Source organism: Pseudomonas sp. Irchel 3F3 (assembly GCF_900187545.1).
Classification (GTDB): Bacteria; Pseudomonadota; Gammaproteobacteria; order Pseudomonadales; family Pseudomonadaceae; genus Aquipseudomonas; species Aquipseudomonas fortuita.
Window position 1 is genome coordinate 286584 of record NZ_FYDS01000007.1, and the last position, 55194, is coordinate 341777.

A 55194-nucleotide genomic window follows, 5' to 3' on the forward strand; every position below is an offset into this window, starting at 1 on the left:
AACCAGACGTCAAGTCGCACAAGATCGAATTCCCTTGCGCTGATTACCCGATCAAGGTAATCGGCGATACTGTTGTCGGCTTCAAGGACACGGTGATCGAGATTCTCAGCAAGCACGCCAAGGTCGACCTTTCCACGCTGGCTGAACGCCAGAGCAAGGAAGGCAAGTACACCACCGTGCAATTGCACATCGTTGCCACCAGCGAAGATCAGCTGCACGATATCAACAGCGCCCTGCGCGCTACCGGCATCGTGAAAATGGTGCTCTGATGTCCGCCTGTCTCGGTTTTCGCGAGCTTGGCCTGCAGCCCTATGAACCGGTGCTGGAGGCCATGCGTCGCTTTACCGAGCAGCGCAGCCCGTGCAGCCAGGATGAAATCTGGCTGGTCGAGCACCCCGCGGTCTTCACCCAGGGCCAGGCCGGCAAGGCCGAGCACCTGCTGGTACCGGGCGACATCCCGGTGGTGCAGACCGACCGCGGTGGCCAGGTGACCTACCATGGCCCCGGTCAGCAGGTGGCCTACCTGCTGCTGGACGTGCGCCGGCTGGGCTTTGGCGTACGCGAGCTGGTCAGCCGTATCGAACAGGCCTTGATCGGCCTGCTCGCCAGTTACGACGTGCAGGCATCGGCCAAGCCCGATGCTCCTGGCGTCTATGTCGATGGAGCGAAGATCGCCTCCCTCGGCCTGCGAATTCGCAACGGCCGTTCGTTCCACGGCCTTGCCCTGAACGTGGACATGGACCTTGCGCCATTCCGCCGAATCAACCCCTGCGGCTATGCGGGGCTGGCCATGACCCAGCTGCGCGATCTGGCAGGTCCGATCGAACTCGACGAGGTCAGGACAAGGCTGCGCGGACAGCTGGTCAAGCACCTCGACTACGCTGAGCAGACGACCCTCACGGGCGGAATCGACTGAATATGACAACTGTGCAAGAAGCCGTGCCGAACCTGATATCTACCCAGGATGTCACCCCGCGCCAAGCGCCGAAGAAGGTGGAAGCTGGGGTCAAACTGCGTGGCGCCGACAAAGTCGCGCGCATCCCGGTAAAGATCATCCCTACTGACGAACTGCCGAAAAAGCCTGACTGGATCCGCGTGCGTATCCCGGTGTCGCCTGAGGTAGACCGTATCAAGCAACTGCTGCGCAAGCACAAGCTGCACAGCGTATGCGAAGAGGCCTCCTGCCCGAACCTGGGCGAGTGCTTCTCCGGTGGTACCGCCACCTTCATGATCATGGGTGACATCTGCACCCGCCGCTGCCCGTTCTGCGACGTTGGCCATGGCCGACCTAAACCGCTGGACCTGGACGAGCCGAAGAACCTGGCTGTCGCCATTGCCGACCTGCGCCTGAAGTACGTGGTGATCACCTCGGTAGACCGCGACGACCTGCGTGACGGCGGTGCCCAGCACTTTGCCGACTGCATCCGCGAAATTCGCGCGCTGTCCCCGGGTGTGCAGTTGGAAACCCTGGTGCCGGACTACCGTGGGCGAATGGATGTTGCGTTGGCGATCACTGCGCAAGAGCCGCCAGATGTGTTCAACCACAACCTTGAGACGGTGCCGCGCCTGTACAAGGCCGCGCGTCCGGGTTCGGATTACGACTGGTCGCTGGACCTGCTGCAGAAATTCAAGCAGATGGTACCGCACGTACCGACCAAGTCGGGGCTTATGCTTGGCCTGGGTGAGACTGACGAAGAGGTGATCGAGGTCATGCACCGCATGCGCGAGCATGAAATCGACATGCTCACCCTCGGCCAGTACTTGCAGCCATCGCGTAGCCACCTGCCGGTGCAACGTTTCGTTCACCCGGACACCTTCGCCTGGTTCGCCGAGGAAGGTTACAAGATGGGCTTCAAGAACGTCGCCTCTGGCCCGTTGGTGCGTTCTTCGTACCATGCTGACCAGCAAGCTCACGAAGCCAAGATCAAGCTCTGAACCAAAGAGCAGAGCCACGTATGCCGATGCACGCCGACAGGCGGCGTCGGCATTTTTATTTGCGCCCCACGCGCTGCTAGGAGCTGCGATGAATTGCGCCGAAACCCTCCAACCCAGCCTGCCAGCTGCGCTGCCGGCTAACGCCTGCTTTGCCATTGTCGCGCCGGCGGGCGCGGCGCGTCTGGATACGCACAAGGTCAGCCAGTGGTTCGCTGACCGCGGTTACCGTTGCCGTATCTACCCGGGTGCCCTGCAGGCGCAGGGCTATTTGGCGGGACCGGATCAACAGCGCCTGCAGGACCTGCATGACGCGTTTGCCGACCCGGCCATCGACGCCATCCTCTGCATGCGCGGCGGCTACGGCAGCATGCGCTTGCTCGGCCAGCTCGACTTCGAGCTGATTCGGCGCAACCCCAAGCCGTTGATCGGCTACAGCGACATTACCGCGCTGCACACGGCGATCTACCGGCATAGCGGGCTGGTTACCTTCCATGGGGGGATGCTCAATGCCGACCTGCTGGGCGCCAAGTTGCCGCCGACCGAGTCATCGTTGCTGGCGCAGCTGGGCGGGCACGTACGGGCAGGCGAGCAGCTTGTGCACCCGGCGGGCTATGCCTTGAGCAGTGTGTTGCCGGGTGTGGCCAGCGGCCCGCTGCTGGGCGGCAACCTGTCGATGCTGGGTGCGACCATGGGGACGCTTGCCGAGCTGGAGACCCAGGGCTGCATCTTGTTCATCGAGGACGTCAACGAGCCGTTGTACCGGGTCGACCGGCTGCTGACCCAGTTGCGCCTGGCGGGCAAGCTGGAGGGGGTGAAAGGCGTGCTGGTGGGGGACTTTGCCGGGATTACCACGGCGGCGTTGGCGCCGTTGCTGGAGGAGACCTTCGCGCCGCTGGGTGTGCCGGTGCTGGCGGGGTGGCGCAGTGGGCATTGCGACCCGAATGTGTGCTTGCCGCTGGGGGCTCGGGTCAGGCTGGACAGTGATCGGCAGAGCCTGGTGCTGGAGCAGGACCTGTTCAAGGTTTGAGGTTGTCGGGGCTGCTTTGCAGCCCATCGCGGCACAAGGCCGCTCCTACAGGGGATTGCGATACCTTGCAGTTACGCGGTTGGCTGTAGGAGCGCCCCCAGCATTCTCATTGCTGACGCAGGCTCTCAAGCAGCTTGTGGGTCGGGTAGCCATCTGCTGGCCACCCCAGCCCCTGCTGGGCAGTGCGAATGGCCTTGCGGGTATTGGCTCCGATGATGCCATCGGCATTCCCGGCCTCATGCCCACGGCTGTTCAACAAGTTCTGCAACTCCATGCGCTCGCTGCGACTCAACGGCAGGTCTTCTTTCGGCCAACTGCCGGCAATGAAGCCCCAGCCGCTGAAGCGGTCCCCCAGCAGGCTTACCGCCAGTGCGTAGGACGAAGAGTTGTTGTACTTCAGAATGGCGCGGAAGTTGTCCAGTACCAAAAACGCCGGCCCGCGGGCGCCAGCCGGCAGCAGCAGGGCGGCTGACAGCTGGTTGCTGTTGGCGGGCAACTGCGTGCCTGCAGGCAGTTTCACGCCCATTGCCAGCCACTCGCTCACCGGTTTGCGCAGCGCGCCATCGGCTTGCCAGAAATCGAAACCAGCTGGCACTTGTACCTCGAAGCCCCATGGCTGACCACGCTTCCAGCCCGAGCTTTGCAGGTAATGCGCCGTCGAGGCCAGGGCATCCGGTGTGCTGTTCCAGATGTCGCGGCGGCCATCACCGTCGAAGTCCACGGCATGGGTGTTGTAGGTGGTGGGGATGAACTGGGTCTGGCCCATGGCGCCCGCCCACGAGCCACGCATGGCCTCGGGCTGGATGTCGCCATGCTGGATGATCTGCAGCGCGGCGATGAGCTGGTCCTGGGCGAACTGCGGGCGACGGCCCTCATAGGCCAGCGTGGCCAGCGAGCGAATCACCGACTTGTTGCCCTGGAACTGGCCAAAGTTGCTTTCCATGCCCCACACCGCGACCAGCACCTGGCGATCCACGCCATAGCGTTGTTCGAGGCGGGTCAGCAGCTCGGCGTTCTGCTCCAGCAGCTTCTTGCCGTTGCGTACCCGCAGAGGCGACAGGGCGCCGTCGAGGTATTCCCACACCGGGCGGGTGAACTCAGGCTGGCTGCGGTCGGCCTTGATCACGTCCATGTCGGGGGTGACGCCGAGGAAGGCACTGTCGAACGTGCTCGGCGAGATGCCGGCTTGCAGGGCTTGCTGGCGGAAGCCTGCCTGCCACTGGGCGAAGGTTTGCAGAGGCTGGATTTCAGTGCTGACGTCGGGCGTTGTGCCGGGCACAGTCACCACTGGAGCGGGTTGGGCAGGGGCCAGCGGCAGTGCGTCGGCAGCGGTGGGCTTTTCCGCGCAGGCCACAAGCAGGATGAAGCTGGAGGCCGCGATCAGCTGGCGGGTTTCCCAACGGGGGATAAGACGGAAGAGCATGCACAGATCCAGAATTGCAGGTCAGGTGACGACCATACCATGCCTGCGCTTGCGATGCTTTCATGCTGCCAAAAAGTAGGAAGCCTCCCAATCTCTCGATTGGAAGGCTTCGCGGCGGTAGCTGCCTTTGCCCTTGTCCGGTCGTTCCTGGCGGCAGCGGAACAGGGGTTGGGCAACGATGGACTTGGCCTTGTTGGGGCCGTGCTTTTTCGGCTTTTTGCTCATGGCGGGCTTCCCGGTTTGGGTGGGGTTTCGGGGCGCACTGTAGGGCTTGGGCTGCGGGGGAGCCAATTGATTGTGTTTATGGCTGGGATCTTAGGGCCGCTTCGCGGCCCCGGCTATTCCGGAGGTAGCGCCAGGCGCTGGCCTGCCATCAACAGCGACAAGCGCGCAAGACCGGTCCAGGGCGAGCCCTCGGCCTGGCCCTTGATCTGCGCATCGATACGCTGGGCATCCTGCAGCAACTGTGCCCAGCGTCGCGCCGACAAGCGTTGCAGGGCTTTGCTGACCAGCGGTCGGCGTTTGTCCCAGATCGGCGGGCGGGCCTGGCTGAAGGCCTTGTCCAGCGGCACCCCCTGGCTGAACTGTTGGGCCAGCCCGGCCAGTTGGCGCAACTCGCGAGCCAGGGCCCAGAGGATCACTGGCGGTTCCACGCCTTCACCACGCAAGCCCTCGAGCATGCGCAGGGCATGTGCTGCTTCGCCATTGAGAATGGCGTCGACCAGGCCGAAGACATCGAAGCGGGCGCTGTCGGCGACGGCGGCCTGCACGGTTTCCACGGTGATCGGGTTGCCATCGGCGAGCAGCTTGAGCTTTTCGATTTCCTGCGCGGCGGCCAGCAGGTTGCCTTCCACGCGCGCAGCGATCAGGTCGACAGCGTCACGTTGCGCCGACAGGCCGGCTTGCTGCAGCCGCTGGTTGATCCACTGCGGCAGCTGGTGCACATCCACCGGCCAGATCTGGATGAACTGGCAGTGCGCACCCTCGATCAAGGCCTTGCCCCACTTGGTCTTCTGCGCACTGCCGTCCAGCTTGGGCAGGCTGACCAGCAGCAAGGTGTCTTCGGCAGGGTTGGCGCAGTATTCGATGAGCGCAGCGGCGCCTTTGTCACCGGGCTTGCCCGAGGGCAGGCGCAGTTCCAGCAGGCGGCGCTGGGCGAACAGCGACAGGCTGGCGCCAGCCTGGAGCAGGGTGCCCCAGTCGAAGTTGGCGTCTGCACTGAATACCTGGCGTTCGTCGAAGCCTTGCTGGCGTGCCGCGTTACGGATGGCGTCAGCGGCTTCCTGGCACAGCAGCGGGTCGTCGCCGCTGACCACGTAGACCGGTGCCAGGGCGCCTTGCAGGTGCTTGTTGAGTTGGGCGGGGGCGAGTTTCATGGGAAACAGGTGAGGCACCCGAGGGTGCCCCACGCGGGCTTAGTTGCCCGGCACTTCCAGCGGCGACTGCTGAGGCGTTTCGGCCTGCTGTCGGCGAGCGGCCTCCAGTGCGTCGGCTTCGGCCTTGGCACGCTCGTCGGCCTTGCGCTGCAGCTCGTCCAGCTGGGACGGGCTCAGCATCTGCAGGCGGACAACCATGGCGTTGACCAGGTCGCGGCGCATTTCTTCACGGGCGCGGTTGGCTTCCTGCTCGGAACCGGTGACGTTCGAGCCGTCACGCACGTAGATCTTGCGTACCTGCAGCTTGTCGCTCAGCAGCTCCAGGTTGTTCAGGCCCTGGATGCTGTAGCTCAGATCGGTGGTCAGCTCGTACTCGGCGGTACGGTTGCCGCTGTTGTAGGTTGCCGAGCGCTCGCGCTCCTGCTCGTTGGTCAGCACCAAGCGGTAAGGCGCGCCAGCATGCACGTTGACACCGCTCCGCTCTAGTACCTTGCGCAGCTCGACCACTGTCGGGCCGTAGGCATTGCGTGCACTGACATCCATTTCCTTCACACTCAGCTCGGTAGAGCCGGTGCCGCGCAGCTGGAAACCGCAGGCGCTGAGCATGACCGCCAGGCCGATTACCAGCAAATTGCGTTTGATCATGTTGTTGCTCCCTTGTGGGCCTGTTCCGCCCACCCGCAGCCACTGCGGGTGGGCGTTTTCATCAGTTGGCGACGATGTTGACCAGCTTGCCCGGTACCACGATGACCTTGCGGATGGTGAGGCCATCGATGAAGCGCAGGACATTCTCGTTGCTGCGGGCGGCGGCTTCGACTTCTTCGCGGCTGGCCGCGGCAGGCATCTCGACCTGGCCGCGCAGTTTACCGTTGACCTGAACCACCAGGGTAACGGTGTCCTGCACCAGTGCCTGTTCGTCGACGCTCGGCCAGGCGGCATCGATCACCGACCCTGCATGGCCGAGGTGCTGCCACAGCGCGTGAGAAATGTGCGGGGTGATCGGTGCCAGCAGCAGGGTGACGGCTTCCAGGCCTTCCTGCAGCAGGGCGCGGTCCTGTTCGCTGGCCTGAGGGGCCTTTTCCAGCACGTTCATCACGGTCATCACCTGGGCGATGGCAGTGTTGAACTTGTGGAACTGGCCTACATCGGTGCTGGCCTGCTTGATGGCTGCGTGGATGGCGCGGCGGATGACCTTCTGTGCGTCGTCCAGGGCAGCGATATCCAGCTTGCCCGGCAGGCCTTGGCTGACGTGAGCCTGGGCCAGGCGCCAGACACGGCGCAGGAAGCGGCTGGCACCCTCGACGCCGGAGTCGGACCACTCCAGGCTCATGTCGGGCGGCGAGGCGAACATCATGAACAGGCGGCAGGTGTCGGCGCCGTAGGCTTCGATCATCGATTGCGGATCGACGCCGTTGTTCTTCGACTTCGACATCTTCTCGGTGCCGCCGATTTCCACCGGCAGGCCGTCGGTCTTCAGGCGGGCGCCGATGATCTTGGCCTTGGCATCGCGCTCGATCTCGACATCGGCCGGGTTGAACCAGTCCTTGCCGCCATTGCTGGCCACGCGGTAGTAGGTTTCGGCGACCACCATGCCCTGGGTCAGCAGGTTCTTGAATGGCTCGTTCGAGGTGACGAGGCCTTCGTCGCGCATCAGCTTATGGAAGAAGCGCGCATACAGCAGGTGCAGGATCGCGTGTTCGATACCGCCGATGTACTGGTCTACCGGCAGCCAGTGGTTGGCGGCTTTCGGATCGACCAGGCCCTTGTCGTAGTTCGGCGAGGCATAACGGGCGAAGTACCAGGACGATTCGACGAAGGTGTCCATGGTGTCGGTTTCGCGCTTGGCTGCAGTACCGCATTTCGGGCAGCTGCATTCATAGAACTCAGGCATGCGCGCCAGTGGCGAACCGGCGCCGTCCGGCACCACGTTCTCGGGCAGGGTGACCGGCAGTTGGTCTTCCGGCACCGGCACGTCTCCGCAGGACGGACAGTGGATGATCGGGATCGGGCAGCCCCAGTAGCGCTGGCGGCTGATGCCCCAGTCGCGCAGGCGGAACTGGGTACGCGACTTGCCCAGTTCCTTGCGGATCAAGGCGGCTTCGATGGCGTCGAATGCACCGGCGAAGTCCAGGCCGTCGAACTCACCGGAGTTGATCAGCTGGCCGTGCTCGCCATAGGCGGCCTGCCATTCGTTGCCGACTTCATCACCAGCGCTGGTGCGCACCACGGCCTTGACCGGCAGCTTGTACTTGTGGGCGAACTCGAAGTCGCGCTCGTCGTGGGCCGGCACGGCCATTACCGCGCCATCGCCGTAGTGCATCAGCACGTAGTTGGCGACCCATACCGGCAGCTTCTCGCCGGTCAGCGGGTGCTCGACCAGCAGGGAAGTGGCCATGCCCTTCTTCTCCTGGGTGGCCATGTCGGCTTCGGCAACGCTGCCGCTCTTGCACTCGTCGATGAACGCCTGCAGCGCCGGGTTGCCCTGGGCAGCCTGGGTGGCCAGCGGGTGCTCGGCGGCAACGGCGACGTAAGTCGCGCCCATCAGTGTGTCCGGGCGGGTGGTGAAGACCTTCAAGGTGCCTTCGTGGCCGATGCTGGCCTGGTCGTACGGGAACTGTACTTCCATGCCGCGCGACTTGCCGATCCAGTTGCGCTGCATGGTCTTGACCTGCTCAGGCCAGCCCGGCAGCTCGTCGAGGCTTTCCAGCAGCTCGTCGGCGTAGTCGGTGATGCGGAAGTAGTACATCGGGATTTCGCGCTTCTCGATCAGCGCGCCCGAACGCCAGCCACGGCCGTCGATGACCTGCTCGTTGGCCAGTACGGTCTGGTCCGCCGGGTCCCAGTTCACGGTACCGTTCTTGCGGTAGATGATGCCTTTCTCGAACAGGCGGGTGAACAGCCACTGCTCCCAACGGTAGTAGTCGGGCTTGCAGGTGGTCACTTCACGTGCCCAGTCGATGGCCAGGCCCAGGCTCTTGAGCTGGGTCTTCATGTAATCAATGTTTTCGTAGGTCCACTTGGCCGGGGCGACGTTGTTTTTCATCGCCGCGTTTTCCGCGGGCATGCCGAAAGCGTCCCAGCCCATCGGCTGCAGGACGTTCTTGCCCAGCATGCGCTGGTAGCGGGCAATCACGTCGCCGATGGTGTAGTTGCGCACGTGGCCCATGTGTAGCTTGCCGCTCGGGTACGGGAACATCGATAGGCAATAGTAGGTGTCTTTGCCTGGCTGTTCGGTAACAGCGAACGATTGTTGCTCGTCCCAGAAGTTCTGGGCGGCGGCTTCGATATCACGGGGCGTGTATTGTTCGTGCATGGCTACTTTTGGCTGAGAGAGAAGAGACCTTGTTCCAGGCAGCGGAACCTCGCTGCAACCGGTACTCCGGTGTCGTTTAGAGTGAACGCCGTAGCATACAGCAGCGTTGCGTATCGTGGGAAACCTTCGTTGCGAATGCCCGCTGGTCGCGGCAGGCGGCTGCTTTTCATTGCGCCGCTAAGCTCAGGTGTGGGGGGAGATATTCTTTATCTTCAATGAGGTGAACGGATGGGAGAGACGCAGCTACCCGCAATCAAGCCGGAGCTTTACGAGCGCCTGATCGACCGGCTTGGCCTGGCACTGGAAGCGGCCAGGACCTCGGTGCGATTGCGTGACGAGATGCCAGCCGAGCTGGAATTGCGCGGCCTGAGCCACGCCGAGTTCGAAGTGATCAAGGCCTACCTGGATGCAATCCCGGAGCGCCCAAGTGCCTGTGCCGGCAGTTACCCACAAGCGGAGCCGACATCGGCCAAGATCATCTGGCTCAAGGACAAGAAACGCCCCGCCAATGCGGCGAGATCCAGGACGCTGCCACATCGCTAGCCGTTCAGGATGCCAGCCGCAGGCCATCGCGCGCCGGTTCTGCAATATCACACAACCACACAGCTCACGATTGGCGCCGGTCGCACCCTTGTTGACCGGCGTCGATCCTTTTAGGCTGCACCCCTGCCAAGGAGGTGTGGCCGATGCCGATCCGATTCTTCATCAAACAATGGCTGATGCCGCCCGGCATCCTGTTCCTGCTGCTGCTTGCGGCCTGGTGGCTGCGTGCGCGGCGGCCACGATTGGCGGCGCTGTGCTTTGCCGTGGGGCTTGGTGGGCTGTGGCTGATGAGCCTGCCGCTGGTGGTACAGGAAACCGCCCGTATGCTGGAAAGCGAGCCGCCGTTGGCCGTGGGCGACTGGGGCGCCCTGGCGAGCCGGGCGGATGCCATTGTAGTGCTAGGTGCGGGGCGTGAGCGCGGTGACCCGGCCTGGGGCGGTAGCGACCAGCCCACGGCCACGGCGCTGGAGCGTCTGCGCTTTGCCGCGCAGCTGGCCAAAGCATCGGGGTTGCCGGTGCTGACCAGCGGTGGGCTGCACTATGGCACGCCGCCGAGCGAGGCGCGGTTAATGGCGGATCGGCTGCAGGAGGACTTTGCGGTCGAGGTGAAGTGGCGCGAAGAGGCTAGCCGCACGACCTGGGAAAATGCCCAGCTCACGGCCAAGGTGCTGCAACCGTTGGGCATTCGTCGCGTAGTGGTGGTGACCCAGGCCTGGCACATGCAGCGCTCGCGCTGGAGCTTTGAGCAAGCGGGATTCGAGGTGGTGCCGGCGCCGGTGGGGTTCCTGGGGCGCGATCATGCGCGGCCGTTTGCCGGGCTGCTGCCGGAGAGCCGGGCGATGTGGCAGAGCGGGCAGCTGCTTAATGAAGTGGTGGGGTTGGTGGGGTATCGGCTCTTCTATTGAACCTTGTGCTGCCTGTGACGGCCTCTTCGCGGGCTTGCCCGCTCCCACAGAATTAGCGCAGCCTTCGAGGCGTGTGCAGTCCCTGTGGGAGCGGGCAAGCCCGCGAAGAGGCCTTCACAGGCAGCATCATCAGACGGTTTTGGCTATGCGCCCTGCCAGCAACGCCCAGCCCAGCAGCAGCACACAGACGATCGCCAGCGGCCACGAGCGCCATTTCAGGTATGGCGTCAATTGCTGCATCGGCACCACTTCGCCATACAGCACCGCCTGCTGGAATTGCGGCACTTGCGTGGTAATGCGGCCAAACGGGTCGATCAGGGCAGTCACGCCGTTGTTGGTGGCGCGGATCATCCAGCGGCCGGCTTCCAGTGCGCGCATCTGTGCCATCTGCAAGTGCTGCAAGGGGCCTATCGATTTGCCGAACCAGGTGTCGTTGCTGATGGTCAGCAGCAGGTCGCTGCGTGCGGCCAGGCCTGCGGCAAACTCGGGGTAGACCACTTCGTAGCAGATGTACGGCGCAACCTGATAGCCCTTGGCCTGCAACAGCGGCTGGTCTTCAGGCCCGCGAGCGAAGTCGGACATGGGCAGGTTGAAGAACTCGATCATGCCCCGCAGCATGTCCTGCAGCGGCACGTATTCGCCAAACGGCACCAGCTTCTGCTTGAGGTAGGTGCCATCGCCTTCACCGGTGACGGTAATGCCGTTGTAGTAGCGGCGCTGGTGATGCACCACTTCACGCACCGGCACGCCTGTGATCAGCGCCGAATGACGCTCGGCGGCGAAGCGGCCCATCACGTCGATGTAACCCTGGGCCTGGTCCTTGAGCACCGGCACCGCGGTTTCAGGCCAGACCAGCAGGTCCACAGGTTTGGAGCTGAAGCTCAGGTCACGGTACAGCGCCAGTTGCGCGTCGATGTGTGCCGGGTCCCATTTCAGGTCCTGCTCGACGTTACCCTGAATGGCTGCCACTTTCAGCGGGTCGCCTGCCGGTTTGGTCCAGGCATGGCCCTTGAGTGCCAGGCCCAGTGCCCACGGGGCCAGTAACAGCAGGCAGGCGACGGCCAGGAACGAGGGGCGGGTGCGCAGGCGGTGCAGGTTGCACAGCAGGGCTGCTGTAAGCGCCAGGGCGAAAGAAACCAGCCATACGCCGCCCAGCGGTGCCAGGCCGGCCAGCGGGCCGTCCAGCTGGCTGTAGCCGGCGTAGAGCCAGGGGAAGCCGGTCAGGAACCAGCCGCGGAAGGCCTCTTGCAGCAGCCACAGGGCGGCGAAGCACAGCGCGTCGGCCAGTGGCGCTTCATTGCGCCTCAGCCAGCGCGCCCACAGCCAGGTGGGCAGGGCAAAGAACCAGGCCAACGCAGCGAAGAACGCCAACAGCAGCAGGATCGCCAACAGCGGCGAGGCGCCGCCGTAGGTGTTCATGCTGACGTAGATCCACCAGGTGCCGGCGCCATACAGGCCGAAACCGAACCACCAGCCCCGCCACATGGCCTGGCGCGGGCTGAGCTCGCGCAGGCCGAGGTAGAGCACGGCGATGGACAATATGGCCAGCGGCCAGATGTCGAACGGCGCCAGGGCCAGAAGGGTGGAAGCACCGGCCGCCAGGGCCAGCAGGTTACCGGGCCAGCCGGGGCGGGTGATCCAACGCATGTTTGTCCTTAACGGGTGATCGGGGTCAGGCGCAGCAAGTGTATCCGCCGGCTGTCGGCGTTGAGAATACGGAACTTGTAAGACCCGATCTCGGTGGTTTCGTTGCGCTTGGGCAGGTGGCCAAAGGCGCTCATCACCAGGCCGCCGACCGTGTCGAACTCGTCATCGGAGAACTCGCTGTCGAAGAACTCGTTGAAGTTTTCGATCGGGGTAAGCGCCTTGACCAGGAAGTCACCGCTGGGCAGCGGCTTGATGTAGCTGTCTTCCTCGACGTCGTGCTCGTCCTCGATATCGCCGACAATCTGCTCCAGCACGTCCTCGATGGTCACCAGGCCTGCCACACCGCCATATTCGTCGATGACGATGGCCATATGGTTATGGTTGGCGCGGAATTCGCGCAGCAACACGTTCAGGCGTTTGGACTCGGGCACGAAAGTGGCCGGGCGCAACAGGTCCTTGATGTTGAAACTGTCGCCGTTCTCCTTGAGGATCAGCGGCAGCAGGTCTTTGGCGAGCAGGATCCCGAGCACATCGTCGTGGCTTTCGCCGATCACCGGGTAGCGCGAGTGCGCGGCGTCGATCACCGCTGGCAGAAACTCGCGAGGCGACTGGCCTGCCTTGATGCTGTTCATCTGCGAGCGCGGCACCATGATGTCGCGCACCTGCAGGTCGGCGACCTGGATGGCGCCTTCGACGATGGTCAGCGCTTCGCTGTCCAGCAGTTTGTTCTGATGGGCTTCGCGCAGCAACTCAAGGAGCTCCTGGCGGTTTTTCGGCTCATGGGCAAAAGCCTGGGTCAGTTTGCCCAGCCAGGACTTTTGCCCGTTGCTCGATCGATCTTCGCTCATGGCGGTTCTCGTGATCCTTCGTGTTTCAGTGTGTGATTGAGTCGGTTTCATCGTCGGCATACGGGTCGGGGTGACCCAGTTCTGCCAGCAATTCCCGTTCCAGGCCTTCCATTTCTTCGGCTTCCTCATCATCGATGTGGTCATAGCCGAGCAGATGCAGGCAACCGTGAATGACCAGGTGCGCCCAGTGGGCCTCCAGCGACTTGCCTTGTTCGGCCGCTTCGCGCTCGACCACTGCTACACAGATCACCAGGTCGCCCAGCAACGGGATATCGAGCAGGTCGTCGGGTACATCGGCCGGGAACGACAGCACATTGGTCGCGTAATCTTTATGCCGGTAGGTGTGGTTCAGCTCACGGCCTTCGGCGTCCTCGACCAGGCGAATGGTCATTTCCGAGTCGGCGCTGCGCTGGCGCAGGGCCAGTTCGCACCAGCGGCGGAAGGCGGCGTCATCCGGGGCGGCAGCGTCCGTGGCCCGTTGGATATCAAGTTCAAGCATTTTTGCCGGGCGCCTCGGGCTTGGCCTGGTGGGCTTCGAAGCGGTCGTAGGCTTCGACAATACGCTGCACCAGTGGGTGACGAACCACATCTTTGGGCTGGAAGTGGGTAAAGCTGATGCCTGGAACGTCCTTCAGCACCTCGATGACGTGTGCCAGGCCCGACTTGGTGCCGCGTGGCAGGTCGACCTGGGTGATGTCACCGGTGATCACCGCCGTGGAGCCGAAACCGATGCGGGTGAGGAACATTTTCATCTGTTCCAGCGTGGTGTTCTGGCTTTCGTCGAGGATGATGAAGCTGTTGTTCAGGGTGCGGCCACGCATGTAGGCCAGCGGGGCGATCTCGATCACCTGGCGCTCTATCAGCTTGGCCACGTGCTCGAAACCGAGCATTTCGTACAGGGCGTCGTACAGCGGGCGCAGGTACGGGTCAATCTTCTGCGCCAGGTCACCGGGCAGGAAGCCAAGCTTTTCGCCTGCCTCGACCGCCGGGCGCACCAGCAGGATGCGGCGCACCTGTTCGCGTTCCAGCGCATCCACCGCGCAGGCGACGGCAAGGTAGGTCTTGCCGGTACCGGCCGGGCCGATGCCGAAGTTGATGTCGTTGGCCAGGATTTCCTTCACGTAGCGCTGCTGGTTGAGCCCGCGTGGGCGGATGTTGCCCTTGCGCGTACGCAGCGACACGCTGACTTCGTTCACGGCCGGGTTGTCGATGTTCTCGACAGCCGACTCCTGAAGGTACAGGTGCACGGTTTCCGGCGACAGGTCGGTTGCCTTGGTCTCGCGGTAGAGACGGCGCAGCAACTGTTCGGCCGCAGAGGTGGTCTTGGGTTCGCCGATCAGTTCGAACTGATTGCCGCGGTTGCGGATTTCGATGGCCAAGCGCTGTTCGATCAGGCGCAAGTGCTCGTCGAACTGCCCGCACAGGTTGGCGAAACGGTGGGCCTCGAAGGGCTCGAGGATGAAACGATGGGGTTCTATGGGTGCGTTCAAGGTCGTTTTTAGCCGCTCGACGGCAATGGGTGTGAACTCAAGAATAACCCTTGAATGCCAGTGGCGAAAGCACTGAAACGTTCAACGGTATGTACTGCCTGTTCTGGCCTCTTCGCGGGTGAACCCGCTCCCACAGGTTGGGCGCATGACCTGTGGGAGCGGGTTCACCCGCGAAGAGGCCGGAGCAGGTATCATGCCTGCCTTTTCTTACGCATGTGTTATCCCTCCCATCATGAGCAAACGCGAACCTGCCATCTATAAAGTGATCTTCCTCAACCAGGGGCAGGTCTTCGAGATGTATGCCAAGCAGATCTACCAGAGCGACCTGTGGGGCTTCCTGGAAATCGAGGAGTTCGTGTTCGGCGAGCGCTCGCAGCTGGTGGTAGACCCGAGCGAGGAGAAGCTCAAGAGCCAGTTCGAGGGGGTGATCCGCAGTTTCGTGCCGATGCACTCGATCGTGCGAATCGACGAAGTCGAGCGCCTGGGCACGGCAAAGATCAGCGAAGCCAAGGGCGGCGGCAATGTGATGCCGTTCCCGATGCCAATGCCGGAAAAGTAACCGTCAGGGGAGCGGCGAGAACGGCGTGCGCCCTTCGGCGTTCTGCAGTTCCAGCAGGTATTTGCGGAAAATCTGGCCGAGCACCTGGGTGGCATGCTCCAGCTCGTCGCGGGGCATTTGCTCGGTCACTTCGTCGGCCATGTCCAATGCATCTTCGGCACCGTTGACCGCGGCCATCTTCAGCAGGATGTAGGCCTGCACGTTGTTGGCCTTGACCCCTTCGCCATGGAAGAACATCGCACCCAGACGGTACTGGGCGTCGGCCTGGCCTTGCAGCGAAGCCTTCTGGAACCAGTCCAGGGCTTTGTCGAGGTTTTTCGGCGTTTGCGTGTAGTAGTACTCGCCCAGTTCGAATTGCGCCTGGGCATCCCCCGCGGTAGCCGTCTGCTCGCAGGCCTTGAGGGCGTTTGCCAGGTCTTCAGGCTGAACATTCAAGGTGCAGCGGCCCGTCGCCGGAATCAGCAACGAGTTACCGCCCTCCGCCAAGGCCAGCAGGGGCTGAAGAAGCAACAGGCAGCCCAGGGTCAGGGCGCGGCCGGTGCGGTTCATGGGGATCGACTTACCTCTGCAAAGCTGCGGCCAATGTCTCTGGTGGCACATTATGGGATAAGCAGCGCCAACCTTACAAAGTTTTACTCGAATTTCTGCTTGGTTGGGGAAGTCAGCTGATTGTGCATGCGTAATTATTACCTGTACCGGCCTCTTCGCGGGGCAAGCCCGCTCCCACAGAGGCCGGTGCAGGCTGGCAATTACTTCAATGCAGCAAAGGCCTTTTCAGCTGCATCCAGGGTGATCTGCAGCTCCTTGTCGCCGTGGGCGATGGAGGTGAAGCCCGCCTCGAACGCGCTCGGTGCCAGGTACACGCCGCCTTCCAGCATCAGGTGGAAGAAGCGCTTGAAGCGTTCGGCATCGCTGCTCATCACGTCTTCGAACGTGACGATGTCGTCGGCGCCGCTGAAGTACAGGCCGAACATGGCGCCGGCCTGGGTGGTGACGAACGGTACGCCAGCGGCATCGGCACGTTGTTGCAGGCCATCAAGCATGCGGCTGGTGTAGTCGGTCAGCTCGGCGTGGAAGCCCGGGCGGCTGATCAGCTTCAGGGTGGTCAGGCCGGCGGCCATGGCCAGCGGGTTGCCCGACAGGGTGCCGGCCTGGTAGACCGGGCCGAGCGGGGCGATGCAGCCCATGATTTCGCGTTTGCCGCCGAAGCAGCCGACCGGCATGCCGCCACCGACGATCTTGCCGAAGGTGGACAGGTCCGGCTTGATGCCATAGTGGCCTTGGGCGCCGCCCAGGGAGACGCGGAAGCCTGTCATCACTTCGTCGAAGATCAGTACCACGCCGTGTTTGTCGCACTGCTCGCGCAGGCCTTCAAGGAAGCCCGGCGCTGGGGGGACGCAGTTCATGTTGCCGGCCACGGGCTCGACAATGATGCAGGCCACGGTCTGGCCGACCTCGGCCAGGGTTTTTTCGACCGCGGCAATGTCGTTGAACGGCAAGGTGAGGGTGTGCTTTGCAAAGTCTGCCGGCACGCCGGCCGAGCTTGGCACGCCTTGGGTCAGCAGGCCGGAACCGGCTTTTACCAGCAGGCTGTCGGAATGGCCGTGGTAGCAGCCTTCGAACTTGATGATGGCGTCACGGCCGGTGTAGCCACGGGCCAGGCGGATGGCGCTCATGGTGGCTTCGGTGCCCGAGCTCACCATGCGGACCATTTCCATGGATGGTACCAGCGAGCAGACCAGGTCGGCCATGTCGGTTTCCATGGCGGTGGGTGCGCCATAGGACAGGCCGTGTTCCAGTTGCTTGCGTACCGAGTCCAGCACGTCCGGGTGGCCGTGGCCAAGGATCATCGGGCCCCAGGAGCCGACGTAGTCGACGTAGCGCTTGTCGTCCTCGTCAACGACGTAGGCGCCTTCGGCATGCTTGAAGAACAGTGGCGTGCCGCCAACGCTCTTGAAGGCGCGGACCGGCGAGTTGACCCCGCCTGGGATGTGCTTCTGGGCTTTGGCGAACAGGTCTTCGGAACGGGACATGAAAGGTTCTCTCGAAATCAGGATGCGAACAAGGCGTTGAAGGCGCGGGCGCGGCGGGTGACTTCTTGCGCGCTGTCGGCACCGAACAGGCCATGGATCACCGCCAGCAGGTCGGCACCGTGGGCGACCAGCGGGGCGGCGTTGTCGAGGGTGATGCCGCCGATCACGGCAATCGGCAGTTTCACCTGGGCACGCGCCTGCTCCAGCAGTTCAACGTTGGCGGCGGGCGCGCCCGGCTTGGTAACGGAATTGAAGAAGCGGCCAAAGGCGACGTAGCTGGCGCCTTCACTGGCGGCCTGGGCGGCCAGCTCGAGGCTGGCGTGGCAGGTGGAGCCGATGACCGCCCGGCGGCCGAGCAGGGCGCGGGTCGGGGTCAGCGGGCCGTCAGTCTGGCCCAGGTGTACGCCAACGCCCAGGCGCGCGGCCAGTTCGGCGTCATCGTTGATGAGCAGCTGGGTGCCGTAGCGCTCGCAGAGCTTCATCAGCCCTTCGGCTTCACGCAGGCGGCGCGCCGCGTCGTCACTTTTGTCGCGGTACTGCAGCAGGCACACGCCGCCTTCCAGGGCCGCTTCGACATGGGACAGGAAACGGCCAGCGAGCAGCTGGCTGTCGGTGATTGCGTACAGACCGCGTAGCTTCATCGAAGGCCTCGTATCAGGAGCAGAAGTCCAGGGGCAGGCGGCGCGGCACGAACTGGCCCCTGCCCAGCTGTTCGGCGTCACGCAGGGTGCGCCAGGTGTAGTCCAGGGCGCTGCGCACGGCGCTTTCCAGCTGCTCGCCGAGCGCCAGGCGGCCAGCCAGGGCGCTGGCCAGGGTGCAGCCCGAACCGTGGTAGCTGCCCGGCAGGCGCTGGCAGGTCCAGGTGTGGTGCTGACCGTCCTGGGTGTACAGGCGGTTGTGAATTTCGTCTTCGTCGCCGTGACCGCCGGTAATCAGCAGGTGTCTACAGAACGGCAGCAGCTTTTCGGCACATTCGTCGGCGGTGCCTTCAGGCAGTTCGGCGAGGATGCGGGCTTCGGGCAGGTTCGGCGTGGCGATGGTCGCCAGCGGCAGCAGGCGTTCGCGCACGGCGTAGCCGACTTCGTCCTTGCCCAGGCGGCCACCGCCGCCGGCACGCAGCACCGGGTCGCAGACCAGCGGCAGGTGCGGGTGGGCGGCCAGCAGTTCGGCGACGGTGTCGACCATTTCGATCGAACCGAGCATGCCCAGTTTGACTGCGGCCACCGTGGAGTCGGCCAGTACGGCATTGGCCTGGGCCAGTACCCACTCGCGGTCGAGCACGCGGAAGTCGGAAACGTTGACGGTATCCTGCACGGTCAGGGCGGTCACTGCGGGTGCAGCGTGACAGCCTTGCGCGATCAGGGCTTCGATATCTGCCTGCAGGCCGGCGCCGCCACTAGGGTCGTGGCCGGAGAGACAGAGGACAACGGGGCGGGAGCTGTAGGTATTCATGGTCGGCGAGCTTACCACCAAACCTGTTTGGGCGGATCGTCCGACAAACGCGTTTTACTGATCGATTGGTCAGATTTTTGATTGGTGTTCTTCTGAAAGTATTGATTTAGAGCCTTTTCTTCGGTTTTTGAGATGGCCGATTGCCAGGTTGCGAAGCTATGCTAGAGTGCTCGGATAACTCGACAAACGGGTGCTGCCGGATCACGTCGTCTCAAACGGATGGGAGGCTAACGCGACGCGACTGGACAGGCCATGCTGGGGCTGTATGCGCTATTTGCTGATTGTGCTTTTGGGCTTGCTGCCCGTGCTGGCCGGAGCGGTCGATTTCGACGACGCTACCCGGCATCTTCCATTGGGCAAAGCCATGCAGGTTTACGAAGACCTCGATGGCAGTGCCAGCATCGCCCAGGTGAGTGCCCCCGGGTTCGCCAAATACTTCAAACCTCACCACGAAGACGTGCTGAATGCCGGTTACTCCACCTCGGTGTTCTGGCTCAAGGTCGAGCTGCGCCCGGTTGGCGCGCCCAGCGCTGCCCCACGGCAATGGCTGCTTGAGCTGGCCTATCCGCCGCTGGACCACCTCGAACTGTACCTGTCCGACGGCAGGGGTGGCTTTCACCTGGCCCAGCGCACCGGCGATGCCTTGCCCTACGACAGCCGCCAGATCCGGCAGAACAACTACCTGTTCGAATTGCAGCTGCCGCCTGGGCAGGTAACCACCGCCTATCTGCGCCTGCACAGCCAGGGCTCGGTGCAGGCGCCGCTGGCGCTTTGGTCCCCCGAGGCCTACATGGAGGAGCAGCCCACCCGCTTGTATGTGCTGGGAATGATCTACGGCGTGTTGCTGGTGATGCTGGTGTACAACCTGTTCATCTACCTCAGCGTGCGTGACGTCAGCTACCTCTACTACATCCTCTATATTGCCTCGTTCGGTTTGTACCAGGTGTCGGTGAACGGTGCGGGCGTGGCCTACTTCTGGCCCGACAGCCCTTGGTGGGCGAACGCCTCGACGCCGCTGTTCATTGGTGCAGCAGGCCTGTTCGGCTGCCAGTTCGCCCGGCATTTCCTGCAACTGGGCAACATCAGTCGTGGCTTCGACCGGCTGCTGCAGCTACTGATGCTGGGCGGTGCGCTGGTCATGGTGCTGGCGGTGAGCATGCCCTACGGCATTGCCCTGCGCATGGCCACGCTGCTGGCATTACTGTTCACCGTCAGCATCTTCAGCGCTGGCTTGTACGCCTGGTGGCGGGGCTTGCGCGTGGCGCGCTGGTTCATCATCGCCTGGACGGCGTTCCTGCTTGGCGGCCTGGTCAACACCTTGATGGTGCTGGGCTATCTGCCAAATGTATTCATCACCATGTATGCCAGCCAGTTGGGTTCAGCGCTGGAGGTGGCATTGCTGTCGCTGGCGCTGGCGGACCGCATCAACAGCCTGCGTGAGCAGCAGGCGCAGACCTTGCGCGAGACCGGGCGCACGCTGGAGCAACTCAACCTGCAGTTGGCCAGGAGCAACCGCCTGAAAGACGAGTTCCTGGCCAGCGTGACCCATGAGCTGCGCACCCCGATGAATGGCGTGATCGGCTCGCTGGAGCTGATGCACACCCTGCCGATGGACGCCGAAATGGCCCAATACCACCGCACGGCGGTGGGGTCGGCGCAAGGCATGATGGATATGGTCGACGCCATTCTCACCCTGTCCGAACTGCAGGCCGGCCGCCTGCGTGCGCAGCCGACGCCGTTCAGTCTGCGTGCGCTGCTGCAGGGCTTGCGCGCTGGTTATGCAGGGCAGGCCCTGCGCAAAGGCTTGTACCTGAGCCTGGACATACCGGCCGACCTGCCGGACGGGCTGCTGGGTGACGGGCAGAAACTGGCCCAGTGCCTGGGCTGCCTGGTGGACAACGGTTTGAAGTTCACCCATCAGGGCGGGGTGATGATCCAGGTGCGCGGCCGCCGGTTGGGGCCGGGCGACCTGGCCTTGACCTTTACCGTCAGTGATAGCGGGATCGGCTTCGATGACCTGGAGCAGTCGACCCTCTATCAGCGGTTCTTCCAGGTCGACGGTTCGATGACCCGGCGGTATGGCGGTTTGGGGATTGGTTTGTCGATCTGCCGGCAGATGGGGGAGTTGCTGGGGGCGCGGTTGGCGCATGAGTCAACGCGCGGGTTGGGGAGCCGGTTTGAGTTGAGTTTGAACATGGCGATTTCGCAGGTGCAGATGACTCCGAATATCCAACAGACGAGGCGTTCGCTGTAGGTTTTTATTGGGGCTGCTTTGCAGCCCTTCGCGGGCACGCCCGCTCCCACAAGGATCGCGCACAGCTTGGGCTGAGCACAAAACCAGTGGGAGCGGGCGTGCCTGCGAAGGGCCGCAAAGCGGCCCCAAGAGATTCATTGGCTACGATGATTTCAGACTCTTCCTACGGCTCGGGGCTGGCAACTCCACCCTCCTGCGAAATACCCTACAACCTCTGTCGACACGCATCTGATTGTTCCTGCAAATCCCGCCCTCTAGGCTTTGCCTGTCGCTGACGGTTCAGCGATCGGGTGTGGAAACCTGGCAGTACATATGGTGCTTGTTGTCATGACAGCTGTACGCGGGAGGCTTTCGCCTACCGGGTTTGCCATATGCCTGGATTTCCACTCCGTGTGCAGCTGTCACCCCAACGTGTGGAAACTGACGGGTGGCACATAACGATATGGTGCCCAATCGATGACCGACGAAACCAAAACCACCCCAGGCGTAACCTATTTCTACCAAGGCGAAGGCCAAACCCATCCTCTGTTCCGCATAGCCGAAGGCATCCCCTGCCGCAGCGCCCGCGAGCAGGCCTCCGAGTTGATGGGCTATGCACGGGACTTGTCGCTGACCGGTTTGATGGATGGCGACCAGCAAATGATGTGGGCATCGCATTACTTCGCAGCCATGGCCAAGGCGCTGCTGGATGATGCCGAGCTGGGCTTGATGCGCTGACTTTTGTATTGGCTGTACCGGCCCCTTCGCGGGTAAACCCGCGAATTAGCTGTGCGCTCAGCTTTTTCTGAAACATGTTTGTGTCTCATTTGATCAGCTTCATTAGGTAATATGCCGCTACCCAGGCAATGCCAACAGTATTTAGCGAAGATGCAATGAGTATTTTTCTTCTTAAATACCTGGGGAATTGTAAGTGGTCTTGCTCATCCAATAGCCCAAGGCGAATGCTGGAGGCGGGGGATCCAATGGCACCGGCGATTACAGAAATAACTAGAATTCTGGAACCAATTCTTTGCTCTCCCCACATGCCGGTCGCAAATGGAAGGCACGCGCTACGTTGGAGTGCTGAGGTCATTTCTTTATATTGGCGAGAACAGGCGATGTGAAGGTCAGCTACAAGCCCGATTAAAGCGAGGCAGATAGGAGCGCCTAACAGAAATAATCTTATTTTTACGTCAAGGTGATCAATCATCTCCAAAGACCTCGAAGACTAGTTCGCCTAGCTCCTCGCCTGCTTCCATACCACCGATGCTGCCGGCCAAGGCGCCTCCACCAGTGATCACTATTCCACATGCAACGGCGTAGGGTCCGACTCTCCAGCAAACCTTCGCAGAAATCCTGCCCGCGAGTTTTCCTGCCAACCAGCCACCCGCTAAGCCACCGGAAAAATTACCTGCCTCAGTAACGCTGACTTTTTTACAGGCATGTGTGTTGCCCTCTTTGCACACCTCAGAAATTTTCATAGCAGCTCCGCTACCGCCGATAGCAGTGCCAATACGCCCTCCGGTTTTTAAATATTTAGCCATTTTGGCCAGCTTGTCCAAATGTGTCGAGTAACCAGGGATGTGGCTCGGCGCCCCTGCTTTACTCCAGTGGTGTACTAAGCTTCTTGACGATATACCTAAATCCCGGCGGAGGTTTTCATGATTTCCAAGGTTGAGGCGTTTGTTTAAAAGGGTGGCTTTTAAGTTTGCACTCAGTTGCGTGAACAGTTTTTGACGTTCCGCAAAGAACTCAGGGTGCCTAAGGTGCCCATGCTTGATGAATTGATCTTTATGCAGGTCTTCAATTTTTCGCAGTATGTCGCTGAGTTCATCCAGCGACTTGCCAACCATCGCCTCACTTACCCCCATCGCCAGGCTCACATCGCTGAGCAACCCGGCAATCTCGGCCTGATGGCGCATCATGAACTCGGCCTCTTCTGGCGTCAGGCTCGCCAACGCTTCCCGCGCCTGTTTCGCCGCACTCATTGCAGTCAGTTCTTCACGCGTACACACCGGCCGCTGCAACCCGTCGCCAATGACAAAGATCTCACCTGCCTTGAACCCACGCTGATAGGTCGGGTTCAGTCGTTCCAGAATCGAGCTAGGCAGGTTGGCCTGCGGCGCGCCGAGTTCTGCCAAGACTTCCTGATACGTCATGCAGCGCGGAACGATGTAGAAGCCAGGCTCCATGCCCTGCGCTGTTTTTGAGGGCTGATGTGCCCCAGGTTGATAGCTGCTGCTTACTTGGTTACTCGCTTGGGCCTGTGGTGGTGCCTCATGAACAGGCTCAGGTGCAGGCGCCCTGCGCGGCGGCGCAGGTGCATATCCACTTGCAACCAGGCGATTGCTGCCCGATGGGCACCCGCATTGCACCAGCGCACCATCCAGAGCAGTGGGTATGTCGTCCTGCCGCCAACGAGATTCGCCCTCGATGATGGTGCCCGCTTGTCCACAGAGCGGGCAGGGTGTGGTCGGGTCGCCTTGAAGAAGCCAGTTGCGGCCATGCACGCGGCCCCTGGCCCGGCTGGCAATACAAACAGCGCCTGTGGTGGTTTGGTCGCCCTCAAGGCCCTGGTATCGGCCGAAGATGTTCATGCGCATGCTCATGGCTTGCCTCTTTTTTGAGGATGAAAGCCAGGAACCTAGCAGCCTGTAGACGGGTATTTTCGGAGCAGGGGGGCTTTAGGAAGCGTCCTACAGGGGATAGAGAATTGGACTACAAGCCTTGCTGGGTGGCACCGCCTGTCAGCCCTGATGCATTCCCAAGGCATGCGCCACCCCCACCACACGTTTAGTCATTAATGCCTCTTTGACTCCCCGGCAAGCAGTGCTTCACTGGGTCTCTCAAGCCTACCCGGATCCAGGAGCCCCCCGATGAACCTGCACCAGTACGCTGAAACCCACGAAGTCACCAACCAGCCACCGTCCCTCGACGGCGCCAACCTGTACCGCCTCGACCTGCCATTGCAGGAGTGGTCACGGCGTTTCGGCGCGGGCTGGGCCGAGTCGCGGATCGATGCCTATGGCGCCCTGGCGGGGGGGCCGCTGATGCAGGCAGGTTTCCTGGCCAACGCGCACAAGCCGGAGTTCATCAGCCACGACCGCTACGGCCATCGCATCGACCTGGTCGAGTTCCACCCGGCCTACCACCAGCTGATGCGCACCGCCGTCGAGCACGGTCTGCCTTCCTTGCCTTGGGCCGAACCCCGCGCTGGCGCCCATGTGGCACGGGCTTCGATGACCTACCTGCACAGCCAGGCCGAAGCCGGTACCGGCTGCCCGCTGACCATGACCTTCGCCGCCGTGCCGGCGCTACGCCTTCAGCCCGAACTGGCCGAGTACTGGCTGCCGAAAATCCTGGCCTGCGAATATGACCCGCGCAACGTCGGCGACCGGCACAAGGCCGGGGTCACCCTGGGCATGGCCATGACCGAGAAGCAGGGCGGCACCGATGTGCGCGCCAATACCACGCGGGCGTATCCGGTGGGCGCACCTGGCCCGGGGCAGCCGTACGAGCTGGTCGGGCACAAGTGGTTCTGCTCGGCGCCGATGTGTGATGCATTCCTGACGCTGGCGCAAACCGAAAAAGGCCTGAGCTGCTTCCTGCTGCCGCGCCACCGCCCGGACGACAATCGCAACCAGTTCTATATCCAGCGCCTGAAGAACAAGCTGGGCAACAGCTCCAACGCCTCCAGCGAAGTGGAGTTCCGTGGTGCGCTGGCGTGGATGATTGGTGAAGAAGGGCGGGGTGTGCCGACCATCATCGAGATGGTCGCCATGACCCGTTTCGACTGCATGGTGGGCTCCAGCGCCCTGATGCGTCAGGCGCTGACCCAGGCGACCCACCACTGTGCGTACCGCAAGGTCGGCGGGCGGGTGTTGAACGAGCAGCCGCTGATGCAGAACGTGTTGGCCGACCTGGCCCTGGAGAGCGAGGCTGCACTGGCCCTGAGCCTGCGCATGGGGCAAGCGCTGGAGCAACTGGACGACCCGCAGCAGGCGCATTTCGCCCGGTTGGTCACGGCGGTGGGCAAGTACTGGATCTGCAAGCGCGCGCCGGCCATGATCAACGAGGCCGCCGAATGCCTGGGCGGTGCGGGTTATGTCGAAGACAGCATCCTGCCGCGACTGTACCGCGAGGCGCCGGTCAATTCGACCTGGGAAGGCTCTGGCAACGTACAGTGCCTGGATGTGCTGCGGGCCTTGTCCAAAGAGCCGGGCGTGCTCGATGCGCTGTTCACCGAATTGGGCGATGGGCATGGGGATCCGCGCCTGGCGGCGCATATCGGCAACCTCAAGGGGGCATTTGTCGACACCGGCGACATACAGTACCGCGCGCGGCAGCTGACCGAGGATATCGCCCTGGCGCTTCAGGCCAAACTGTTGCTGGAGGCGGGCAATGCGGTGGTCAGTGACGCGTTCATCGGTAGCCGGCTGACGGGTGGTGGACGGGTGTATGGGGCGCTGCCTCGGGGTGCCGATGTGCAGGCACTGGTGAGCAGGGCAACACCTGCCTGGCCGAGTTGAGCTGGCTTTGAAGGGCTCACCGCCGGCAAGCCAGCTGCCACAGGTCATGCACAAGGTTCGATGCCGGTGGAGTACTTGTGGCAGCTGGCTTGCCGGCGATGAGGCCGGTACTGACCGCCGGGGATGTAATTGCCACGAAACGCAGGCAAGATGGCCCACATGCATGTCCAGACAGGAAGCACAGTGTGAGCCACGCTTTTGTAGTCGTTGATACCCCCGAACAGGCCGTCGACCGTCTGGCGGCCCTGCATGAACAGGCCACGGGGGCCCTTAGCCAGGCCCTCAAGCGATACCTGAAGGACCGTACCGAGCCGGGCGCCGACGAGCGCGACCTGTTCCGTTACCCGGCACTGCGCCTGACCTACTACAGCCACGGTGAGGTTGCCGCCACCACGCGGGCCTATGCCAAGGTCCAGGTGGCCGGCACTTACAGCGTCACCGTCACCCAGCCCGCCGCGTTTCGCGGCTACCTGCTGGAGCAACTGCGCCCACTGATGCACGACTACACCGTCACGGTAGAAGTGGGCATCAGCGAGCAGAACATTCCCTACCCTTATGTGGTTGACCAGGGTGACGAACTGGCCGGCAGCGGTATTACCGCCGCGCAGCTGGCACGGGTATTCCCCAGCACCGACCTGTCGGCCGCCACCGACAACATCGCCGATGGCCTTTACGACTGGGACCGTGCCGAAATTTTCCCACTGGCGCTGTTCGACGCCGCGCGCGTCGACTTTTCGCTGCGCCGCCTGGTGCACTACACCGGCAGTGACTGGCGCCATGTGCAGCCGTGGATCCTGCTGACCAACTACCACCGTTATGTCGACCAGTTCATCAGCCACGGTCTTGAGCAACTTCGCGACGACCCGCGCTTCGTGCGCATGGTGCTGCCGGGCAACGTGATCATCGAAAAAGCCATGGACCATGGTGAAACCCAGGCCCTGGTCGCCAGCGTGATCTGGCACCGCTACCAGATGCCGGCCTACCACCTGATCGCCGCCGATGGCGACGGCGTGACCTTGGTCAACATTGGTGTCGGCCCATCCAACGCCAAGAACATCACCGACCACTTGGCCGTGCTGCGCCCGCACTGCTGGCTGATGATCGGCCACTGCGGCGGTTTGCGGCAGTCGCAAACCATTGGCGACTACGTGCTGGCCCACGCCTATATGCGCCGTGACGGCATTCTTGACCGGGTAGTGCCGCCGAACATCCCGATTCCCGCCCTGGCCGAGGTGCAGATGGCCTTGCAGGAGGCTGCCGCGCAGGTCACCGGTGAGCGTGGCGAACAGCTGAAAAAGCGCCTGCGCACCGGTACCGTGCTGACTTACGACGACCGTAACTGGGAGCTGCGCTGGGCGCAGGAGCGTCCGCTCATCAACTTGTCGCGCGCTGTGGCGGTGGACATGGAAAGCGGCACCATTGCCGCCCAGGGTTATCGATTGCGCGTGCCGTACGGCACCTTGCTGTGTGTGTCCGACAAGCCGCTGCACAGCGAGATAAAGCTGCCAGGTTCGGCCAACGCCTTCTACAACCGGGCGGTCAGCCAGCACCTGAAGATCGGCATTGCGGCCCTCGACCTGTTGCGCACCGAGCTCAACTCGCTGCACTCGCGTAAACTGCGCAGCTTCGATGAGCCGCCGTTCCGCTGAGGATCCATGTCACTGCCACCCCGTAACAAGCCGCGCCGTCCCCAGGCGCGGCCTGCCGCCGGCCCGCGTCGCCAGCCCAAGGCGCCACCGGTCGAGCCGCGCCTGATCCTGTTCAACAAACCGTTCGACGTGCTGACCCAGTTCAGCGACGGCGAAGGGCGCGCGACCCTCAAGGACTTCATCGACATCGCAGGCGTGTACCCGGCCGGCCGGCTGGACCGTGACAGTGAAGGCTTGCTGTTGCTGACCAACGATGGCGGGCTGCAGGCGCGTATTGCCGACCCCAGGCACAAGCTGGCCAAGACTTACTGGGTGCAGGTGGAGGGGGAACCGAGCGACGAGCAGTTGCAGCGTTTGCGTAATGGCGTGGAGCTGAACGATGGGCCGACCTTGCCGGCCGAGGCACGGCGCCTGGAGGAACCCGAACTGTGGCCACGCAACCCCCCGGTGCGCTTTCGCAAGAGCGTGCCGACCAGCTGGCTGGAACTGGTGATCCGGGAGGGGCGTAACCGGCAGGTACGGCGGATGACGGCGGCGGTTGGGCTACCGACCTTGCGCCTGGTGCGGGTGCGGATCGGGGATTGGGCGCTGGATGGGCTGGAGCAGGGTTGCTGGCGCGAAGTAGTTCCGAAGCTACAGCGATAAGGGGGGCCGCTTTGCGGCCCATCGCGACACAAGGCCGCTGTGACAGGTACAGGGCCAGCCTCAGGCATGTGTATTCCCTGTTGGAGCGGGCTCGCGTCGCGAAAGGAGCGCAAAGCAGCCTTACACCCCTTCGAGAAACCCCACCACCACGCTCTTGATGATAAAGGCCAGCACCCCCAGCCCCAGCACGAAGAACAGGATCAACGTCCCGAACTTGCCGGCCTTGGACTTTTTCGCCAGGTCCCAGACGATGAAGCCCATGAAACCGATCAATACGGTGACCAGGATGATCATCATCCACTCTTCGAATACGGCGGGATCCATCTGTGTTCTCCAGGCAGGCTGAGCAGCTGATTATACGCGGGCTACCGTGGGTATTTAACGCAGGTGGGTCAATGGCAGCTCGGTGCTGGCCAACACCTGGTTGAGCACAAAGCTCGAACGCACGCTGGTGACGCCCTCGATGCGGGTCAGGCTGCCTAGAAGCAGTTTTTGGTAATGGTCCATGTCTGGCACCACCACTTTGAGCTGGTAGTCGGCATCCATCCCGGTGACCAGGCTGCATTCAAGCACCTGCGGCAGGACACGGATGGCCGCCTCGAAGGTTTCGAAGCGCTCCGGGGTGTGGCGGTCCATGCCGATCAGCACGTAGGCGGTCAGGCTCAGGCCCAGCTTCTTGCGGTCGAGCAGGGCCACCTGGCGCGAGATGTAGCCGTCGTCCTCCAGTTGCTTGACCCGACGCGAGCATGGCGACGGCGACAGGCCGATGCGTTCGGCCAGTTCCTGGTTGGAAATGCGCGCATCGCGCTGCAATTCGGCGAGGATGCTCAGGTCGTAGCGGTCAAGTTTGCTCATGGCATTTGCCTTTTCTGTACGTATTGCGGCGAATTATCAATCCAGGGTGAAAAATTGCGCAAGTGCTATTTATCTGAGCAATCTTCGCAATCCTCTGCCGCAACCTCTCCGGTATCTTTATCAACAGAATCACTGCCCGGACATCAGTCCACGGCGACGCGCTCTAGGCGGGCGGTCGCGGCCAGCCATCCAACAGGATGCGCCAGGCCCCCGGGCTACACACCCTTCAGAAGACGGTGTGAGGTGAGCCGGCGCCACAAGTGCCGAGCACGGACGACAATTTCAGAAGGGAGGCCCTGCGGCCTCCCTTTTTTCTGTCTGGAAATTTAATTGGCCTGGGTGGCCGTCACGGTAGACTGGCTGTGATTGCAGCATTTTCTACCGAGAGGAACACCATGAAGTCGCGCATCTGGCAGTTGGCAGGTGTTGGTTTGCTGGGTTTGAGCATCAGCCTGGGGGCTTTGGCCGAAGGGCCGGGTGAGGGGCATGGCGAACGAGGCCAGCAAGGGCAAGCAGATGGTATGCCCGGCCGCTCGCTGAACTCACGCGACGAAGTGCGCCAGACCCAGCCGCCAAGGCAGGGCTACTACCAGGACATTCCCCGGCGCCATGGCGATAACCGTCAATGGGAAGCCGGCGGCCCTGGGCAACGCCCGGGTGGTGATTGGCAGGGGCGCCCGGATGGCCATGGCAACGGCTGGGGGCCTGGGCCGCAGTATCGCCCGGGGCACACGGTGGATCATTTCCCCGACCGCTACTGGAAAGTGCCCTACCGTGGTGCTGACTACTTCTACTCCGGTGGCTACTGGTATCGCCCGCATGGCGGCAGTTACATCGTGGTGACGCCGCCTTACGGCGTGCGGATCAATTACCTGCCGCCGTATGCGCAGGAGGTATGGCTGGGTGGTGCGCTGTTCTTCCTGGTGGCGGACACCTATTACCAGTATCTGGCTGACAGCCAGGAGTATGTGGTGGTCAACCCGCCCTCCGTCGCGCCGGCACCCGTACCGGTGTCACCGGCCAACGGCGGGTACGACGTGGTGGCTTACCCGATGAACGGGCAGGGGCAACAGCAGCAGGAGCAGGACCGCTACCAGTGCCATCGCTGGGCGGTGAGCCAGTCGGGATTCGACCCGGCGACGGCGACTTACGCACCGGCGGCCAATGTGCTCGACACCTATCGCCGGGCGCTGGGTGCCTGCTTCAGTGGCCGGGGTTACAGCATCAACTAAGCCAGTTGTGCTGTCGGTCCCGGCCCTGTCGCCGGCAAGCCAGCTCCCACAGGTATTGCGCATGCCCTCAGGCCGGTCACGCCTGTGGGAGCTGGCTTGCCGGCGATTTGCAGATTCACACCGGGTCGGCGTGCACCATCACATCCGCTTGTGGATAACGCTGGCGGATCACCCGCGACGCCTCCACACACAACCCATGCGCGTCATGCAGCGGCAACTGGCCCGGCAGCTCCAGATGCAACTGCACGAACCACTGATTACCCGACACCCGCGTGCGCAGGTCATGCACACCTTTCACGCCGGGTATGGCCAGAACCAACGCGCTCATGTCTTCGCCAACATCGCCGGGCAGTTCCTTGTCCATCAGTATCGACGTACTTTCGCGGGCAATCTGCAATGCGCTCCAGAGGATGTAGCAGGCAATGCCCAGGCCGAACAGTGCATCCAGTTGTGGCCAGCCAAAGCGTGCCAGCAACAGGGCCAGCAGAATGCTGCTGTTCAGCAACAGGTCCGAGCGGTAGTGCAGGGAGTCGGCCCGTACTGCGGTGGAGCCGGTCAGGCGAATGACCTTGTGCTGCAGTGCCAGCAAGGCGAGCGTCAGCACCAGTGACAGCAGCATCACTGCAATGCCGACACCGGTGTCGCCCAAAGGCTGCGGCGTGTGCAGGCGTTCGGCCGCCTGCACGCCAATCAGCACCGCACTGACGCCGATGAACAGCGCCTGCGCCATACCGGCCAAGGCTTCGGCCTTGCCATGGCCAAAACGGTGGTCGTCGTCGGCGGGGCGCAAGGCGTAGTGCACGGCGAGCAGGTTGATAAACGACGCGACAGCATCCAGTGCCGAGTCGGTCAACCCGGCCAGCAGGCTGACCGAGCCGCTCAGCCACCAGGCCAGGGCCTTGCTCAGCACCAGGATACTGGCCACCGCCAGTGAGGCGCGGGTGGCCAGGCGTAGCAGGCGCTGGTGTTCGGCTGGGGTGATCATCCGTGGTCAAGTCCGTGTGTGGGGTTCAGGCTGCCGGCACCAGGCCCAGGCTGGCCAGCTGTTCGACGCTGCCGCGGTGCTGGATCAGCCGTGGGTCGTTCAGCGGCAGGCGCTGGCCCAGTTCGCTTTCGAGAATGGCCTGCAACTTCAGGTTGTCGACCTTGCCGTCGGGGCTTACCGCTTCTTGCAGCTTGGCCGGGTCGACCTGGGCGGTGCGGCCACCCGGGTAGTAGATGGCGCCGGTGGCAAAGTCGATGCCGAAGGCAATCAGCCCCGGGATCACGTAGAACAGGATGCCGATGGCGTCCATTGCGGCTACCACGGGGTCGATCTTGCCGCCGATCTGGCCGCGCCGGTCCGGGTAGAAAATGGTGCCGCAGGCCGTCAGCTGGGTCAGCAAGGTGGCGATGAGAGCGCCGCCGATGACGCGGGATGGGATGCGCATGTAAATCTCCGAGAGGGTTTTCAGCAGGGCAAGCGAAGCGCCTGCGCCTGAAGCTTAAGACCATGATAGAGCAGGCTGGGTTCGCCGTTATACTCGCCAGATTGTTCGAGGACCACCATGATTTCATTACCGATCGATGCCGTCTTGCCTGCCTTGCGCCAAGCCCTGGAAAACCGTCACGAAGCCGTGCTCGAAGCGCCACCCGGCGCCGGCAAGACCACCCGCGTGCCGCTGGCGCTGCTGAACGAGCCGTGGCTGGCCGGGCAGACCATTCTCATGCTCGAACCCCGGCGCCTGGCGGCGCGGGCGGCGGCCGAACGGCTGGCCAGTGAACTGGGCGAGCAGGTCGGTGAAACGGTGGGTTATCGCATTCGCCTGGACAGCAAGGTCGGGCCGAAAACCCGTATCGAGGTGGTGACCGAAGGCATTCTTACCCGCCGCCTGCAAGCCGACCCGGCGCTGGAAGGTGTGGGCCTGCTGATCTTCGACGAATTTCACGAGCGCAGCCTGGATGCCGACCTGGCCCTTGCCCTGAGCCTCAATGGCCGTGAGTTGCTGCGTGACGACCCGCCACTGAAGATCATGCTGATGTCCGCAACCCTGGAGGGCGAGCGCCTGTCACGGCTGCTGGATGAAGCCCCGGTGGTCAGCAGCGAGGGCCGCATGCACCCGGTGGATATCCGCTGGGGGCGGCCTTTCCAGCCGGGCGAGTTCATCGAGCCACGGGTCGTGGACAGCGTGCTGCAGGCCTTGGCCGAGCAGACGGGGAGCGTGCTGGTGTTCTTGCCCGGCCAGGCCGAAATCCGCCGGGTGCACCAGAGCCTGCAGGAGGCACTGGGCGAGCGGCCGGAGATTTTGCTGTGCCCGCTGCATGGCGAACTTGACCTCAATGCCCAGCGCGCAGCCATCGACCCGGCGCCCAAGGGCCTGCGCAAGGTGGTGCTGGCCACCAATATCGCCGAGACCAGCCTGACCATCGACGGCGTGCGCGTAGTGATCGATGCCGGCCTGGCCCGGGTGCCGCGGTTCGATCCTGGCAGTGGCATGACCCGGCTGGACACCCAGCGTATCTCCCGCGCCAGCGCCACCCAGCGCGCCGGCCGTGCCGGCCGGCTGGAGCCGGGCGTGTGCTACCGGCTGTGGTCCGAGGCCCAGCATGACCAGTTGGCTGCCCATGGCAGCGCCGAAATCCTCCAGGCCGACCTGGCTGGTTTGGCCCTGCAACTGGCGCGTTGGGGCGTCGCACCTCATCAGTTGCGCTGGCTCGACCAACCGCCCAGCGCAGCGTTTTCCCAGGCTCAGGACCTGCTGGCGCGCCTGGGGGCATTTAAACCGGGCAGCCGCGACAACCTCAGCGATCACGGCCAGGCCATGGCCGAGCTGCCGGCTCACCCACGTATCGCCCATTTGTTGCTGCGTGGTCAGGGCCTGGGTTTGGCCGCCATGGCCTGTGATGTGGCGGCGTTGCTCGGGGAGCGGGATATCCAGCGTGGCGGCGGTGCCGACCTGCACAGCCGGCTGGCGTTGATCAGCGGCGAGACCAAGGCCAGCCGAGGCGGCCAGGGTGGCGTGCAGCGCGCCCGGCAGCTTGCCCGTCAGTACCGTGGCCTGTTGCGCGGCAAGGCCAAAGCCGCCGTCGCTGACCCTGATCACCCGCGCTGGCTTGGGGCCCTGCTGGCGCTGGCCTATCCCGACCGGGTTGCGCAGCAGCGGCGTGAAGGGGGCGCCGAGTATCGTCTGGCCAACGGCCGTGCAGCCTTGTTCGGTGAGGTCGATGCGTTGATGAAACACCCGTGGCTGGTGATCGCCGACCTGGGCAGCCGCCAGGGCCAGCGCGAAGAGCGTATCTACCTTGCGGCAGCATTCGACCCGGCGCTGCTCGATGATGTGCTGGCCGAGCAGGTAGAACGCGTCGATCTACTCGACTGGGACGAGCGCGAGCAGGTGCTGCGTGCCGAACGCCAAACCAAAGTGGGTGAGCTCATACTAAGCCGCGAACCACTGACCGGCCTGGGTGATGAAGCGCGCGCCAAAGCGCTGCTCGGCCTGGTACGACGCAAAGGCCTGAACCTGCTGACATGGACACCGGAACTGCGCCAGTGGCAGGCACGGGTGGCACTGTTACGCCAGCTGGACCTGGACAGGGGCGGGCAAAGCGAATGGCCCGACCTGGGTGACGAGGCGCTGCTCGCCAGCCTGGAAGACTGGTTGCAGCCCTACCTTGGCAAAGTGTCCCGCCTCAGCCACTTCAGCGCGCTGGACCTGCCGTCGATACTGCGCAACCTGCTGCCCTGGCCGCTGCCGCAACGCCTTGACGAACAGGCACCCGCGCATCTGGCCGTGCCGTCCGGCTCGAACATCCGCCTGGACTACAGCGAAACCCCGCCGATTCTTGCCGTGCGCCTGCAAGAACTGTTCGGCCTTGCCGACACCCCGCGCATTGCCAATGGCCGGCAGCAGGTCAAGTTGCACCTGCTGTCACCGGCACGCCGACCCGTGCAGGTGACCCAGGACCTGGCCAATTTCTGGCGCACCACTTATGCCGAGGTAAAGAAAGACCTGAAAGGGCGGTACCCCAAGCTATCATGTCTCGTTAAATGAAAGTGTTTATCGTGAAACATTCTGACATTGACTGATATCTTGTTTTTCTTACGCATAACATTCAGGCTTGACACTCGAAGAATGGGTGGGGCGGTTTGGTGGCAGCGTTTGAAAATCCGGCACACAAAGGCCGCATTGTAATAATCCCCGAAGTCAGCGAAGTTTTTGCTGAACTGCACGTTAGTAATGAACCTTCTAATTCAATGCCAGTAACTATTAATGGCATTAGTGAAAGTATCATTGCTTATCAAGTAAATGAGGCGGCGCTTCCTGATGCGCTCACTAGGGCTGTATATAATCTGCCGTTTATCTTTCATAAAGATGGCACTCCGTGGATAGAGGCAAATTCTTTCCTGCTTAGTTTGATTCAGAACAAGCATGCACAGAATCGCCCAACAGATGATGCGAGAAGAAAGGCAAGTCGCCTTCTCGATTATTTGATGTTTTGTGAAAGCCATGGTATCGACTGGCTGGACTTTTCTGGGCGACGCCTTCCGCAGCGACCAACATACAAATACCACAGATATCTGCTCGATAATCCAAATCGCGGTGCGGCGGTTGCCAATCAATATACGGGTGTGGTTTATCAGTTCTACAAGTATGTGTCTAGATTTTGGCATGATCTAGATATAGAACGTGTTGATACAGTTAAGCAAATAAGTATCTATATTGAAGGGGCTCACGGGTTCCAAAAGAAGGTAACTGTAGAAAAACGTAGCCAAACCAGAGCATTAGCGCCGAAAGCCCCTACGCCAGCTGGATTTGTTAATGATGAAGGTGAGCTTCTACGGCCTTTAACGAATGTTGAGCTAGCGCATGTTGTGAAAGTAATTGAAGGCGACGCTTGGACAGCTCAAGAGCGACTGATCGTCTTGTTCGCGCTTATGACAGGCGCGCGCAAACAAACCGTGCTGACGCTGAGAGTGAGGCATGTTGAAGCGCTAGCGAATGGGTTGCTACAGCCAGATGGCTCCTATCTTTTGAAGGCTGGCCCTGGTACTGGGATCGACACTAAATTTAGTAAGGCTCAAAACCTATATGTCCCTCAGCAATTGGCTCAGGACTTGCTGACGTATTTGCGAAGCCCCTTTGCTATAAAAAGGCGTGAAAAATTCCAATCTGAGTTTACCCTAAACCATCCAGGGCTTGAAAAAATTGATGATAAGGATATGTATGTTTTCTTGTCTGAGCAGTGTAATTGTTATTACATGGCGTCGACGGATCCGAGGTACATGTACGCGAAGTCACGACCAGTAGGTGCTGTTGCGAACACATTGAAGAAAAAACTTTTAAGAAAAGCGAATAAAGAGCTTTCCACGGAATTTACATACCATTGGCTTCGTGCGACGTATGCATATCAGATTTATCAACGACTAGTTCCCCGGATAGCTGACGGTACACTTCAGCCCGGAGAAGAAATCACAATTATTCAAGCTCGGCTTCATCATGAAAGGCGTGAGACGACGGAGAACTATCTTAAATTGTTCTTGATGACGTCCGAGAAGATCAGTGCTCAAGAAAGCTACGAGAATGTGCTTTTCAAAATGTCTGGTTACAGTGACTTGATTTTGGATAATGTTGATGTCGGCTAATCGTGTGCCTCGTAAAATCCACGCTATTGATTTGTCCTATGTTGGTCAAGAACATGAGATTCTCCATCCTGAGAGTTTAGCTCTTTCACTGTCAAATCGAGTTTCGGCCTTAGATATCGGCGTGTTCGTATATTCTGTGCGTGAAAAAATACGGGGAGCTGGATATTGGGTGGATGAGAGCTCGCTGATTCCTAGTCGACGGAAGATGGTCATCGCCTGGCTTGACAAAATGTGGTCGTCAGGCACTAAAGGGAATAGCATTGAGACTGACGTAAAGAATTTTGAGTACGCAATAAATTGGTGCGATGGGTATGGTTACCGTGATGTAATGTGTACGCCTGAAGGCGCTCAGCGTGCATATATGGCGTTCACCAGCTATCTGTATCAGGAAATCGCCAGTGGCCAAGCGAAGCCACTAAGTTGCCAAGCCCGTCAAACTATTCTTCGTAGAGTTCTGGCGTTGCAATTTCCGGAAGACTATGGGTACATAATCGCAAGTGCTCCACCAATAAAAAATCGTCGTGAAGGTCTGGAACCGCCTGATGAAGACGACGTAAAGCTATACATAGACATCACACTAAATATTGCGCTATCTGTATCAAGGTTCTTGGTGGGTTTTCAAGCCTTCCCTCTAAGATTCGATACCAACGAATATCATACGTATTTTTTTCCAGGTACCGGTAAATTCATTACTCCATTGACAGAGGGTGAACATGGTTATTCTGCGTACGATTACCGAGAGGGCCGCCTCCTTACTATCGAAGAGCTAAGTATAGCTAAACCTGAGGCTAGACTAGCTGACCTGCGCGAAACTCTTAAGCGAGCTCAGCGTGTGATTGATGATGCAAATGCGGATTCCCATCATCAATTTAGGGTAAGGCTGGCAGGCCTCGCCATGAAGGCTTACGCGTGTCTTATAAACTTAGTGGTCGGAGCCAACTCTGGTGAGGTTATACAGTTTCTTTACGAAGACGCCCTTGAAGTTGTCCGTTCTCCTTTGAAAAAAGAGCTGTCAGCAGTGAAATTGAGAGCGAAGGGGTTAGTAGTTAACTACTCTATAGGCAGAGGGCCTGGCATGAAGCTTCTGCGCGAATATCTTGAGTTTCGTAGCTGGATCCTGAACGGCCGCTCATCAGAACTGCTTTTCTTTCATGTAGTTGATGGTCGAGGGCTGCCGTCCACTGATTTCCCTAGTCTCGAAAATAATTTCTCCACGAAATTTTATAACAAATTGCAAGGGGTTTTTGTTAGTAATAGTTCGAAGAATATTCCACCTAGGCTTGTCCGCAAGTTTAAGAGTTTGACTCTGCACCATCTGCGTCATTCGCCAATGCTGGTGAGTGCAGTGCTTAACCATACTGAGCGCACGAATGCGCAGTTTTACAGTGGAGTAACTGATAAACAGCAGAAGGAAGAGTTTGGAGGGTTCTGGGCCTCAATGCTGGAAGCAGCCAAGCGCTTTAGTTCTGAAAGCCAAGTGGGAGGGATACCTATTGCTGCAGGCCACTGTGACGGTTTGAATGATCCAGTGGCAGAAATTCCCGTGGTTACTATTGAACCTGATTGCAATAGCCAGTATGGATGTTTGTACTGTATACATTACTTGGTGCACTCTGATGAGGCTGATATCCATAAGCTGATGAGCTTCAAATATGTAGTCGAAGCCATTAGGGAAAATGCTCCGAATTTTGAATTCTCCGAAGAAGTTTTAAAAGGCGTAATCGTCCGTATTAGTTTTATTTTGGAGGGGATTTCAAAAAGATCCAAGAGTGCGTCTGATTTGATAGGGGTTATGAATAAGAAGGTTTTTGAACTGGGTATCCTCACTCCTTTCTGGGAGCGCCGCTTACAACGCTATGAGAAAATGGGGATCTACATCTGATGAAAAACTTTTTTGATGAATTGAATCAGGGGTTACAGGTTGCAGAAGTTATTCAGCAATCGCATGGCAAAAGCTGGAGGCCTTCGGCGGACTTTGTTCTTTGTAGGGATCTTGAGGGAAACCCGACAGCTGTCTTTGGTAAGCCTTATTGGGACTTCAATCCAATGCGGCTTAGAGCTAACAAAATCTGGGCCATTCGCTTTGATGGCGTGTTTGGCACAAGTGGCACAGCTCAAAACTCACTGACCGAGGAGATCAAGTGGATTCTTTTTTGTTTGCTTTTTTTTGTCAGCACTGGCCATATTGGTCGGATGAGCGTAAGTATGCTGTCACAGTATTTTCTAACACTGCGTACCGCTGCGCGATTTTGCTATGAGAAGGGTGCTGGTGAACTGGCGGGAGTGATTTCCCTACAAGAGCTTCTTACCACGCCTGCCTACTTGACGGCATACGCTCGCTGGATGAAGGTTAATGAGGTTGGAAGCACGCAGCGCAAGCTGATGCGAGCCCTTCTCGGCCATCTGGTGAGCGTGGGCGAGGATCGGCTTGGCTATAAGTTACAGGGGGTATTTGATATCGATTTCGATATTGATGAAGACGCTAAACAGCACCCTGTGATTCCGACCAAAATCTATCTTGCTGTAATCAATGCACTTGGTCTGTCTCTTGATGTTCTTTATGATCATCGCGAGCCGCTTGAGCAGTACTTGGGCGAGTTCGATAATCCTCGTTACGGGTATACTCATTATCACCAAAAAAAGGTCAATGGAAACAAAGCCCCTAAATCTTATGAGCCAGTCTTCGAAGAAACTTTGAAGATTCATAAGATAGAGTCTCTGTTCAGTGGTGATTTCTCATGCTCAGGAAGAGGCGTTTTGTCATCAACTGTTTTGAAGATGCAGTGGGTAGCTAAGACGGTTATTCATTTGTATACAGGCATGAGAGACCAGGAGGTGTTGCGATTGCCTTACGATTGTATCGATCAAGACGAAGTGGTGTCAGCTACGCTCGATGAGGGTGGCTTGGCACGGGATAAGCCCATCATAGTCAAGGTTTTGTCTACCACTACTAAGTTTACCGGGTATCGTAAAACAGTATCTTGGTTAGCCACTGATGAAGCTGTTCGCGCGGTAGAGGTGGCCCGTGCCATATGTCGTGGTATTTCCAAGTTGTACGGTGTTGACCCTAAAGCAATGCCGCTATTCTTAAATCCGGCCATCATTAATCGTGCTCAAACTGAAATCGGCGTACCGTTTTGGAATGATGTTTCGAAGCCGGACTTCCTGCTGGAAGGGTTTATTATAACTCCATCTGATTTAGAAGAGTTGCAGCTCACCGACCCCAGTCGTGATTTTTCAAATGAGAAATTTTTCCAGGTAGGGAGCCCATGGAATTTCACTAGCCATCAGTTTCGTAGGTCACTGGCATTCTATGGCAGCAGCAGTGGTTTCATATCCATGCCTAGCCTTAGGAAGCAGTTCAAGCATTTGTGTACTCAGATGACACGTTACTATGCCAATAACTTTGAGCTTCTCAAAACGATATTTGGATACTATGACGAGAAGAAGGGTGAGTACGTACTTCCTAAGACTCACGTTCTCTTTGAGGTGCAGACCGGTGTGCCAATGAACATCGCATATGATCTTTTGGCACATGCATTTGGAGATGACGCTCCTCTGTTTGGTGGAGTTGGTAGCTATATTTCAAATCAACGTGGCAAATTAGAAAGCGGTGATGTGCATATAGTTGACATGCGAAAGGAAACGGAGAGGCAGGCTGCCGATGGCAAGATCTCATACCGTCCGACCTTGCTAGGTGCATGCACACGAACTGGCAAATGTGAGCACTTCCTACTCGGTGCGGCTGTGAGCTGTCTAAGTTGCGCTGATGGCATTATCGAGAAGGAAAAACTCGACGAAGCTATCGAGGATAACGAGCGTGATCTCGAATTGTATGAGCCCGGAAGTGGTGAGTATCAAGTTGTACAGTATGAGCTGAGCAATATGAGAAAATTCAGGGAGCGTCTCATTCCAGCAGTGGAGGTAGCCTGAGATGGCGAGTGATGGTGTAAAAGCCTGCGTAGAGGCATTTGAGCGTCTTAAGGCTGGGAAGCCTCACGTTGCTGCTCACGTTGGACTTGATGGCACGAAGATCACTGCTGGGATCGTCAGCTTTGAGGCCGGTTTCGACAGAGGCTACCTCAAGAGAAAGAGACCCAGTCACCAGGCATTGATTGCTCAGATTGAGGCGTTCCGCACTAGCTTCGGTAACTTGGCTGCCTCAAAAACTCTTCAGATAAAGCGCGCTAACGATAAGGTCGTCAAGGCTCGTAGTGAGCTGGATGTAGTGCGGGAGCAGTTGTATCAAGTGATGACGCACAACATCCAGCTTGTAGAGCGGGTGAGGCTTTTGGAGGATCAGTTGAAGCGTCTATCCAACGTCAAGACCATGCCGAAGCGAGAGTAGCGCCGGCTAGGCGAGGCGCCCCTAGCAAGGTCGCCTTAGCTTTTCCAAGGTCGCCCTTTTTCACCGACTTCACCTGCCCTCTGTCTCCTATCGAACGCTTGTATACTGCCGAGCATTAAGCAGGAGTACACATGAGTTCGTTGCCAATTGACGCTGCGTTGCCAGCTCTTCTCAAAGCCCTTCGCGAACGCAATGAGGTGGTGCTGCAGGCGCCACCTGGTGCAGGTAAAACGACGAAAGTCCCGCTCGCTTTGCTCGAGGAGTCCTGGCTGCAGGGCCAAACGATCATCATGCTCGAACCACGTCGTCTTGCCGCACGCGCCGCTGCGGAGCGAATGGCCAGCGAGCTTGGTGAGAAGGTTGGCGAAACGGTGGGCTATCGGATTCGCCTCGATAGCAAGGTCGGGCCGAAAACCCGTATCGAGGTGGTGACTGAGGGGATTCTTACGCGCCGCCTGCAGAGCGATCCTGCCCTCGAAGGTGTCGGCCTGGTGATCTTCGACGAATTCCACCTTCGAAACTTGGATGCCGATCTCGGTTTGGCGCTGACGCTCAATGGGCGCGAGCTTTTCCGGGACGATGCTCCATTGAAGGTGCTGCTGATGTCGGCAACGCTCGAAGGTGAAAGGTTGTCGCGCCTGCTGAATGACGCTCCGATCGTGACGAGCGAGGGTCGAATGTTCCCGGTCACCACCATCTGGAGCAAGCCGCAGCAACCGGGTGAGTACATCGAGCCCCGGGTCATCAGCGCATGCCTGGACGCCCTCACCGATCAGGCCGGCAGCCTTCTGGTTTTCCTTCCCGGCCAGGCCGAAATTCGCCGCGTGTTGTCAGGGCTTGAGGAAGGGCTCAATGCCTCACCGTCGCTGCAGAAAAACACGCTGCTTTGCCCGCTGCACGGCGAGCTCGATCTTAATCATCAGCGAGCTGCAATCGATCCCGCCCCTCCAGGCATGCGCAAGGTTGTGCTGGCCACGAATATCGCAGAGACCAGTGTGACCATCGACGGTGTGCGTGTGGTCATCGACGCTGGCCTTGAGCGTGTTCCGCGTTTTGATCCTCGCAGTGGCATGACCCGGCTGGATACTCAGCGGATATCCAAGGCCAGTGCCACCCAACGGGCAGGGCGTGCCGGTCGACTGGAACCGGGTGTCTGCTATCGACTCTGGTCTGAAACCCAGCACGACCAAATGGCGGGTTTCAGTTCGCCCGAAATTCAACAAGCGGATCTCACAGGTTTAGCCCTGCAGCTTGCTAAATGGGGCGTTCATCCAAGTGACCTGAAGTGGCTTGATGCCCCACCTGCAGCTGCTTACTCGCAAGCGAACGATTTGCTTCGACGGCTCTGCGCCTTGCAACCAGATGGGCAACTTACTAAGCACGGCCAAGCGATGGCCGAGCTGCCGAGTCATCCACGGATTGCTCATCTCCTGCTGCGAGGTCACGAGCTGGGACTGACTGAGACAGCGTGCAACATCGCAGCATTGCTCGGTGAGCGCGATATTCAGCGTGGTGGCGGAGCAGACCTTCATAGTCGTTTGGCCATCCTATCTGGTGAGCAACGTGCGCAAAGAGGTGAGCAAGGTGGTGCTCAACGTGCGAAGCAACTCGCCAGGCAGTATCGGTCATTCTTGCGTGGCTCAGGATCGCAATCAGTCGCTGATTCAGACCACCCGAGGTGGGTGGGCTGCCTTCTTGCGTTGGCGTATCCCGACAGGGTCGCTCAACAGCGTCGTGCGGGTGGAGCTGAATATCGATTGGCAAATGGTCGTGCAGCGATGTTCACCGAGACCGATGCACTGATGAAGCATTCTTGGCTGGTGATTGCCGACTTGGGTAGCCGGCAAGGCCAGCGTGAGGAACGTATATACCTCGCTGCCGACCTAGACGAAGCGTTGTTCGACACTGTCTTGAAAGACCAGGTCAGCCAAGTAGATGAACTTGAATGGGATGAGCGGGAGGGGGGACTCCGCGCTGAGCGACAAGTGAAAGTAGGGGAGTTGGTTCTGTCCCGCGCGCCGCTAACGAACCTAGGTGATGAAGCGCGAGTTCAAGCGTTGCTCAACTACGTGCGTCGAAAAGGGCTGGAGCTTCTGCCGTGGACACCTGAGCTCCGTCAGTGGCAGGCGAGGGTCGAATTGCTGCGCGTGCTTGATGAGGAAGCTGGTAGTAAGAGTGCGTGGCCTGATTTACGTGATAAAACATTGCTGCAGTCGCTGGAGGAGTGGTTGGGGCCATACGTGGGAAAGGTGACCCGGCTCAGTCATTTTGGCCAGCTCGATCTGTCCAGCATCATTCGCAACTTGTTGCCCTGGCCTCTGCCGCAACAGTTAGACACACAGGCGCCTCAGACGATTGCAGTACCCTCGGGATCGAACATCCGTGTGGACTATGGTGAGCGTCCCCCTGTACTTGCCGTGAGGCTACAGGAACTCTTCGGGCAAGCGGATACGCCGCGCATTGCTAATGGTCGCCAAGTGCTCAAGCTGCACTTGCTATCGCCTGCTCGCCGACCGGTTCAGGTTACTCAAGACTTGGCGAACTTCTGGGCTTCCACTTACGTTGAGGTGAAGAAGGATTTGAAGGGTAGGTACCCCAAGCATTTCTGGCCTGACGATCCCCTTGTCGCACAAGCAACTGCAAGAGCTAAGCCTAGGGGGACATGATCTAGATGTGAGGCATGACCACGTCTCAATGTCGCATACGTGAAGTGGCGGTCGACCTATAGCGTTCCGCCATCTTACGTCACTGATCTGCAACTGGCATGTGCCAGAACTTGTGGACTGTGGAATATGGCATTTCCAGCTTCACTGAGGTCTCTTTTTGAGTGAGGCCCTCTGCCTTGCAGTCGAGGATTGCTTGAATTCTGTCTGGTGGGATTGGCGGCTTACCTGATTTCGCTGCGATCAATGCTTTACCCGAGAATTGCGCAGGCAGGCTTTCCATCACACGCATCTCACCCAGCTTGCCCAGCTCCGCCCAGAGGTGGGTCATAAACTCTTCGAGTGATTCCTGGCGTTCGTAGGAGGCGGCAGCGGCGAGGAGTGCCACCGAATCGACGTCCAAGCGCTTACTGATGTCTTCGAGCATCTCGAGGCTGACATTGGATTTCGCGTGCTCGATCTTGTGCAAATGACTAGGCTCCACCGTGGAGGCGAGCTGTTCTTGGGATAGGCCACGAGCGGCACGCGTGGTGCGAAGGACTGCTGCCAGAGTGTATCGCGTTGGCATGGGAGAGCTTCCCGCAAAGGGAAGCATAAGGCCACACTGAAAACTCTACATCCACGTACTATAGGCAGTGAATGTGGAATGGTGGTATGGTGGTCTCACTAGCTCCCACAGATGACTTGCGTTCTGCATGGACATTTACTGCTGGGCGCAAAGTTGTCAATTTATATGAATCGTTTCTGGGCGAAGTGCTAGCTAGTTGCCCCGATTGATAGGTGGAGTGTGTTGTGCTGGTCACCCAAAGAACCAAACTCCGAGGGCAGTTTTTAGCTCTGGACAGCCTGAATCTGTTTTGGGATTCAGCAAGTCTCAATCCCGATTGCTATTACTTTGTCGTTGAAGGAAGTGGCTTCGTGAATGGATGCCTAGGCCCGTCTGTGCGTTTGGTGTCGAGCGTTGAGGTGGTTGACTCCCTGTGCAAAGGGGATGCGGTGGATTTCCTGAGTGTCAATCGAGTTCATTTGCTTGCTCCACCGGCGATGACCAATCAATCCGAGTTTTCGATGAAGCTGCTTTCCGAGATTCGGATCAAGGATGGTACCCAGCCGACCCCGGTTTACGAATTTGTCACGTCTGAAGGACACGTCTACTCGAGCGCGAGAGGTTGATTCATGGCGGTCACGTTGGATGAGGTTACAGAGTTTCTTTACGGCGGCGGCGAGGTTGTCCATGGTTGGGCTGACGATAGAGGAGAGCTGGTTCAAGCAGCAGAGCAGCGCTTTCCAGGAAAAGCGTTTTGCTTGGTGAAGCGTTGGATCATCGTTGAGATTCCCGCGAATGAGGTTGAGCCGTTGCCGGACGGGATCGCGCCGATGATTGTGCTCGCTCATGAGGTCATATACGACAGCCGTGGACGGTTCGTACCTGGTTGCTGGGTGAGATCTACGTACGCGATCTCGCATGAGCATCCTTGGATTTTTGAGACTCGCAACACCGTCTATCTGCTTATCGGCGACGGATACAAGAAGCAAGCCTCGCTCGAGATGGTTCTGTCATTTCGTCCGTGATGACCCAGTTCTTGAAGCCCGGGCGTCCGTCGGACGGGCCCGGGATTAGCGACCCAGCCCTTGTATCATGGAGCGAGGTATGAAGATTGCGGTTTACTCCGACCTACACAACGAGTTCTCCGAGTTCGTGCCACCTATGCTGGACGTCGAGCTGGTCGTGCTCGCGGGTGACATCTCTGTGCGCGGTCAAGGGGTCGAGTGGGCAAACGCGGCGTTCGACTGTCCAGTGATCTACGTCCCTGGGAATCACGAGTTCTACCGGGGGCACTTAGACCGAACGCTGACGAAGATGCAACAGGCGGCAGCTGGGCATGTTCATGTTCTGGATAACCATACACTGATCGTTGGTGATGTGAGATTTTTAGCGGCGACGGGGTGGACAGATTTTACGTCCACAGGGGATTACCGCGTAGCGATGTCGTTGTGCTGGGAGTGGATGAGCGACTTCACGCAGATCCGAATCGGCGAGGGCTTTAGGAAGCTTCGCCCTGTCGATCTCATCGCTCGCAACATTTGTGCGCGGGACTTTCTGGCTACGGAGTTGGCTAAGGACTTCGGTGGCAAGACGGTCGTCGTCACGCATCATTGCCCGATTGAAGCGGTCGCTGGTGATGCTCATGAGGGCCACCTCGGTGCTGCGTACTTCAACCAGTGGGGTGACCTAGTTTCGCAGGCTGATGCCTGGATCTTCGGCCATACCCATTACGCGGTCGACACGATCGTTTCGGGATGTCGGCTCATATCGAACCCCAGAGGGTATCCAGGTGAAAAGACCGGCTTTGTACCGGACTTCATCATTGAAATCTAAGCACCTCTAGGAGCGAAACCTCTCAGAGGGGTATTGAATTGGACGCAGGAGCGCATGAACACATGACAGATGAGATCGTCAGGTACCCAGGTGAAGAACCATCGATTTTTCAGCTCACGCGCATCATACAAGCGATGGGTCAGCAGTATTCTGTGCCGATCACTGCCTATCTGAGCGACGTCGAAATTTTGAACGATTGCGCAGTGGGGGTCGTGGTTGGTCAGATCGTTCCAGGGCTTATTGAGAAGCGCACAGGGGCATATTTGCTTACGACCACGCCGATCTTCTCGTTGAAAAGGGTAGGGCGCTTCTGGGTGGTTGATACAAAGGCAGGAAATTTTGTTCTGACTTCATTCAAGCGCGGAGCGGGCCGGAAGAGTCTTCGAGCATTCATTACAAGCGCAGACCAACCTGACGCTTCGCCAACGAGCGAGCCAGGCGCCTTTGCGGGCGCCTGAAAGGTCGATTATGCGGATCAGGTGAGCGTCGCGAGGAGTGTACGCAAAAAATCCTGACGGCGATGAATCGAGCTAAGAATCACGTAGTCGCGTTCGCCATCTGGTGGTAGATGACCACTTTCCATTAGGCCGATGATGTAACCCTCCGCCTTCCCTCGGGCCTCACGCAGGTCTTGCTCTGTCGTGGATTTGTGAATGTCATCCACCAGGCGTTTCCAACGCTCGGCTTGGCGTTTGCCGGCAGGGTCGCTGGAGAAAGTAGGAGCGTGAAGCAGTGAATCGTAGTAGCCGGTAGCAGGTTGCGTGCTCAAGCGGGAAGCTCCACAGATTAAATCTGGAGCGATTTTATCATGCGTACACTCAATCGCCTGTTACTGCTCCGCCAGGGCCTGGCGACCCGTGCCTGGCTTAAAGCTGTGGAGCATTAGGTTGGGGAGTCTGGATGGGTTGAGATCGGGAAGGTGCGACTCATGATGGCAGATGGTGACGGAGGCTCAGAATGAAGGTCACACAAGCAGGTGAGTCCGATGTAGTTGTCGACGTGGTATGCGATGTCTGCGGTATGTCTACGCGAGATGGCGAAGGTGAGCCCCAGTACGGAACGATGCATGCGGCATGGGGCAAAGGCTCAGCGCATTGCGGCCAAGAGTACGAGCTTCACCTCTGCGAAGGCTGCTTTTTCTCTCAAATAGCTGAGATGAAGAGGGCGCGGTGGCTCGCTGTGATGTTTGATCAGGAAGGCGACGCGATTTTAGGTGATGACACCTACGGTCGGATCAGAACACCTATCTCAGATGGTGGTTGCGAAGATACATGACCGTTTGCTCGATCTCGTTTTAGGGCAAATTATGGAATACCAATAATTATTGCCCTAGAATAATTTTCCGTAATTCTGAACCCGTTGTCATGCTTGCGCTCCGCCTTTTGGCTCCACACGGCTGCGTACTGCACTGCTCCAGCAGTGGTTTTACGGAAAATGCGCGGTGAGCCTCACATCTCAAGGGGATGCGGAGCTCCTCTAAAAATGCAGTCAATGGAGTCTTAGCTTGAGCACTCTGCGCACTCTGCTTGCTAAGCCGCTTCGCGAAAATGCGACCCTCATACCTAGCGCGGTTTATCGTTGGGGATGACTGGCGTGGCCAGACCCTCTATTCGCGTTTGACTTCGGAGCACCATGCAGCGTCAGGGGGATTGGGCCTTGGCCTGTTCATCGTCGGTGAAATTGTTGCCCGACATGGTGGTGCCATCGATGTCGAATCCAGTGTGCAGTATGGCAGTGTGTTCCGATTCTCGCTTCCAACCTCATAGTCCACGCGATCCCTGCTCCGGTGGGAGCGACAGCATTTAGCGCCACCGGTCTGCCTCTACCATCAACATGCTGAACGTACTGACGCTGCATTCACCTGAACAGAGTAGGGCGCATTTCTGTAGCCCCTGACGATCGGGAGTTCAGCATGAAAGCAATCGTGTACAACGGCCCACGTGACGTCTCGGTCAAGGATGTACCGGACGCGAAAATCGAAAAGCCTATGGACGTGCTGGTACGCATTACCACGACCAACATCTGCGGTTCTGATTTGCACATGTACGAGGGCCGAACCTCGTTCGAAGCCGGGAGAGTTTTTGGTCACGAAAATCTCGGTGAGGTAATCGAGGTAGGGGCAGGGGTCGACCGGGTCAAAGTCGGTGACCGAGTCTGTCTACCTTTCAATATCGGCTGCGGGTTCTGTGAGAACTGTGAGAAAGGCCTCACTGGATTCTGCCTTACAGCGAATCCTGGTGCTGCGGGCGCGGCTTACGGTTTTGCCGAGATGGGCCCGTATCAGGGCGGGCAGGCCGAGCTGCTGCGTGTGCCCTATGCGGATTTCAACTGCCTGGTGCTGCCGGAAGATGCCCAGGAGCGTGAGGATGACTATGTCATGCTCTCGGATATCTTCCCTACAGGCTGGCATGCAACAGAGCTTGCCGGTTTGCTGCCGGGTGAAAGCATTGCGATTTACGGCGCAGGGCCTGTCGGCCTGATGGCGGCCCATTCGGCAATCATCAAAGGCGCGTCCCAGGTGTTTGTCATCGACAACCAACCGGATCGCCTGCAACTCGCCGCGCAGCTTGGCGCAACCCCTATCAATGCAGTCGAGCAGAAGGCCGTGGAAGAGATTATGAACCTTACTCACGGCAAAGGCACCGACAGAGGCTGTGAGTGCGTCGGTTACCAGTGCTGCGACAAGCATGGCCATGAAGCGAACTACCTCACCATGAACAACTTGGTCGCTTCAACCAAGGCCACTGGTGGCATAGGCGTGGTTGGAGTGTTCGTGCCAGAGGATCCTGGAGCGAAAAACGAACTGGCGAAGCAGGGCAAGATGGCCTTCGACTTCGGTGCGTTCTGGTTCAAGGGCCAACAGATCCGGACAGGCCAGGCGAATGTGAAGGCCTATAATCGCCGCCTGGCAGAGCTCATCCATCATGGGCGCGCCAAGCCCTCGCAGATCATTTCCCATCGTTTGAAACTGGCCGAAGGCCCAGATGCCTACAAGCACTTTGATGCGCGGGATGATGGCTGGACGAAAGTGGTGCTCAAGCCTGCGGCCTGATCTGCTCTCACTGCTTCCAGGGACGGAAGCGTGGTGAGGAGTGCAACCTGTATATTTTAGAAGCAACCTTTACCGGCTTGTCAGTGCGTTATCACCCGGCAATTTCCAGTTGCGTGTTCTTGCGCCACCCTCGCAGATTCATGGCGCAGAGACAGAACTGCAGGATGATCAGAGCCCAGGCATGTGCTTGCCAGCCCCACACAGCCCACAGCACGTTGCTTGCGATGAAGCAGCAAAATCCTATCTTCCTTCTACCCGGACGACGCGAACCAATGCACCAGGCTGCCAGTACGGTCATCACCATGGCGGGCCATTCAAGTAATCCAATCCAATATTCCATGAAACCTTCCAACTGATGATGGGGTATCTGAAGCTGATCACCTGCCAGCGTCCTGAGCGCTGGCAGGTGATCGCTCGACTAAGCCGCTCGCTGCTCGCCCTTGAGCATCTTTTTCTGCATTTCCATCGTTCGCCCCAGCTCCTCGAGGGTGTCCTTGCTGAGCAGCTTCTTCGCCGTGGGGAACAGCTCGCCTTCTTCTTCCGCGATGTGATGCTCCAACAGCTCTTTCATGACCTTGACCCGCCCGGCGAATTCGACGGTGCCAGTTTCGGTATGCAGCAGGTCGGGTAGGACGAGCGAATCGACAGTCCGGTGCTCCTCCTTGGCCTCGTAGTACATCTTCGCTTCTTCCTTGCCTCCCGCTTCCTTGATGGCCGGATAAAGAATTTCTTCTTCGAGCGCGGTGTGAATCTGCAGTTCCTGCTCGATCCTGTGGAGTAACTCGGCCCGTTTCTTCACCGCTCGCTCGGTGGTGGTCGACAATTCTTCGAGTAGCTTCTTCACCAGCTTGTGGTCTTGAATCAGCAAGTCGATAGCGTTCATTGGCGTTACCTCATCACGGATGGGATGTAAGAACTTGCCTCTGGTTGAGTCCCCGCCAAACGACACGGTTCAATGGAGATGATGTCTGGCGTCACCGTTCAGGATGGCAACCACTGATGGCCATCGCAGCTCTGAGGGCTGCCAGGTGAGTCAAGCCCTGCGGAAGGTTGCCCAGATACTGCCCCGTCTGCGGATCGACCATCTCCGAGTAGATGCCTACTCCATGTGATAGCCCTTTCAAAGCGTCTGCATAGGCGGCTTCGGCGCGTTCCTGGTTACCCAGAATGGCCCAGGCTTCGATTAACCAGAATGTGCAGGCTAAGAAGCAACCTTCCTCTTCCTGTGCATCGGTGCAGCGATAATGGAAAGCGCCGGCCCCTAGATCATGATCAATTGCTTCCAGCGTGCTGCGCATACGTTCCTTGCTTGGGTAGCCGAACCTGACGGCCAGTGCCAGTGAAGCGTCCAGTCGGTCGCTGTCTGGATAGAACAGGTAAGCCTGGCGTTCTTCGCTCCAGCAGTGCGCCTCGATCCATTGTTGGATGCGCTGTCGCTCGCGATCCCAGCGTTCACGGCAGGTGGTGGGAAGGTGGCCGCCATCTGCCAGTTCGATGGCCCGGCTCAAGGCTTGCCAGCAACTGACCTTGGACATCGTGTAGTGCTGTTTTTCCGGCAACTCCCAGATACCGGCATCCTGCTGACGCCAACAGTCGGCGCACTGGTCGGCAAGGCCTGAGAGGAGCATGGCGCTCGGGGAATCAAGAATGTTGCCGCTGTCGATGAAGCAGCGCGCTGTTTCGAAGATATCGCCGAACACACCGTGTTGGAGCTGGTCGCGGGCATCATTGCCGACGACTGGAGGGGAGTTCTTGTAGCCAGGCAGATCGACCGGGCGCACGCAATCACCGATTGCACCGTCCAGGGTATAGAACACCCGTGGCCCATGTTCATCCAACCGGCGCAGTAGCCAGGTGAATGCAGCCTTAGCCTCTGGCTGTGCGCCGATGCCCAGAAACGCCTCGATGGTGTAGCCGGCATCGCGTATCCAGGCGAACCGGTAGTCGTAGTTCTTGCAGCCGCCAATCCGTTCGGGAAGGGACGAAGTCGCTGCCGCCATGATCGAGCCACTTGGAGAGGACAGCAGAAGCTTGAGGGCCAGCGCATTTCGGATGACCTGAGTCTGGTACGGGCCGTCGTAGACCAGTCCCTTCGACCATTGGCACCACTCCCGGTGCGAGCCGTCGATGCGTTCATCGATCAGGGCCAACGGCGGTGCCACCAGGGGCTCATCACGCCCTGCGATAATTGCAACCACTGAGCGTTGTCCAGCTGCAAGGCTAAGGACAGCACGGACGCCCATGTCGTCTTTGCGTTCGATGTGCACATGATGGTCGTGCAGGAACATGCCGAGTATTCGCCCCGCATGAAAAACGCAGGCATTGTCATTCGGCGCCACGTAGGGGCTTACCGTGTCGGCTTGGGTTCCGAAGTCGATGGCTAACTCGAAATCGACCGCACCCTCGACACACTCAATGCGCCTGGCGAGTTCGGCCCAAGGCAGGCGTCCGGCTGGCCCGCTGTTCAAGGATTCCGTCAGCCGGGCACGACCCTGAGTGGTGATGAAAATTGTCTCAAGGACGTTGCTGTCTGCTAAGTAGCGGCGCTCAGCAACGAACGGCTCGCTAGGGGTAATGGAAAAGAAGCCTCCTGTTTCAGGGGCCAGCAGCTTGTCGAATAGGGGTGGTGAATCCATGTGCGGCACACACCACCAGTCGATGGAACCGTCCAGGCCAATCAGTGCCACGGAACGCCCATCGCCGAGCGCACCATACTGCTCCAAGGGCAACCATCCACCCTCATCTCGTTGAGGTGCACCCTGTTGAGCTTCTACCGGTTCTCTTTCCATCAGCATGCCTTCGAGATCACGTGTTCTCATTCCGACAGGGCTATCTGGCGTCTGGTTCGTCTTATGTGAGCGCTGCGTAAATAGAGGGAATTTAGAATTGGCATGGATATCTCATGTAAAGCGAGACACAAGGGAGCTTCGTTGCCTCGCATTTACCCTGCAGGGAACAAGAACAAAAGGGGGCTTACATGAGTTGTCTGATTTGCGCGGGGCAAGCTGAGTCCGTTGAATGCACCGGTGGCTGGGAAGAGCGACACTGTTCTCAATGCGGCTGTTACCGAATGTCCCAAACGCTCATTCTGGTGATGATGGAAGAGGGTCAGATTTTTGATACCGAGCGGATGCGGGCCTGGCTGGTATCTCGGCGCGAACTGATGCCCATCCCTACCATCGACCATAGCCAGGCGATATTGGCACTCTAAACGGACATGGGTTCTACCACTGACAGCCTGTTGTCTTACTCGGCAGGAATGATTGAAATCTTTCCATTGCGTTCGACGATAGCGAACTTCACTTGCTCAATTTTTTCGATGCCTTGGCTGTCTCGTGCTGACTCGAGGATATCGTCCTCCGTGAGTCGTGCCCGACGCATGCGGTGATGCAGAAAGCGCCCATTCTCAACAACCAGGGTAGCGTGCCCGTCCAGAAGTCGGGCCAAGGGCTTGGAGTTCAGCTTTGCTAGTGAAAGGCCGACGTCCAGTACGATCAGCGTGGCGATCACCAGCGTGGCATTGGTGAATGAAAAATCGTCACCCAGAAGCGCCTGCTGGGTGGCTTCCCCGATGATCAGCAACAACACGAAGTCGAAGGTCGTCAAATCGGCCAGCGAGCGCCGCCCGGCCACGCGAAACAGCAGCATGAGGGCGACATACATTCCGGCTGCGCGGAGGATCGAATCCATGACGCACTCCTAGGGGTAAAGAAATGTGGAGAAGTGAACGGCGCTTTCAGGGCCAGCCCTGACGCTGCCCTCCAGAGTGCCTACGTGCTCACTTCGAAGGGTCAAGTACAAGGTGGCGACCCCATCTTCTTTAGTACCCAATTGGAACAGCAGGGCCTGGCCATGCGACATCGACTGTTGTGGCTCCGGTTGCAACGTCTCGATACTGGCGTCACGGAGCAATGATCCCTCGATTTGCACTTCCACCGGCTGACCAGGGATACCCTGAACGGTGATGAATAGACTGTCTGTCGTGCCGCTTCGGCTGAGGCGCTGGTACTCAACCCGTACCCGGCCATCCTGGCTCACCACCTCGGCATCGCTCAACGGGCCATTACCGAACAGGCCTGCCAAGGCAAGCAATACGATGGCCACGAGCACGTACCAGCCCACGCGCTCGAAGCGCCAGACGCGCTGCTGCATCGGTATATCTTCATGAACAGGGTGACGCCTGGATAGCAGTTCATCTTCCGACATGATCACAGCCCTCAGGCGCGCTCGCCGCGTAACCAGCGCTGGTGATAGTGGGAAAGCCGGGTCAACCCGAAAACGGCGCCTTGGCGCATCACTTCAGACCGCTCGCCGAAGAAACGCTGAGTGCGCGTGAAAACGGCAATTGGCTCGCCGGCGAAAGCCCACGCAAAGCACATCGTCCCCGGTGGTATCCCGGATTCGGGTGCCGGCCCGGCTACCCCGGTGGTGGCGATCACCACGTTCGCATCGCTGTCTCTCAAGGCGCCCAAGGCCATTTCCCAGGCTACTGCTTCGCTGGTCAGGCCATATCGTTCGATGGTTTCGGCGCTGACGCCCAGCAAGCGCTTCTTGGCGCTGGGCGAGTAGACGACATAGCCGCTTTCCAGCACCTCGCCGGTACCCGGTACCGCCGCCAACAAAGCCACAAGGCAGCCCGCAGTGCACGATTCTGCTGTGCTCAAAATCAGTTTGTTGTTTTTGAGATAGCCGAGAGCGGCCAGTACAGGGTCGTTTTCCATTTCAGAATCGACTCGCTTGTTTTGCGGTGGACGCGATGCTGGGGTATTTGGTTCATCGCATCTAATGCCCGGCTATCTCGGGGAGTGAACCTGACCTGAACTTTGCCTCGTACATTGGCTTCTTTTATTCAAAGACAAGGGTAGGAGAGCAAGATGAAGAATGAGAGCGATAGGCAAAATGCAGGTGCGCAGACGAGGCCGCATGGGGAAGAGGAGCGAGACAACGATGCTCATCGTCCGGACGGATCAACGGGGACAGCCCACGACTCCACGGCGCAAAAAACGGCCCGTGATCACGATCAGCAAAAACGCTGAAACTGCCCACGAAAAGGGTTTGAGGCTCGCCAACTCGGCGAGCCTCTTTTCGCTAAAGGATCGGTTTACCGCCAGTCACTGCGTAACGTGAGCCACTGATGTAGCTGGCCTCGTCGGAGCCCAGCAGCACGTAGATCGGCGCGACTTCGACCGGCTGCCCCGGGCGCCCCATCGGGTAGCTGGAACCGAAGTTCTTGACGGCCTCGTCCGGCATGGTTGCCGGAATCAAAGGCGTCCAAATAGGGCCTGGCGCGACGCTGTTGACCCTGATGCCTTTCTTGGCTAGCAACTGAGCCAAGCCAGCAGTGAAGTTGGCAATGGCTCCCTTGGTCGTGGCATAGGCCAGCAGGCTGGGGGATGGATCGTCGGAATTGACCGAGCTCGTATTGATGATCGAGCTTCCCTTGGGCATGGAAGGCAGAGCCGCCTGGCAAATCCTGAAGATCGCGGTGATGTTGGTATCGAAGGTCTTCACCCATTCGTCATCGTCGATTTCTTCCAAGGTCTCGTGGGACATCTGGAACGCCGCGTTGTTGACCAGGATGTCGATGCGCCCGAACTGGCTAACGGTCTTTTCGACGATGTCGTAGCAGTGCTGTTTCTGCGCCAGGTCTCCGGGCAACAGCAGGCATTGACGGCCTGCGGACTCAACCCAGCGCGCGGTTTCTTGGGCGTCTTCATGCTCATTCAGATAAGCGATGGCGACGTCGGCTCCTTCACGGGCATAGGCAATCGCTACTGCCCGCCCGATGCCGCTGTCTGCTCCGGTGATGAGTGCAATCTTGCCTTCGAGTCGATTGTGGCCGGTATACGATTGCTCACCACAATCCGGGTAGGGCTCCATCTTGCGCTGTGAGCCGGGGACATTTTGAGGCTGTGAAGGGAAGGGCGGGGTAGGGAAGTCTCGCATGGTGGAAGCTCCTGCAGTTGAGAACGCTTGTTATCGTTCGAACGGAGCTAAGGGCCGACGTTGAGATGAATTCAGGGTTTGAACGACGGGCGGTCACTCCTTCTATCTCCATTGAATTATCGGGAATTGGTCGGCTCTACCGCTGACCCGTGTCGCGCTTTCTGTGTGAGGCTCCACTACATCCAGCTGGCGTGACCCGCGCCCTCCAGGTGCCTGAGGCATCACCGGAGGGCGCGAAGCAGAAAGCTGGACTCAGCCTGCCAGCGCTTTGATCAACTGTTCGTTGAAAGCCGGAATATCGTCTGGCTGGCGGCTGGTGATCAGGTTGCCGTCCACTACAACCTGCTCATCCACCCAATTGCCGCCCGCATTGCGAATGTCGTCCTGCAATGTCTTGTAGCTTGTCATCCGCTTGCCTTTGGCCAAGCCACTGGACACCAGGAGCCAGCCTCCGTGGCAGATGACGGCCAGCGGCTTGCCAGCCGCGTCGTGGCTCTTCACCAGGTTCTGCGCACCGGGGATCAAGCGAATCGTGTCGGAGTTCTGAACGCCGCCGGGCAGCACGAGGGCATCATAGAGATCGAGTTGGGCACCTTCGAAGGTTGCATCCACGGCAAACTCGTCGGCGGGCTTGTCGTGATTCCAACCACGCACAGTGCCTTCCTTATCAGCGAGGATGTCGATCACCGCACCAGCTTTCTCCAAGGCCTCACGAGGCCCTGTTAACTCGACTTGTTCAAAACCATCAGTCACCAGGAAGGCAACGCGCTTGCCACTCAGTTGTGTACTCATCTTTGAATCTCCATTTTCGATAAAGCTGACAGGGGAGGCCTCAACGGCGTCGACGTTGGGCATGAGCGATGAGAAGTCCCGCGAGCAGACCGATGACTGCCGCACTTAGCAACAGCGGTATCTTGTCTTTAGGGGTTAGGCCGATGCCGTCCATGCTTCCCGGCCTACCTGTTGGCGTGGACAGATTCTCGGAGGACTCCAGTGCGTCGGAACTGCGGTTCAATGGTGTGTCCGGACTGGACTGAGCGACGGGCTCAACCTCCTCAGCCGTGGCGCTGACGTCCAATTGGTTCAGCTTCAACGCTGTGCCGTCCACCAGGGTCAGTGTCAGGTTTTCAATGTCTCCCGCTGCGCGACCTGGAAAAACCGGTTCGCCTGCAGCATCGAGGTTGTCGTAAATGAAGCGCTTGCCCTCCAGCCAGCCAACGGCTGTGAGTAACTCGGGGCCGAGGTAGTATTTTCCATCGAGGAAGAAGCCTGGAAACTGGTGAGCGCGTTCGACGTTCTCCACGGAGTAACGCTCACCCGCCTTCATGCCTGTTGTTGGATCAATCATGACCACGACCTCCGTATGCTGGTATAGCCATGGAGGTTGCCGAGGCAGTACGTGTTCCTAAGGGATGACCAATGGACTTCAGTCCAATCTGTTGGTGGGTGGCCGGTGGTTGAGCGCAGGGTCTGCCGTCTGACTTTTCA

General features: G+C 59.5%; 56 protein-coding genes and 1 pseudogene (1 of these 57 cut by a window edge). 27 read left to right on the forward strand and 30 right to left on the reverse strand.

Annotated features, from left to right (window positions below; genetic code table 11):
* The 4 genes from CKW35_RS17395 to CKW35_RS17410 all read left to right on the forward strand — a co-directional run.
* A protein-coding gene (locus CKW35_RS17395; RefSeq protein WP_016489360.1) for a DUF493 domain-containing protein crosses the window boundary here: on the forward strand, positions 1-269 show its 3' portion. The gene continues 7 nt to the left of window position 1, outside the view; 269 of the gene's 276 nt are visible here — the last part of the coding sequence; its start codon lies off the left edge, out of view; its stop codon occupies positions 267-269.
* On the forward strand, positions 269-916 hold the full coding sequence (lipB, locus tag CKW35_RS17400) for a lipoyl(octanoyl) transferase LipB (RefSeq protein ID WP_016489359.1): 648 nt from the start codon (positions 269-271) through the stop codon (positions 914-916). Before CKW35_RS17395 ends, lipB begins: the two co-directional genes overlap by 1 nt.
* A 2-nt stretch (positions 917-918) precedes the next feature.
* Positions 919-1935, forward strand: a complete 1017-nt coding sequence (gene lipA, locus CKW35_RS17405; protein WP_016489358.1) for a lipoyl synthase — start codon at positions 919-921, stop codon at positions 1933-1935.
* A gap of 88 nt (positions 1936-2023) precedes the next feature.
* The gene (locus tag CKW35_RS17410) at positions 2024-2962 is read left to right on the forward strand and encodes an LD-carboxypeptidase (protein WP_060518556.1); all 939 of its coding nucleotides are present in this window, start codon (positions 2024-2026) and stop codon (positions 2960-2962) included.
* A 106-nt stretch (positions 2963-3068) separates the two neighbouring features.
* On the opposite strand, the gene CKW35_RS17415 is transcribed toward CKW35_RS17410, so the two are convergent.
* From CKW35_RS17415 to leuS, 5 genes are all read right to left on the reverse strand, one after another.
* Complete coding sequence (locus CKW35_RS17415) at positions 3069-4385, reverse strand: lytic murein transglycosylase (protein ID WP_016489356.1); 1317 nt, start codon at positions 4383-4385, stop codon at positions 3069-3071.
* A gap of 60 nt (positions 4386-4445) precedes the next feature.
* Positions 4446-4610, reverse strand: a complete 165-nt coding sequence (gene arfA / locus CKW35_RS17420; protein WP_016489355.1) for an alternative ribosome rescue factor ArfA — start codon at positions 4608-4610, stop codon at positions 4446-4448.
* 113 nt (positions 4611-4723) lie between these two features.
* Complete coding sequence (gene holA / locus CKW35_RS17425) at positions 4724-5761, reverse strand: DNA polymerase III subunit delta (RefSeq protein ID WP_016489354.1); 1038 nt, start codon at positions 5759-5761, stop codon at positions 4724-4726.
* 39 nt (positions 5762-5800) lie between these two features.
* Positions 5801-6406 carry an LPS assembly lipoprotein LptE gene (lptE, locus tag CKW35_RS17430; protein WP_016489353.1) on the reverse strand — a complete coding sequence of 202 codons (606 nt, stop codon included), beginning with the start codon at positions 6404-6406 and terminating at the stop codon, positions 5801-5803.
* Between the two features lie 61 nt (positions 6407-6467).
* Positions 6468-9074, reverse strand: a complete 2607-nt coding sequence (gene leuS, locus CKW35_RS17435) for a leucine--tRNA ligase (RefSeq protein WP_016489352.1) — start codon at positions 9072-9074, stop codon at positions 6468-6470.
* A gap of 228 nt (positions 9075-9302) precedes the next feature.
* Here leuS and CKW35_RS17440 point away from each other — a divergent pair, with 228 nt between their 5' ends.
* Together CKW35_RS17440 and CKW35_RS17445 are read left to right on the forward strand one after the other, a co-directional pair.
* Positions 9303-9617 carry a hypothetical protein gene (locus CKW35_RS17440; protein WP_016489351.1) on the forward strand — a complete coding sequence of 105 codons (315 nt, stop codon included), beginning with the start codon at positions 9303-9305 and terminating at the stop codon, positions 9615-9617.
* Between the two features lie 143 nt (positions 9618-9760).
* Complete coding sequence (locus CKW35_RS17445; RefSeq protein WP_095116493.1) at positions 9761-10522, forward strand: YdcF family protein; 762 nt, start codon at positions 9761-9763, stop codon at positions 10520-10522.
* Between the two features lie 129 nt (positions 10523-10651).
* Here the strand turns inward: CKW35_RS17445 and lnt are convergent, their stop codons facing one another.
* From lnt to CKW35_RS17465, 4 genes are read right to left on the reverse strand one after another with little or no spacing between them, the layout of a single operon-like run.
* The gene (gene lnt / locus CKW35_RS17450) at positions 10652-12169 is read right to left on the reverse strand and encodes an apolipoprotein N-acyltransferase (RefSeq protein ID WP_016489349.1); all 1518 of its coding nucleotides are present in this window, start codon (positions 12167-12169) and stop codon (positions 10652-10654) included.
* Positions 12170-12177: 8 nt separating this feature from the next.
* Complete coding sequence (locus CKW35_RS17455) at positions 12178-13017, reverse strand: HlyC/CorC family transporter (RefSeq protein ID WP_003249762.1); 840 nt, start codon at positions 13015-13017, stop codon at positions 12178-12180.
* A 25-nt stretch (positions 13018-13042) separates the two neighbouring features.
* A complete protein-coding gene (ybeY, locus tag CKW35_RS17460) occupies positions 13043-13516 on the reverse strand; it encodes an rRNA maturation RNase YbeY (RefSeq protein WP_023048414.1) in 474 nt (157 codons plus the stop codon).
* Positions 13509-14507, reverse strand: a complete 999-nt coding sequence (locus CKW35_RS17465; protein ID WP_016489347.1) for a PhoH family protein — start codon at positions 14505-14507, stop codon at positions 13509-13511. The genes ybeY and CKW35_RS17465 overlap by 8 nt, the downstream gene beginning before the upstream one ends.
* Positions 14508-14739: 232 nt before the next feature.
* Between CKW35_RS17465 and CKW35_RS17470 the strand changes: the two genes are divergently transcribed.
* Positions 14740-15066 carry a DUF1820 family protein gene (locus tag CKW35_RS17470; RefSeq protein ID WP_016489346.1) on the forward strand — a complete coding sequence of 109 codons (327 nt, stop codon included), beginning with the start codon at positions 14740-14742 and terminating at the stop codon, positions 15064-15066.
* 3 nt (positions 15067-15069) lie between these two features.
* Here the strand turns inward: CKW35_RS17470 and CKW35_RS17475 are convergent, their stop codons facing one another.
* The 4 genes from CKW35_RS17475 to CKW35_RS17490 all read right to left on the reverse strand — a co-directional run bounded on the left by CKW35_RS17475 (position 15070) and on the right by CKW35_RS17490 (position 18551).
* A complete protein-coding gene (locus CKW35_RS17475) occupies positions 15070-15615 on the reverse strand; it encodes a tetratricopeptide repeat protein (protein ID WP_016489345.1) in 546 nt (181 codons plus the stop codon).
* 200 nt (positions 15616-15815) lie between these two features.
* The gene (gene hemL / locus CKW35_RS17480) at positions 15816-17099 is read right to left on the reverse strand and encodes a glutamate-1-semialdehyde 2,1-aminomutase (RefSeq protein ID WP_016489344.1); all 1284 of its coding nucleotides are present in this window, start codon (positions 17097-17099) and stop codon (positions 15816-15818) included.
* Between the two features lie 17 nt (positions 17100-17116).
* Positions 17117-17740, reverse strand: coding sequence for a thiamine phosphate synthase (gene thiE / locus CKW35_RS17485; RefSeq protein WP_095116495.1), 624 nt, complete (start codon positions 17738-17740; stop codon positions 17117-17119).
* Positions 17741-17753: 13 nt separating this feature from the next.
* Positions 17754-18551: a hydroxymethylpyrimidine/phosphomethylpyrimidine kinase gene (locus CKW35_RS17490; protein ID WP_016489342.1), complete on the reverse strand. Its 798-nt coding sequence runs from the start codon at positions 18549-18551 to the stop codon at positions 17754-17756.
* Between the two features lie 265 nt (positions 18552-18816).
* On the opposite strand from CKW35_RS17490, the gene CKW35_RS17495 reads away from it, so the two are divergent.
* Entirely contained in the window at positions 18817-20805 is a 1989-nt protein-coding gene (locus tag CKW35_RS17495; protein WP_060518548.1) for a hybrid sensor histidine kinase/response regulator, read from the forward strand.
* Positions 20806-21261: 456 nt separating this feature from the next.
* Positions 21262-21522 carry a DUF3077 domain-containing protein gene (locus tag CKW35_RS17500; protein WP_016501785.1) on the forward strand — a complete coding sequence of 87 codons (261 nt, stop codon included), beginning with the start codon at positions 21262-21264 and terminating at the stop codon, positions 21520-21522.
* 85 nt (positions 21523-21607) lie between these two features.
* Here CKW35_RS17500 and CKW35_RS17505 read toward each other — a convergent pair whose 3' ends face one another.
* Together CKW35_RS17505 and CKW35_RS17510 are read right to left on the reverse strand one after the other, a co-directional pair.
* Positions 21608-21994, reverse strand: coding sequence for a hypothetical protein (locus CKW35_RS17505; protein WP_082422026.1), 387 nt, complete (start codon positions 21992-21994; stop codon positions 21608-21610).
* Complete coding sequence (locus tag CKW35_RS17510) at positions 21987-23393, reverse strand: PAAR domain-containing protein (RefSeq protein ID WP_095116497.1); 1407 nt, start codon at positions 23391-23393, stop codon at positions 21987-21989. Before CKW35_RS17510 ends, CKW35_RS17505 begins: the two co-directional genes overlap by 8 nt.
* 267 nt (positions 23394-23660) lie before the next feature.
* Here CKW35_RS17510 and CKW35_RS17515 point away from each other — a divergent pair, with 267 nt between their 5' ends.
* From CKW35_RS17515 to CKW35_RS17525, 3 genes are all read left to right on the forward strand, one after another.
* On the forward strand, positions 23661-25313 hold the full coding sequence (locus tag CKW35_RS17515) for an acyl-CoA dehydrogenase family protein (RefSeq protein WP_016489334.1): 1653 nt from the start codon (positions 23661-23663) through the stop codon (positions 25311-25313).
* Positions 25314-25498: 185 nt separating this feature from the next.
* Entirely contained in the window at positions 25499-26962 is a 1464-nt protein-coding gene (gene amn / locus CKW35_RS17520; protein WP_016489333.1) for an AMP nucleosidase, read from the forward strand.
* A 6-nt stretch (positions 26963-26968) separates the two neighbouring features.
* Positions 26969-27607, forward strand: coding sequence for a pseudouridine synthase (locus CKW35_RS17525; protein ID WP_095116499.1), 639 nt, complete (start codon positions 26969-26971; stop codon positions 27605-27607).
* A 120-nt stretch (positions 27608-27727) separates the two neighbouring features.
* On the opposite strand, the gene CKW35_RS17530 is transcribed toward CKW35_RS17525, so the two are convergent.
* Together CKW35_RS17530 and CKW35_RS17535 are read right to left on the reverse strand one after the other, a co-directional pair.
* Complete coding sequence (locus tag CKW35_RS17530; RefSeq protein ID WP_003249787.1) at positions 27728-27931, reverse strand: DUF2788 domain-containing protein; 204 nt, start codon at positions 27929-27931, stop codon at positions 27728-27730.
* 54 nt (positions 27932-27985) lie between these two features.
* Positions 27986-28462 (reverse strand): Lrp/AsnC family transcriptional regulator, encoded by a 477-nt coding sequence (locus CKW35_RS17535; protein WP_016489331.1) that lies wholly within the window; start codon positions 28460-28462, stop codon positions 27986-27988.
* A gap of 395 nt (positions 28463-28857) precedes the next feature.
* On the opposite strand from CKW35_RS17535, the gene CKW35_RS17540 reads away from it, so the two are divergent.
* Positions 28858-29694: a DUF6515 family protein gene (locus tag CKW35_RS17540; protein ID WP_016489330.1), complete on the forward strand. Its 837-nt coding sequence runs from the start codon at positions 28858-28860 to the stop codon at positions 29692-29694.
* Positions 29695-29809: 115 nt separating this feature from the next.
* Here CKW35_RS17540 and CKW35_RS17545 read toward each other — a convergent pair whose 3' ends face one another.
* Entirely contained in the window at positions 29810-30679 is an 870-nt protein-coding gene (locus CKW35_RS17545; protein WP_016489329.1) for a cation diffusion facilitator family transporter, read from the reverse strand.
* 25 nt (positions 30680-30704) lie between these two features.
* Complete coding sequence (locus CKW35_RS17550; protein WP_016489328.1) at positions 30705-31124, reverse strand: hypothetical protein; 420 nt, start codon at positions 31122-31124, stop codon at positions 30705-30707.
* 117 nt (positions 31125-31241) lie between these two features.
* On the opposite strand from CKW35_RS17550, the gene hrpB (CKW35_RS17555) reads away from it, so the two are divergent.
* The 6 genes from hrpB (CKW35_RS17555) to hrpB (CKW35_RS17580) all read left to right on the forward strand — a co-directional run bounded on the left by hrpB (CKW35_RS17555) (position 31242) and on the right by hrpB (CKW35_RS17580) (position 42331).
* Positions 31242-33725 carry an ATP-dependent helicase HrpB gene (gene hrpB, locus CKW35_RS17555; protein WP_095116501.1) on the forward strand — a complete coding sequence of 828 codons (2484 nt, stop codon included), beginning with the start codon at positions 31242-31244 and terminating at the stop codon, positions 33723-33725.
* A 98-nt stretch (positions 33726-33823) separates the two neighbouring features.
* Positions 33824-35317 carry a site-specific integrase gene (locus tag CKW35_RS17560; RefSeq protein WP_028698519.1) on the forward strand — a complete coding sequence of 498 codons (1494 nt, stop codon included), beginning with the start codon at positions 33824-33826 and terminating at the stop codon, positions 35315-35317.
* Positions 35307-37199 (forward strand): hypothetical protein, encoded by a 1893-nt coding sequence (locus CKW35_RS17565; protein WP_028698520.1) that lies wholly within the window; start codon positions 35307-35309, stop codon positions 37197-37199. Before CKW35_RS17560 ends, CKW35_RS17565 begins: the two co-directional genes overlap by 11 nt.
* Positions 37199-39250: an integrase gene (locus CKW35_RS17570; protein WP_028698521.1), complete on the forward strand. Its 2052-nt coding sequence runs from the start codon at positions 37199-37201 to the stop codon at positions 39248-39250. The genes CKW35_RS17565 and CKW35_RS17570 overlap by 1 nt, the downstream gene beginning before the upstream one ends.
* Position 39251: 1 nt before the next feature.
* Positions 39252-39665, forward strand: a complete 414-nt coding sequence (locus CKW35_RS17575) for a hypothetical protein (RefSeq protein WP_028698522.1) — start codon at positions 39252-39254, stop codon at positions 39663-39665.
* A gap of 131 nt (positions 39666-39796) precedes the next feature.
* Positions 39797-42331, forward strand: coding sequence for an ATP-dependent helicase HrpB (gene hrpB / locus CKW35_RS17580; protein WP_028698523.1), 2535 nt, complete (start codon positions 39797-39799; stop codon positions 42329-42331).
* Positions 42332-42410: 79 nt separating this feature from the next.
* On the opposite strand, the gene CKW35_RS17585 is transcribed toward hrpB (CKW35_RS17580), so the two are convergent.
* The gene (locus CKW35_RS17585) at positions 42411-42923 is read right to left on the reverse strand and encodes a helix-turn-helix domain-containing protein (RefSeq protein WP_080693987.1); all 513 of its coding nucleotides are present in this window, start codon (positions 42921-42923) and stop codon (positions 42411-42413) included.
* A gap of 197 nt (positions 42924-43120) precedes the next feature.
* On the opposite strand from CKW35_RS17585, the gene CKW35_RS17590 reads away from it, so the two are divergent.
* From CKW35_RS17590 to CKW35_RS17605, 4 genes are all read left to right on the forward strand, one after another.
* Positions 43121-43501: a hypothetical protein gene (locus CKW35_RS17590; protein WP_028698525.1), complete on the forward strand. Its 381-nt coding sequence runs from the start codon at positions 43121-43123 to the stop codon at positions 43499-43501.
* Between the two features lie 3 nt (positions 43502-43504).
* A complete protein-coding gene (locus CKW35_RS17595; protein ID WP_028698526.1) occupies positions 43505-43900 on the forward strand; it encodes a hypothetical protein in 396 nt (131 codons plus the stop codon).
* A 79-nt stretch (positions 43901-43979) separates the two neighbouring features.
* The gene (locus tag CKW35_RS17600; protein WP_028697835.1) at positions 43980-44708 is read left to right on the forward strand and encodes a metallophosphoesterase family protein; all 729 of its coding nucleotides are present in this window, start codon (positions 43980-43982) and stop codon (positions 44706-44708) included.
* Between the two features lie 62 nt (positions 44709-44770).
* Complete coding sequence (locus CKW35_RS17605) at positions 44771-45166, forward strand: hypothetical protein (RefSeq protein WP_042131944.1); 396 nt, start codon at positions 44771-44773, stop codon at positions 45164-45166.
* 17 nt (positions 45167-45183) lie between these two features.
* Here CKW35_RS17605 and CKW35_RS17610 read toward each other — a convergent pair whose 3' ends face one another.
* Positions 45184-45477 carry a hypothetical protein gene (locus tag CKW35_RS17610; protein WP_042131946.1) on the reverse strand — a complete coding sequence of 98 codons (294 nt, stop codon included), beginning with the start codon at positions 45475-45477 and terminating at the stop codon, positions 45184-45186.
* 188 nt (positions 45478-45665) lie between these two features.
* On the opposite strand from CKW35_RS17610, the gene CKW35_RS17615 reads away from it, so the two are divergent.
* The 3 genes from CKW35_RS17615 to CKW35_RS17625 all read left to right on the forward strand — a co-directional run bounded on the left by CKW35_RS17615 (position 45666) and on the right by CKW35_RS17625 (position 47760).
* Positions 45666-45983 carry a hypothetical protein gene (locus tag CKW35_RS17615; RefSeq protein ID WP_028697834.1) on the forward strand — a complete coding sequence of 106 codons (318 nt, stop codon included), beginning with the start codon at positions 45666-45668 and terminating at the stop codon, positions 45981-45983.
* Between the two features lie 272 nt (positions 45984-46255).
* Positions 46256-46474, forward strand: a complete 219-nt coding sequence (locus tag CKW35_RS17620; protein WP_080693989.1) for an ATP-binding protein — start codon at positions 46256-46258, stop codon at positions 46472-46474.
* A gap of 146 nt (positions 46475-46620) precedes the next feature.
* Positions 46621-47760: a glutathione-independent formaldehyde dehydrogenase gene (locus CKW35_RS17625; RefSeq protein WP_028697833.1), complete on the forward strand. Its 1140-nt coding sequence runs from the start codon at positions 46621-46623 to the stop codon at positions 47758-47760.
* Positions 47761-47851: 91 nt separating this feature from the next.
* On the opposite strand, the gene CKW35_RS17630 is transcribed toward CKW35_RS17625, so the two are convergent.
* From CKW35_RS17630 to CKW35_RS17640, 3 genes are all read right to left on the reverse strand, one after another.
* Positions 47852-48100 (reverse strand): hypothetical protein, encoded by a 249-nt coding sequence (locus CKW35_RS17630; protein WP_028698527.1) that lies wholly within the window; start codon positions 48098-48100, stop codon positions 47852-47854.
* 78 nt (positions 48101-48178) lie between these two features.
* Positions 48179-48643, reverse strand: a complete 465-nt coding sequence (locus CKW35_RS17635) for a hemerythrin domain-containing protein (RefSeq protein WP_028697831.1) — start codon at positions 48641-48643, stop codon at positions 48179-48181.
* A gap of 91 nt (positions 48644-48734) precedes the next feature.
* Complete coding sequence (locus tag CKW35_RS17640; RefSeq protein WP_028698528.1) at positions 48735-50489, reverse strand: glycoside hydrolase family 15 protein; 1755 nt, start codon at positions 50487-50489, stop codon at positions 48735-48737.
* Positions 50490-50737: 248 nt separating this feature from the next.
* Here CKW35_RS17640 and CKW35_RS28015 point away from each other — a divergent pair, with 248 nt between their 5' ends.
* Entirely contained in the window at positions 50738-50971 is a 234-nt protein-coding gene (locus CKW35_RS28015; protein WP_131812211.1) for a hypothetical protein, read from the forward strand.
* Between the two features lie 35 nt (positions 50972-51006).
* Here the strand turns inward: CKW35_RS28015 and CKW35_RS17645 are convergent, their stop codons facing one another.
* The 6 genes and pseudogenes from CKW35_RS17645 to CKW35_RS28620 form a co-directional block, all read right to left on the reverse strand.
* Positions 51007-51450, reverse strand: coding sequence for a DUF421 domain-containing protein (locus CKW35_RS17645; RefSeq protein WP_028698529.1), 444 nt, complete (start codon positions 51448-51450; stop codon positions 51007-51009).
* 9 nt (positions 51451-51459) lie between these two features.
* Complete coding sequence (locus CKW35_RS17650; protein ID WP_080693988.1) at positions 51460-51912, reverse strand: hypothetical protein; 453 nt, start codon at positions 51910-51912, stop codon at positions 51460-51462.
* A 65-nt stretch (positions 51913-51977) separates the two neighbouring features.
* On the reverse strand, positions 51978-52481 hold the full coding sequence (locus CKW35_RS17655; protein ID WP_028697827.1) for a CinA family protein: 504 nt from the start codon (positions 52479-52481) through the stop codon (positions 51978-51980).
* A gap of 367 nt (positions 52482-52848) precedes the next feature.
* The gene (locus tag CKW35_RS17660) at positions 52849-53706 is read right to left on the reverse strand and encodes an SDR family oxidoreductase (RefSeq protein WP_028697826.1); all 858 of its coding nucleotides are present in this window, start codon (positions 53704-53706) and stop codon (positions 52849-52851) included.
* A 252-nt stretch (positions 53707-53958) separates the two neighbouring features.
* Positions 53959-54498 (reverse strand): type 1 glutamine amidotransferase domain-containing protein, encoded by a 540-nt coding sequence (locus CKW35_RS17665; RefSeq protein WP_028697825.1) that lies wholly within the window; start codon positions 54496-54498, stop codon positions 53959-53961.
* Between the two features lie 291 nt (positions 54499-54789).
* Positions 54790-55054 (reverse strand): annotated as a pseudogene (locus tag CKW35_RS28620) (short-chain dehydrogenase); the annotation flags it as partial.
* Positions 55055-55194: the final 140 nt, after the last annotated feature.

Coding starts and splice junctions, on each gene's coding strand:
- lipB (WP_016489359.1), top strand. CDS start 269: ATGTCCGCCTGTCTCGGTTTTCGCGAGCTTGGCCTGCAGCCCTATGAA.
- lipA (WP_016489358.1), top strand. CDS start 919: ATGACAACTGTGCAAGAAGCCGTGCCGAACCTGATATCTACCCAGGAT.
- CKW35_RS17410 (WP_060518556.1), top strand. CDS start 2,024: ATGAATTGCGCCGAAACCCTCCAACCCAGCCTGCCAGCTGCGCTGCCG.
- CKW35_RS17415 (WP_016489356.1), bottom strand. CDS start 4,385: ATGCTCTTCCGTCTTATCCCCCGTTGGGAAACCCGCCAGCTGATCGCG.
- arfA (WP_016489355.1), bottom strand. CDS start 4,610: ATGAGCAAAAAGCCGAAAAAGCACGGCCCCAACAAGGCCAAGTCCATC.
- holA (WP_016489354.1), bottom strand. CDS start 5,761: ATGAAACTCGCCCCCGCCCAACTCAACAAGCACCTGCAAGGCGCCCTG.
- lptE (WP_016489353.1), bottom strand. CDS start 6,406: ATGATCAAACGCAATTTGCTGGTAATCGGCCTGGCGGTCATGCTCAGC.
- leuS (WP_016489352.1), bottom strand. CDS start 9,074: ATGCACGAACAATACACGCCCCGTGATATCGAAGCCGCCGCCCAGAAC.
- CKW35_RS17440 (WP_016489351.1), top strand. CDS start 9,303: ATGGGAGAGACGCAGCTACCCGCAATCAAGCCGGAGCTTTACGAGCGC.
- CKW35_RS17445 (WP_095116493.1), top strand. CDS start 9,761: ATGCCGATCCGATTCTTCATCAAACAATGGCTGATGCCGCCCGGCATC.
- lnt (WP_016489349.1), bottom strand. CDS start 12,169: ATGCGTTGGATCACCCGCCCCGGCTGGCCCGGTAACCTGCTGGCCCTG.
- CKW35_RS17455 (WP_003249762.1), bottom strand. CDS start 13,017: ATGAGCGAAGATCGATCGAGCAACGGGCAAAAGTCCTGGCTGGGCAAA.
- ybeY (WP_023048414.1), bottom strand. CDS start 13,516: ATGCTTGAACTTGATATCCAACGGGCCACGGACGCTGCCGCCCCGGAT.
- CKW35_RS17470 (WP_016489346.1), top strand. CDS start 14,740: ATGAGCAAACGCGAACCTGCCATCTATAAAGTGATCTTCCTCAACCAG.
- CKW35_RS17475 (WP_016489345.1), bottom strand. CDS start 15,615: ATGAACCGCACCGGCCGCGCCCTGACCCTGGGCTGCCTGTTGCTTCTT.
- hemL (WP_016489344.1), bottom strand. CDS start 17,099: ATGTCCCGTTCCGAAGACCTGTTCGCCAAAGCCCAGAAGCACATCCCA.
- thiE (WP_095116495.1), bottom strand. CDS start 17,740: ATGAAGCTACGCGGTCTGTACGCAATCACCGACAGCCAGCTGCTCGCT.
- CKW35_RS17490 (WP_016489342.1), bottom strand. CDS start 18,551: ATGAATACCTACAGCTCCCGCCCCGTTGTCCTCTGTCTCTCCGGCCAC.
- CKW35_RS17495 (WP_060518548.1), top strand. CDS start 18,817: ATGCGCTATTTGCTGATTGTGCTTTTGGGCTTGCTGCCCGTGCTGGCC.
- CKW35_RS17500 (WP_016501785.1), top strand. CDS start 21,262: ATGACCGACGAAACCAAAACCACCCCAGGCGTAACCTATTTCTACCAA.
- CKW35_RS17505 (WP_082422026.1), bottom strand. CDS start 21,994: ATGATTGATCACCTTGACGTAAAAATAAGATTATTTCTGTTAGGCGCT.
- CKW35_RS17510 (WP_095116497.1), bottom strand. CDS start 23,393: ATGAGCATGCGCATGAACATCTTCGGCCGATACCAGGGCCTTGAGGGC.
- CKW35_RS17515 (WP_016489334.1), top strand. CDS start 23,661: ATGAACCTGCACCAGTACGCTGAAACCCACGAAGTCACCAACCAGCCA.
- CKW35_RS17525 (WP_095116499.1), top strand. CDS start 26,969: ATGTCACTGCCACCCCGTAACAAGCCGCGCCGTCCCCAGGCGCGGCCT.
- CKW35_RS17530 (WP_003249787.1), bottom strand. CDS start 27,931: ATGGATCCCGCCGTATTCGAAGAGTGGATGATGATCATCCTGGTCACC.
- CKW35_RS17535 (WP_016489331.1), bottom strand. CDS start 28,462: ATGAGCAAACTTGACCGCTACGACCTGAGCATCCTCGCCGAATTGCAG.
- CKW35_RS17540 (WP_016489330.1), top strand. CDS start 28,858: ATGAAGTCGCGCATCTGGCAGTTGGCAGGTGTTGGTTTGCTGGGTTTG.
- CKW35_RS17545 (WP_016489329.1), bottom strand. CDS start 30,679: ATGATCACCCCAGCCGAACACCAGCGCCTGCTACGCCTGGCCACCCGC.
- CKW35_RS17550 (WP_016489328.1), bottom strand. CDS start 31,124: ATGCGCATCCCATCCCGCGTCATCGGCGGCGCTCTCATCGCCACCTTG.
- hrpB (WP_095116501.1), top strand. CDS start 31,242: ATGATTTCATTACCGATCGATGCCGTCTTGCCTGCCTTGCGCCAAGCC.
- CKW35_RS17565 (WP_028698520.1), top strand. CDS start 35,307: ATGTCGGCTAATCGTGTGCCTCGTAAAATCCACGCTATTGATTTGTCC.
- CKW35_RS17570 (WP_028698521.1), top strand. CDS start 37,199: ATGAAAAACTTTTTTGATGAATTGAATCAGGGGTTACAGGTTGCAGAA.
- CKW35_RS17575 (WP_028698522.1), top strand. CDS start 39,252: ATGGCGAGTGATGGTGTAAAAGCCTGCGTAGAGGCATTTGAGCGTCTT.
- hrpB (WP_028698523.1), top strand. CDS start 39,797: ATGAGTTCGTTGCCAATTGACGCTGCGTTGCCAGCTCTTCTCAAAGCC.
- CKW35_RS17585 (WP_080693987.1), bottom strand. CDS start 42,923: ATGCTTCCCTTTGCGGGAAGCTCTCCCATGCCAACGCGATACACTCTG.
- CKW35_RS17595 (WP_028698526.1), top strand. CDS start 43,505: ATGGCGGTCACGTTGGATGAGGTTACAGAGTTTCTTTACGGCGGCGGC.
- CKW35_RS17600 (WP_028697835.1), top strand. CDS start 43,980: ATGAAGATTGCGGTTTACTCCGACCTACACAACGAGTTCTCCGAGTTC.
- CKW35_RS17605 (WP_042131944.1), top strand. CDS start 44,771: ATGACAGATGAGATCGTCAGGTACCCAGGTGAAGAACCATCGATTTTT.
- CKW35_RS17615 (WP_028697834.1), top strand. CDS start 45,666: ATGAAGGTCACACAAGCAGGTGAGTCCGATGTAGTTGTCGACGTGGTA.
- CKW35_RS17620 (WP_080693989.1), top strand. CDS start 46,256: ATGCGACCCTCATACCTAGCGCGGTTTATCGTTGGGGATGACTGGCGT.
- CKW35_RS17625 (WP_028697833.1), top strand. CDS start 46,621: ATGAAAGCAATCGTGTACAACGGCCCACGTGACGTCTCGGTCAAGGAT.
- CKW35_RS17630 (WP_028698527.1), bottom strand. CDS start 48,100: ATGGAATATTGGATTGGATTACTTGAATGGCCCGCCATGGTGATGACC.
- CKW35_RS17635 (WP_028697831.1), bottom strand. CDS start 48,643: ATGAACGCTATCGACTTGCTGATTCAAGACCACAAGCTGGTGAAGAAG.
- CKW35_RS28015 (WP_131812211.1), top strand. CDS start 50,738: ATGAGTTGTCTGATTTGCGCGGGGCAAGCTGAGTCCGTTGAATGCACC.
- CKW35_RS17645 (WP_028698529.1), bottom strand. CDS start 51,450: ATGGATTCGATCCTCCGCGCAGCCGGAATGTATGTCGCCCTCATGCTG.
- CKW35_RS17650 (WP_080693988.1), bottom strand. CDS start 51,912: ATGCAGCAGCGCGTCTGGCGCTTCGAGCGCGTGGGCTGGTACGTGCTC.
- CKW35_RS17655 (WP_028697827.1), bottom strand. CDS start 52,481: ATGGAAAACGACCCTGTACTGGCCGCTCTCGGCTATCTCAAAAACAAC.
- CKW35_RS17660 (WP_028697826.1), bottom strand. CDS start 53,706: ATGCGAGACTTCCCTACCCCGCCCTTCCCTTCACAGCCTCAAAATGTC.
- CKW35_RS17665 (WP_028697825.1), bottom strand. CDS start 54,498: ATGAGTACACAACTGAGTGGCAAGCGCGTTGCCTTCCTGGTGACTGAT.